Source organism: Micromonospora sp. NPDC049139 (genome assembly GCF_055586845.1).
Window position 1 is genome coordinate 57,399 of the sequence record NZ_JBVJHK010000022.1, and the last position, 55,142, is coordinate 112,540.

45 protein-coding genes, 1 tRNA gene and 1 riboswitch are annotated in these 55,142 nt (G+C 74.6%); of the genes, 23 read left to right on the plus strand and 23 right to left on the minus strand.

Annotated elements, in window-relative coordinates; all coding sequences use genetic code 11:
* The first annotated feature begins 4 nt into the window (after nucleotides 1–4).
* The 7 genes from ACZ6Q9_RS28795 to ACZ6Q9_RS28825 all read left to right on the plus strand — a co-directional run bounded on the left by ACZ6Q9_RS28795 (nucleotide 5) and on the right by ACZ6Q9_RS28825 (nucleotide 7,287).
* Nucleotides 5–2,125, plus strand: a complete 2,121-nt coding sequence (locus ACZ6Q9_RS28795; protein ID WP_396829163.1) for an MMPL family transporter — start codon at nucleotides 5–7, stop codon at nucleotides 2,123–2,125.
* Nucleotides 2,115–3,356, plus strand: coding sequence for an NAD(P)/FAD-dependent oxidoreductase (locus ACZ6Q9_RS28800; protein WP_393459522.1), 1,242 nt, complete (start codon nucleotides 2,115–2,117; stop codon nucleotides 3,354–3,356). Before ACZ6Q9_RS28795 ends, ACZ6Q9_RS28800 begins: the two co-directional genes overlap by 11 nt.
* A gap of 148 nt (nucleotides 3,357–3,504) precedes the next feature.
* Nucleotides 3,505–3,578 (plus strand) — tRNA-Ile (locus ACZ6Q9_RS28805).
* A 261-nt stretch (nucleotides 3,579–3,839) separates the two neighbouring features.
* A complete protein-coding gene (locus ACZ6Q9_RS28810) occupies nucleotides 3,840–4,400 on the plus strand; it encodes a hypothetical protein (RefSeq protein ID WP_396829164.1) in 561 nt (186 codons plus the stop codon).
* Nucleotides 4,401–4,646: 246 nt separating this feature from the next.
* On the plus strand, nucleotides 4,647–5,216 hold the full coding sequence (locus tag ACZ6Q9_RS28815; RefSeq protein WP_393459516.1) for a dihydrofolate reductase family protein: 570 nt from the start codon (nucleotides 4,647–4,649) through the stop codon (nucleotides 5,214–5,216).
* 442 nt (nucleotides 5,217–5,658) lie between these two features.
* Complete coding sequence (locus ACZ6Q9_RS28820; protein WP_393459513.1) at nucleotides 5,659–6,327, plus strand: TOPRIM nucleotidyl transferase/hydrolase domain-containing protein; 669 nt, start codon at nucleotides 5,659–5,661, stop codon at nucleotides 6,325–6,327.
* 150 nt (nucleotides 6,328–6,477) lie between these two features.
* The gene (locus tag ACZ6Q9_RS28825) at nucleotides 6,478–7,287 is read left to right on the plus strand and encodes a hypothetical protein (protein ID WP_393459510.1); all 810 of its coding nucleotides are present in this window, start codon (nucleotides 6,478–6,480) and stop codon (nucleotides 7,285–7,287) included.
* Between the two features lie 45 nt (nucleotides 7,288–7,332).
* Here ACZ6Q9_RS28825 and ACZ6Q9_RS28830 read toward each other — a convergent pair whose 3' ends face one another.
* Nucleotides 7,333–9,588, minus strand: a complete 2,256-nt coding sequence (locus ACZ6Q9_RS28830) for a DUF4153 domain-containing protein (protein ID WP_393459507.1) — start codon at nucleotides 9,586–9,588, stop codon at nucleotides 7,333–7,335.
* 276 nt (nucleotides 9,589–9,864) lie between these two features.
* Here ACZ6Q9_RS28830 and ACZ6Q9_RS28835 point away from each other — a divergent pair, with 276 nt between their 5' ends.
* Both ACZ6Q9_RS28835 and ACZ6Q9_RS28840 read left to right on the plus strand, forming a co-directional pair.
* Nucleotides 9,865–10,395 (plus strand): SigE family RNA polymerase sigma factor, encoded by a 531-nt coding sequence (locus ACZ6Q9_RS28835; protein ID WP_357450806.1) that lies wholly within the window; start codon nucleotides 9,865–9,867, stop codon nucleotides 10,393–10,395.
* The gene (locus tag ACZ6Q9_RS28840) at nucleotides 10,392–11,570 is read left to right on the plus strand and encodes a hypothetical protein (RefSeq protein ID WP_396829165.1); all 1,179 of its coding nucleotides are present in this window, start codon (nucleotides 10,392–10,394) and stop codon (nucleotides 11,568–11,570) included. The genes ACZ6Q9_RS28835 and ACZ6Q9_RS28840 overlap by 4 nt, the downstream gene beginning before the upstream one ends.
* Nucleotides 11,571–11,616: 46 nt before the next feature.
* Here the strand turns inward: ACZ6Q9_RS28840 and ACZ6Q9_RS28845 are convergent, their stop codons facing one another.
* The 3 genes from ACZ6Q9_RS28845 to ACZ6Q9_RS28855 form a co-directional block, all read right to left on the minus strand.
* The gene (locus ACZ6Q9_RS28845) at nucleotides 11,617–12,654 is read right to left on the minus strand and encodes a hypothetical protein (RefSeq protein ID WP_396829166.1); all 1,038 of its coding nucleotides are present in this window, start codon (nucleotides 12,652–12,654) and stop codon (nucleotides 11,617–11,619) included.
* Nucleotides 12,654–12,923 carry a hypothetical protein gene (locus ACZ6Q9_RS28850; protein WP_350686327.1) on the minus strand — a complete coding sequence of 90 codons (270 nt, stop codon included), beginning with the start codon at nucleotides 12,921–12,923 and terminating at the stop codon, nucleotides 12,654–12,656. The genes ACZ6Q9_RS28845 and ACZ6Q9_RS28850 overlap by 1 nt, the downstream gene beginning before the upstream one ends.
* A gap of 685 nt (nucleotides 12,924–13,608) precedes the next feature.
* Nucleotides 13,609–14,778, minus strand: a complete 1,170-nt coding sequence (locus tag ACZ6Q9_RS28855) for an acyl-CoA dehydrogenase family protein (RefSeq protein WP_396829167.1) — start codon at nucleotides 14,776–14,778, stop codon at nucleotides 13,609–13,611.
* A 220-nt stretch (nucleotides 14,779–14,998) separates the two neighbouring features.
* On the opposite strand from ACZ6Q9_RS28855, the gene ACZ6Q9_RS28860 reads away from it, so the two are divergent.
* The 4 genes from ACZ6Q9_RS28860 to ACZ6Q9_RS28875 all read left to right on the plus strand — a co-directional run bounded on the left by ACZ6Q9_RS28860 (nucleotide 14,999) and on the right by ACZ6Q9_RS28875 (nucleotide 20,929).
* Nucleotides 14,999–17,299 (plus strand): sensor histidine kinase, encoded by a 2,301-nt coding sequence (locus ACZ6Q9_RS28860; RefSeq protein ID WP_396829168.1) that lies wholly within the window; start codon nucleotides 14,999–15,001, stop codon nucleotides 17,297–17,299.
* Nucleotides 17,300–17,354: 55 nt separating this feature from the next.
* The gene (locus tag ACZ6Q9_RS28865) at nucleotides 17,355–18,041 is read left to right on the plus strand and encodes a response regulator (protein WP_393263206.1); all 687 of its coding nucleotides are present in this window, start codon (nucleotides 17,355–17,357) and stop codon (nucleotides 18,039–18,041) included.
* A gap of 192 nt (nucleotides 18,042–18,233) precedes the next feature.
* A complete protein-coding gene (locus ACZ6Q9_RS28870; RefSeq protein ID WP_396829169.1) occupies nucleotides 18,234–19,163 on the plus strand; it encodes an LLM class F420-dependent oxidoreductase in 930 nt (309 codons plus the stop codon).
* A 524-nt stretch (nucleotides 19,164–19,687) separates the two neighbouring features.
* Nucleotides 19,688–20,929 (plus strand): FAD-binding protein, encoded by a 1,242-nt coding sequence (locus ACZ6Q9_RS28875; protein ID WP_396829185.1) that lies wholly within the window; start codon nucleotides 19,688–19,690, stop codon nucleotides 20,927–20,929.
* A 94-nt stretch (nucleotides 20,930–21,023) separates the two neighbouring features.
* Here ACZ6Q9_RS28875 and ACZ6Q9_RS28880 read toward each other — a convergent pair whose 3' ends face one another.
* Nucleotides 21,024–22,169: a site-2 protease family protein gene (locus tag ACZ6Q9_RS28880; RefSeq protein WP_396829170.1), complete on the minus strand. Its 1,146-nt coding sequence runs from the start codon at nucleotides 22,167–22,169 to the stop codon at nucleotides 21,024–21,026.
* A 331-nt stretch (nucleotides 22,170–22,500) separates the two neighbouring features.
* Here ACZ6Q9_RS28880 and ACZ6Q9_RS28885 point away from each other — a divergent pair, with 331 nt between their 5' ends.
* Nucleotides 22,501–24,666, plus strand: coding sequence for a prolyl oligopeptidase family protein (locus ACZ6Q9_RS28885; protein ID WP_396829171.1), 2,166 nt, complete (start codon nucleotides 22,501–22,503; stop codon nucleotides 24,664–24,666).
* A 46-nt stretch (nucleotides 24,667–24,712) separates the two neighbouring features.
* Nucleotides 24,713–26,311: a hypothetical protein gene (locus tag ACZ6Q9_RS28890; RefSeq protein ID WP_396829172.1), complete on the plus strand. Its 1,599-nt coding sequence runs from the start codon at nucleotides 24,713–24,715 to the stop codon at nucleotides 26,309–26,311.
* A gap of 268 nt (nucleotides 26,312–26,579) precedes the next feature.
* On the opposite strand, the gene ACZ6Q9_RS28895 is transcribed toward ACZ6Q9_RS28890, so the two are convergent.
* Together ACZ6Q9_RS28895 and ACZ6Q9_RS28900 are read right to left on the minus strand one after the other, a co-directional pair.
* Nucleotides 26,580–27,257: a response regulator gene (locus tag ACZ6Q9_RS28895; protein WP_396829173.1), complete on the minus strand. Its 678-nt coding sequence runs from the start codon at nucleotides 27,255–27,257 to the stop codon at nucleotides 26,580–26,582.
* Between the two features lie 41 nt (nucleotides 27,258–27,298).
* Nucleotides 27,299–28,105, minus strand: a complete 807-nt coding sequence (locus tag ACZ6Q9_RS28900; RefSeq protein WP_396829174.1) for a sensor histidine kinase — start codon at nucleotides 28,103–28,105, stop codon at nucleotides 27,299–27,301.
* Between the two features lie 152 nt (nucleotides 28,106–28,257).
* On the opposite strand from ACZ6Q9_RS28900, the gene ACZ6Q9_RS28905 reads away from it, so the two are divergent.
* Together ACZ6Q9_RS28905 and ACZ6Q9_RS28910 are read left to right on the plus strand one after the other, a co-directional pair.
* Nucleotides 28,258–28,950 carry an ABC transporter ATP-binding protein gene (locus ACZ6Q9_RS28905; protein WP_393459480.1) on the plus strand — a complete coding sequence of 231 codons (693 nt, stop codon included), beginning with the start codon at nucleotides 28,258–28,260 and terminating at the stop codon, nucleotides 28,948–28,950.
* The gene (locus ACZ6Q9_RS28910; protein WP_393459477.1) at nucleotides 28,947–31,316 is read left to right on the plus strand and encodes an ABC transporter permease; all 2,370 of its coding nucleotides are present in this window, start codon (nucleotides 28,947–28,949) and stop codon (nucleotides 31,314–31,316) included. The genes ACZ6Q9_RS28905 and ACZ6Q9_RS28910 overlap by 4 nt, the downstream gene beginning before the upstream one ends.
* A gap of 136 nt (nucleotides 31,317–31,452) precedes the next feature.
* Here ACZ6Q9_RS28910 and ACZ6Q9_RS28915 read toward each other — a convergent pair whose 3' ends face one another.
* From ACZ6Q9_RS28915 to ACZ6Q9_RS28940, 6 genes are all read right to left on the minus strand, one after another.
* Nucleotides 31,453–32,361 carry a L,D-transpeptidase gene (locus tag ACZ6Q9_RS28915; protein ID WP_393459474.1) on the minus strand — a complete coding sequence of 303 codons (909 nt, stop codon included), beginning with the start codon at nucleotides 32,359–32,361 and terminating at the stop codon, nucleotides 31,453–31,455.
* A gap of 87 nt (nucleotides 32,362–32,448) precedes the next feature.
* Nucleotides 32,449–33,897 (minus strand): alpha-amylase, encoded by a 1,449-nt coding sequence (locus tag ACZ6Q9_RS28920; protein WP_393459471.1) that lies wholly within the window; start codon nucleotides 33,895–33,897, stop codon nucleotides 32,449–32,451.
* 261 nt (nucleotides 33,898–34,158) lie between these two features.
* Nucleotides 34,159–35,445 carry a serine--tRNA ligase gene (gene serS / locus ACZ6Q9_RS28925; RefSeq protein ID WP_393459468.1) on the minus strand — a complete coding sequence of 429 codons (1,287 nt, stop codon included), beginning with the start codon at nucleotides 35,443–35,445 and terminating at the stop codon, nucleotides 34,159–34,161.
* A 208-nt stretch (nucleotides 35,446–35,653) separates the two neighbouring features.
* Nucleotides 35,654–36,730 (minus strand): DNA polymerase III subunit beta family protein, encoded by a 1,077-nt coding sequence (locus ACZ6Q9_RS28930; protein ID WP_393459610.1) that lies wholly within the window; start codon nucleotides 36,728–36,730, stop codon nucleotides 35,654–35,656.
* 127 nt (nucleotides 36,731–36,857) lie between these two features.
* Nucleotides 36,858–38,039: a saccharopine dehydrogenase family protein gene (locus ACZ6Q9_RS28935; RefSeq protein WP_393263185.1), complete on the minus strand. Its 1,182-nt coding sequence runs from the start codon at nucleotides 38,037–38,039 to the stop codon at nucleotides 36,858–36,860.
* The gene (locus ACZ6Q9_RS28940) at nucleotides 38,032–38,478 is read right to left on the minus strand and encodes a hypothetical protein (protein ID WP_393263325.1); all 447 of its coding nucleotides are present in this window, start codon (nucleotides 38,476–38,478) and stop codon (nucleotides 38,032–38,034) included. The genes ACZ6Q9_RS28935 and ACZ6Q9_RS28940 overlap by 8 nt, the downstream gene beginning before the upstream one ends.
* 232 nt (nucleotides 38,479–38,710) lie before the next feature.
* Here ACZ6Q9_RS28940 and ACZ6Q9_RS28945 point away from each other — a divergent pair, with 232 nt between their 5' ends.
* Nucleotides 38,711–41,761 carry a winged helix-turn-helix domain-containing protein gene (locus ACZ6Q9_RS28945; protein ID WP_396829175.1) on the plus strand — a complete coding sequence of 1,017 codons (3,051 nt, stop codon included), beginning with the start codon at nucleotides 38,711–38,713 and terminating at the stop codon, nucleotides 41,759–41,761.
* Nucleotides 41,762–41,778: 17 nt separating this feature from the next.
* On the opposite strand, the gene ACZ6Q9_RS28950 is transcribed toward ACZ6Q9_RS28945, so the two are convergent.
* The 5 genes from ACZ6Q9_RS28950 to ACZ6Q9_RS28970 form a co-directional block, all read right to left on the minus strand.
* Complete coding sequence (locus ACZ6Q9_RS28950) at nucleotides 41,779–42,327, minus strand: DsbA family protein (protein ID WP_393263182.1); 549 nt, start codon at nucleotides 42,325–42,327, stop codon at nucleotides 41,779–41,781.
* Nucleotides 42,324–42,482 (minus strand): hypothetical protein, encoded by a 159-nt coding sequence (locus ACZ6Q9_RS28955; RefSeq protein ID WP_393263180.1) that lies wholly within the window; start codon nucleotides 42,480–42,482, stop codon nucleotides 42,324–42,326. Before ACZ6Q9_RS28955 ends, ACZ6Q9_RS28950 begins: the two co-directional genes overlap by 4 nt.
* A gap of 127 nt (nucleotides 42,483–42,609) precedes the next feature.
* Nucleotides 42,610–43,296 (minus strand): BON domain-containing protein, encoded by a 687-nt coding sequence (locus tag ACZ6Q9_RS28960; RefSeq protein WP_393263178.1) that lies wholly within the window; start codon nucleotides 43,294–43,296, stop codon nucleotides 42,610–42,612.
* Between the two features lie 188 nt (nucleotides 43,297–43,484).
* Nucleotides 43,485–43,892, minus strand: coding sequence for a hypothetical protein (locus ACZ6Q9_RS28965; RefSeq protein ID WP_350707703.1), 408 nt, complete (start codon nucleotides 43,890–43,892; stop codon nucleotides 43,485–43,487).
* Nucleotides 43,893–44,054: 162 nt separating this feature from the next.
* Nucleotides 44,055–44,198 carry a hypothetical protein gene (locus ACZ6Q9_RS28970; protein ID WP_350707704.1) on the minus strand — a complete coding sequence of 48 codons (144 nt, stop codon included), beginning with the start codon at nucleotides 44,196–44,198 and terminating at the stop codon, nucleotides 44,055–44,057.
* Between the two features lie 330 nt (nucleotides 44,199–44,528).
* Between ACZ6Q9_RS28970 and ACZ6Q9_RS28975 the strand changes: the two genes are divergently transcribed.
* Together ACZ6Q9_RS28975 and ACZ6Q9_RS28980 are read left to right on the plus strand one after the other, a co-directional pair.
* Nucleotides 44,529–44,891 (plus strand): STAS domain-containing protein, encoded by a 363-nt coding sequence (locus ACZ6Q9_RS28975; RefSeq protein WP_393263176.1) that lies wholly within the window; start codon nucleotides 44,529–44,531, stop codon nucleotides 44,889–44,891.
* Nucleotides 44,892–45,040: 149 nt separating this feature from the next.
* Entirely contained in the window at nucleotides 45,041–45,508 is a 468-nt protein-coding gene (locus tag ACZ6Q9_RS28980; protein WP_393459456.1) for an SRPBCC family protein, read from the plus strand.
* 106 nt (nucleotides 45,509–45,614) lie between these two features.
* On the opposite strand, the gene ACZ6Q9_RS28985 is transcribed toward ACZ6Q9_RS28980, so the two are convergent.
* The 4 genes from ACZ6Q9_RS28985 to ACZ6Q9_RS29000 all read right to left on the minus strand — a co-directional run bounded on the left by ACZ6Q9_RS28985 (nucleotide 45,615) and on the right by ACZ6Q9_RS29000 (nucleotide 51,184).
* Nucleotides 45,615–46,676 carry a coiled-coil domain-containing protein gene (locus ACZ6Q9_RS28985; protein WP_396829186.1) on the minus strand — a complete coding sequence of 354 codons (1,062 nt, stop codon included), beginning with the start codon at nucleotides 46,674–46,676 and terminating at the stop codon, nucleotides 45,615–45,617.
* Nucleotides 46,677–46,689: 13 nt separating this feature from the next.
* Nucleotides 46,690–46,821: riboswitch (cyclic di-AMP (ydaO/yuaA leader) on the minus strand.
* Nucleotides 46,822–46,974: 153 nt separating this feature from the next.
* On the minus strand, nucleotides 46,975–47,892 hold the full coding sequence (locus ACZ6Q9_RS28990) for a cation diffusion facilitator family transporter (protein WP_393459453.1): 918 nt from the start codon (nucleotides 47,890–47,892) through the stop codon (nucleotides 46,975–46,977).
* A 92-nt stretch (nucleotides 47,893–47,984) separates the two neighbouring features.
* Complete coding sequence (locus ACZ6Q9_RS28995) at nucleotides 47,985–50,102, minus strand: HelD family protein (RefSeq protein WP_396829176.1); 2,118 nt, start codon at nucleotides 50,100–50,102, stop codon at nucleotides 47,985–47,987.
* 146 nt (nucleotides 50,103–50,248) lie between these two features.
* On the minus strand, nucleotides 50,249–51,184 hold the full coding sequence (locus tag ACZ6Q9_RS29000) for an alpha/beta fold hydrolase (RefSeq protein WP_396829177.1): 936 nt from the start codon (nucleotides 51,182–51,184) through the stop codon (nucleotides 50,249–50,251).
* Nucleotides 51,185–51,331: 147 nt separating this feature from the next.
* Between ACZ6Q9_RS29000 and ACZ6Q9_RS29005 the strand changes: the two genes are divergently transcribed.
* Entirely contained in the window at nucleotides 51,332–51,976 is a 645-nt protein-coding gene (locus ACZ6Q9_RS29005; protein WP_396829178.1) for a carbonic anhydrase, read from the plus strand.
* A 131-nt stretch (nucleotides 51,977–52,107) separates the two neighbouring features.
* On the opposite strand, the gene ACZ6Q9_RS29010 is transcribed toward ACZ6Q9_RS29005, so the two are convergent.
* The gene (locus tag ACZ6Q9_RS29010; protein ID WP_393263165.1) at nucleotides 52,108–52,437 is read right to left on the minus strand and encodes a hypothetical protein; all 330 of its coding nucleotides are present in this window, start codon (nucleotides 52,435–52,437) and stop codon (nucleotides 52,108–52,110) included.
* Between the two features lie 307 nt (nucleotides 52,438–52,744).
* Between ACZ6Q9_RS29010 and ACZ6Q9_RS29015 the strand changes: the two genes are divergently transcribed.
* Nucleotides 52,745–53,236, plus strand: a complete 492-nt coding sequence (locus ACZ6Q9_RS29015; RefSeq protein ID WP_350707719.1) for a DUF3145 domain-containing protein — start codon at nucleotides 52,745–52,747, stop codon at nucleotides 53,234–53,236.
* 76 nt (nucleotides 53,237–53,312) lie between these two features.
* Nucleotides 53,313–55,043 carry a glycoside hydrolase family 3 protein gene (locus ACZ6Q9_RS29020; protein ID WP_396829179.1) on the plus strand — a complete coding sequence of 577 codons (1,731 nt, stop codon included), beginning with the start codon at nucleotides 53,313–53,315 and terminating at the stop codon, nucleotides 55,041–55,043.
* The last annotated feature ends 99 nt before the right edge of the window (nucleotides 55,044–55,142 follow it).

Sequence of the window (55,142 nt, forward strand, 5' to 3'; positions counted from 1 at the left end):
GCGGATGCCCGGAAGAGGAGGCCACGGCAGGATCACACTCGTCGCCGTGGCGGTCGTGCTCGCGTGGCTGGTCGTCGGGGCCGTCGCCGGGCCGTTCTCCGGCCGGCTCGGCGAGGTCGCCACGAACGACAACGCCTCGTTCCTGCCCGACGACGCGGAGGCGACCCGGGCGCAGGAGATGGCCGGACGGTTCGTCGCGCGGCAGACCACCCCCGCGCTGGTGGTCTACGAACGCGCCGGCGGCATCACCGACGCCGACACGCAGCGGGCGGCTGCCGACGCCACCCGGTTCGCCCAGGTGCCCGGGGTGGTCGGCCCGCTGCCGCCGCCGATCCCCAGCGAGGACGGGCAGGCCCTCCAGGTGGTGGTGCCGATCGACGACGCCGATGGCGAACGGATCGGCACGGTCGTCGAGGAACTGCGCGCCATCGCCGGCGGGGACCGCGACGGGCTGACCGTGGACGTGGCCGGGCCCGCCGGCCTGCTCGCCGACCTCATCGAGGTCTTCTCCGCCATCGACGGCACCCTGCTGGCCGTCACCCTCTGCGTGGTGCTGGTCATCCTGCTCGTCGTCTACCGCAGCCCGATCCTGTGGATCTTCCCGCTGCTCGCCGCCGGGATGTCCTTCGCGCTGGCCGCGGTCTTCGTCTACCTGCTCGCCGACGCCGACGTGATCAAGTTCAACGGGCAGGCGCAGGGCATCCTCACCGTGCTCGTCTTCGGCGCCGGCACCGACTACGCGCTGCTGCTCGTCGCCCGCTACCGCGAGGAACTGCACCGGCACGAGCGCCCCTGGGACGCGATGCGGACCGCCTGGAAGGGCGCCGCCCCGGCGATCGTCGCCTCCGCCGGCACGGTGATCGTGAGCCTGCTCTGCCTGCTGTTGTCCAGCCTCAACTCCAACCGGGCGCTCGGCCCGGTCGCCGCCATCGGCATCGCCGCCACCCTGCTGGTCATGCTCACCTTCCTGCCCGCCCTGCTGGTGCTCGGCGGGCGGTGGGCGTTCTGGCCGCGCCGGCCCCGGCCCGACCAGGCCGACCCGCGTACCGAACACGGCATCTGGAGCCGGATCGCCGGCTTCGTGGCGCGGCGGGCCCGGCCCGTCTGGGTGCTCACCACCCTCGCGCTGGCCGTGCTCGCGCTGGGACTGACCCAGCTCGGCGCGACCACGCTCGGGCAGTCCGACCTGTTCACCGAACGCACCGACTCGGTCGCCGGCCAGGAGGTGATCGCCCGGCACTACCCGGCCGGCACCGGCAGCCCCGCCACCATCTTCACCAACCAGCAGGCCGCCGGGCAGGTCGCCGACGCGGCCCGCGGCGTGCCCGGGGTGGCCGCCGTCCGGCCCGTCACCGCCCACCGGACCGGCCCGCCCGACCCGAACGCGCCGCCCACCGTCGTCGACGGCCGGGTGCAACTGGAGGCGACGCTCGCCGACCCGCCGGACAGCGACGGCGCCGAGCGGGCCGTCCGGGAGCTGCGGGCGGCGGTACACGCGGTGCCCGGCTCGGACTCCGTGGTCGGCGGCTTCACCGCGATCAACCTGGACACGGCGGACGCCTCGACACGGGACCGGAACGTGATCATCCCGGTCGTGCTGGCGGTGATCACGATCATCCTGGCGCTGCTGCTGCGGGCGCTCCTCGCGCCGATCCTGCTGATCGCGACCGTACTGCTCAGCTTCGCCGCCACCCTCGGCCTCTGCGCGCTGATCTTCCGCCACGTCCTCGACTTCCCCGGCGTGGACACCTCGTTCCCGCTCTTCGCCTTCGTCTTCCTGGTCGCCCTCGGCATCGACTACAACATCTTCCTGATGAGCCGGGTCCGCGAGGAGTCCGCCAGGCGGGGCACCCGGGCCGGCGTCCTCACCGGCCTCGCCGTCACCGGCGGCGTGATCACCTCCGCCGGGGTCGTGCTCGCCGCGACGTTCTCCGCGCTCGCCGTGCTGCCGCTGGTGGTGCTGGTCGAGCTGGGCGTGGCGGTCGCGGTCGGGGTGCTGCTCGACACCATCGTCGTCCGCTCGCTGCTGGTGCCCGCGCTGGCGTACGACATCGGGCCGACGATCTGGTGGCCGGGCCGGCTGTCCCGGACGAACGGTGAGCGGGAGGCGCGCGATGCTCGCTGAGACCGACGTCGTCGTGGTCGGCGGCGGCCTGGCCGGCCTGGCCGCGGCCCGGCGGCTGCACCGCGCCGGCGTGCCGTGGCGGCTGCTGGAGGCCGGCGGCCGGCTCGGCGGCCGGGTGGCCACCGACGCGGTCGACGGTTACCTGCTCGACCGTGGCTTCCAGGTGCTCAACACCGCCTATCCGCGGCTCGGCACCCTGCTCGACGTCGACCGGCTGCGCCTCGGCCACTTCACCTCCGGCGTGCTGGTGCGCAAGGGCGACCGGCTCGCCCGCCTGGTCAACCCGCTGCGCGAGCCCACCGGCGCGCCCGGCACCGCCCTGGCCGGCGTCGGGTCGCTGCGCGACCGGCTGCGCCTCGCCGCGCTCGCCACCGGCTGCGCGACCCTGCCGAAGGGCCGGCTGCTCGCCGCGCCCGAGACCACCACCGAGACCGCGCTGCGCCGCGCCGGTCTCTCCGACACGATCATCGAGGAGTTGCTGCGGCCGTTCCTCTCCGGTGTCTTCGTCGAACGGGAGCTGGAGACCTCCAGCCGCGTGCTGTCGATGGTGCTGCGATCCTTCGCCCGGGGGCGGATCGGCCTGCCCGCCGAGGGCATGGCCGCGCTGCCCCGCGCCGTCGCCGACCCGCTGCCGGCCGAACTGATCGACCTGGACACCCCGGTCTCGGCGGTGGCGCCCGGCCGGGTCCGCACCCAGGCCGGCGACATCCGCTGCCGCGCCGTCGTGGTCGCCGTCGACCCGCCGGCGGCGGCCACGCTGCTGCCGACCCTGCCGGCGGTACGCACGCACAGCTACACGACCTACTACCACAGCGTGCAGGAGGCGCCGCTGGACGAGCCGATCCTGCTCGTCGACGGCGACCGGCGGGAGATCGTCGCGAACACGGTGGTGGTCAGCCGGGCCGCGCCGACGTACGCGCCGGCTGGCCGGCACCTGATCGCCACCTCCGTGGTCGGCCCGTCGGCGCCGCCCGAGCCGACCGTGCGGGCCGAGCTGACCCGGCTCTACGGACGGTCCACGGCGGACTGGACCCACCTGACCACCGTGTCGGTCCCGGACGCGCTGCCCGCCGCACCGCCGCCGCAGGGGCGGCTGCGCAAGCCGGTGGCGCTGGGGGAGGGCCTGTTCGTGGCCGGCGACCACCGGGACAGCCCGTCCATCCAGGGGGCGCTGGCCAGCGGCTGGCGCGCCGCCGGAGCCGTACTGGCGGAGCTGCGCGCGGGTTCCTGACGCTTGAATCGGCGGGTACGGGGCGCGGCGGGCCGGCTGCTCGCTGTTATCCTCGCGTTGCCCATCGTGCCGCCACCGCGGGGCGGTGAAGCCAGGGTTTCGTGCTGGCCGGTGATCGACCGGGCGGGATAGGATCCGGCGCGGTGCCGGGGCGGTAGCTCAGCCGGTTAGAGCAGTCGACTCATAATCGATCGGTCACGGGTTCGAGTCCCGTCCGCCCCACCCAAAGTGCCTTACGGGAACATGCGACATCGGAAGATGGCGAGTGTTCTCGTTTGGTCTTCTTGCTCCCGTGGGGCTTCGGTGACGATGGTGGCGAACGGTTCCGAGAGGCGTGGGCGTAGGTGCTCGTCTTCGGTGATCTCCAACCGCGTGTAGAACGCTTGGTTCGCGAGCCGCCGGTCGCCGTCGCCTGAGCGGGTGTACATGCGGTGAGCGTCCGTCAGCAGTCGCAGGCTGTCGTGGAGGAATGCCCGCCCTCCGGTGCTGTTCGTCGTGCTGGGCGAGGCGGTGTTCGATGTCGGCGAGGCCGGCTCGGATGCGGTCTTGGTGGCGCTTCAGGGTGGGGAGGTCGATGGCGTCGGCGAAGTGCGCAGCCAGCAGCTTGTCGCTCTCGGCTTCCAGGCGTGCCCGGTTCGCTGTGAGGTCGGCGATCTCCTGATCCCTGCCCGTCGAGCGCTTGTCGAACGCGGCATCGACTTCGGCGACGAGGTGTCGGTAGTCGGCTTCGCTGATCGTGATCGATGCGTAGGAGTCCTCGACGAGCCGCTCTGCGACCGCGACGGGTACGGCACGGCGGGTGCAGGTGGTCTTCTTCGCGGCGCGGCCAGAGCGGACGAAGTAGGCGTAGGTGGTACCGCGCGGGTTGGTGGCGAAGTCCAGCAGCATCCGCGACCCACACGACCCGCGGTGCAGCAGCCCGGCTCCTCGTCTGAAAGACGTGTGACAGCTCCGATTGTGTGGGCCTGGACGATGGGAACTCGGAGTGTGCGAGGTCGCATGGACCAGGCTCAGCACTGCGGTGCAGACGTGTGGTGGATCTGAGAGCGCGTCGAGGGGAGCCTGCGGTAGGGTGCGTGGCACCGTGCATCGAGGTCGAGCGTTATGGGCGCCGTCCCGTTGCGAACCTGAACGCCCCGAGTGCCGAATCGGTCGCGCGCTCGGTGCGGTCTGGTTCGCATCACGCCGGTGTTGAGTAGGTCCGATCGGGGTGCCGATAAGAAATGGCGCCGGCAGTCGTCTGAGTACGGTCCGGTGAACGCGGGGCGCGCATCAAGGGAGAGTGACGAGATGAGACCACTTCGATACTCGATCAACATCACGCTCGACGGCTGCTGCCATCACGAGGCAGGGCTCTCGCCGGACGAGGAGTCAATGCGCTACTGGACCGCTGAGATGGATCGAGCCGATGCCCTGCTATTCGGCCGCGTGACCTACGAAATGATGGAGTCGGCGTGGCGGAAGCCGGCCACGGGCACGTGGCCTGACTGGATGAATGAGTGGGAGGTCCCGTTCGCCGAGACCATCGACCGGGCGAAGAAATACGCCGTGTCGAGCACGCTGAGCGAGGTCGATTGGAATGCCGAGCTGGTGCGAGGCGACTTGGAGCAAGCGGTTCAGCGGCTCAAGCAGGAGCCAGGCGAGGGCCTGTGGGTGGGCGGCGTGACGCTCCCCCTGGCGTTGGCAGATCTGGGACTGATCGACGAGTACGAGTTCCTTGTGCAGCCGGTCCTTGCCGGACACGGGCCGACGTTGCTCGCCGGTCTGCGTGAGCGTATCCAGCTCGAACTCGTGGGTCGCCACGAGTTCCGGTCGGGGGCGGTCGCCCTGCGATACCGGCCCACGCGAGTTCCGGCTTGACGTGATTTGTCCTGGCACGTTGGCCGCTCCCTCGCGACGGAACGACGGCTTGGGGTCGCGTTGCCCCGCGCTGGCCGTGCCCCGTCTCCTTGGCTCTGTCGACGCCCCGATCAGCGGATCATCCGGCTCCCCGTCGATCCCCGCGCCCACGCCAGAGCCCTGATTCCACTCAGAAGCAAGCCTCTCAACCTGACGTCGCCTGTTTCCGTAGTGCTCGGTCCGGGCCACCAGGAAAACCACTGGTCCGTCATGGTGTCGGTGACCCGGACGAACCGCGTCAAGATCCGGGCCGACGCCGTCGGTCCGCACTGAGCCCGCAGCAGCAAGAGCCGCCGCCCGGTCGAGGCGGTCCGCCACCTGGTCCAGGTCGGGAGCGTGTCGACGAGATGGGCCGTGGCTAATCCCTGGTCGGCCGGTAGGCGTATCACCGATGATTACGACCATGGCCACGACCCGACAAGCTGAGATGTTCACCGACGGGGCGGTCGATGGCCACTTGGGTGGCAATGCCGCCTCGATCCGGGCGACGGCCCGCGCCCTGGCAAAGGTCGGGTCCGCCGTGGCCGTGGTGCTCGTCGAGGGCATCAGCGACCAGATCGCACTGGAAACGGCCGCAGTGGGTCGCGGCCGGGATCTCGAGGCGGAGCGGGTCGTGATCGTGCCGATCGGCGGGGCGCACGCGATCGGCCGCTTCCTGACGAGGTTGGCCCCCCTGGGCACCCGGGTGCGACTTGCCGGTCTGTGTGACCTGCGTGAGGAGGAGATATTCCGGCGCGGACTGGAGGTGACCCATGTTGGCTCACCCCGCACGCGCGCCGACATGGAGCACCTCGGGTTCTACGTCTGCGTCAAGGATCTGGAGGACGAGCTGATCCGCGCCCTGGGTGCCGCCCGGGTCGAAGCACTCTTCGACTCACAGGGCGACCTCCGATTGTTCCGCTCGTTCCAGAGCCAGCCCGCCTGGCGCGGCCGGGAGCCCGAAGCGCAGATGTGGCGGTTCCTGCGCAGCAGTTCGCGCCGTAACCTGCGCTACGCACGCCTGCTCGTCGAGGCGGCAGTTGGCCGGGATACCTTGCCGCGGCCGCTCGACGCGCTGCTCACCGTCGTTTGACCCACCGAAGGTCAAGCCTTCGACCGCGCCGACGGTGGCTGACGTCGATCCGGCTGTCCGCTTCGGGACTGAGCCGTCTTCGCGGTCGGCATCCTCGGTCAACCTGATCCTGACGCCGGGTGTCCGCCCGTCGTGGAGATCGGAGGAGCGATGAGGACCCACCCCCGATGGCGGTCGACCGGCGCGATGCTGGTCGCGGCCCTGGCCACCGCACTGGTCGCCGCCCTGCTGCCCGCCTCGCCCGCGTTCGCGCTGCCGTCCGGCAGCGGCTGGTCGGCCTCGTGGAGCTACTACCACCCCAGCGCCTACCAGTACGCCGGCACCCTGCCGGGCGTGCGGCTGACCGGGTACGCCACCGACAACTCGGGCACCAGCACGACGGTCGGCACCATCGAGGACACCGCCGCCGACTCCCGCTGCGCCCGGGTGATGCTCTACGCCAACGGCGTCGGCTACATCGCCGACCGGACCACCTGCGGCAACGGCAGCTACCTGACCTATTCCACCGGCAGTTACAGCCAGGGACTCCTGGTGATCGTCTACCGGATGATCCCGGGCACGACCACCCATGACAAGGGTTTCGCCATGTTCGTCCCCGGCTCGTCGGCCGACCCGGAGCTGCGGACCGTGGGCACCGGGGCGAGCTGGTCGTACTACACCTCGACGGCGTTCCAGTACACGGTGACCCGTCCCGGCGTGCGGCTGACCGGCTACGGCGCCCACCAGTACGCGGACCAGCGCTCCTCGCTGAACACGGTGGAGAAGACCGCCGGCACGGTCGGCTGCGCCACGGCCAAGGTCACCGGCGGCGTGACCACCAGCGGCGGCACCTGCGTCAACGGTGGCAGCACGTCCTTCCACCGGTCCGACCTGACCAACAACCTGGAGGCGTCCGCCTGCTACCAGCCGATTCCCGGCACCCAGCGCTGCGTGGCGATCAGCATCCCCGAGCCCTGGTGACCCGGCCGACCCGACGCCCCCGGCCAGGCGGGGGCGTCGGGTCCGTCACCGGCGGCTCTTGGGCAGGTCGAACTGGTCGGCGGCCTTGCAGTCGCGCGTGCCACCGACGGCGCCCGGCCCGACCCGGTCGAGCGCCTGGCGCGCCCGGACCCGGCCCAGGTTCCAGGCGTACCAGGGGTCCGGCTCCTCCAGGTCGCCCGCGATCCAGCTCAGGGTGCAGCGGCGCACCGGGTCCGGCAGGCCGGACAGGGCGGGTGTCGCGTCGGCCGAGAGCGCCCGCAGGTACCAGGCGTCGATCTTCCCCGTCTGCTCGTAGCGGGCGATGTTGCGGCGCGCCGCGTAGTCCTCGGGGTTGAGCACGGCCAGGCTCAGCAGCATCGCCACGGCGAGCGCCACGGTCAGCCGGGGGATCCAGGCTCCCCGCCACCGGATCCCGGCCGCCAGAATCATCAGGAAGACGGTGCCGAGCAGCAGCTCGAACGCCATCACGAAGAGACGTTCCCCGGTGAAGCTGTAGACCTTCTGGTACGTGTACATCCGGGACAGCGCCGACACCACGATGACGAAGCCGAACGCGCTGAGCAGGCCGAGCAGGATCCGGAGCAGGTGGCGCTCCACCGGGCGCTCCCGCCGTGCCCACCGGGCCACCCCGGCGAGCACCGCCAGCGTCAGCATCGTGACGACGACGAGCTGCCAGAACCCGCTGCGCGCGTACTCGGCGTAGCTGAGGCCCGCGGTGCGCAGCACGTGCCGCTCGCCGCCGAACAGGACGGTGAACTGCACCGCCACGAAACCGCCGAACAGCAGTGTCAGCGCGGTGATGACCGGTGCCCACTCCAGGACGCCGAGGCGGGGCGTGCCGGGCCGGTCCACCGTCGACAGGTCGGGAGGTGCGGCCAGCGTGTAGACGGCGGCGACCGCGCTCAGCCCCCCGATGCCGGCGAGGAAGAGCCACTCGAACCTCGCGCCGGCGTCGACCTCGGGGATGAGCCCGTCGAGCACCACGGAGAAGGCGCCGTCGGCCGACGAGAGGAGCGCGCCGAAGACGACCAGCGCGGCCACCGTGGCTGCGGCGGACCCGACGACGCGACGGGCCAGGCCGGGGCTCGCCGGGGCCTGGAGGTGGCCGCCCACCCACGGCAGCCCCCGCAGCGCCGCGAACGGCGCCGCCACCAGGCTGAACAGGATGGAGCGTACGAGCCGGCCGCCCACGATCGCGAGGGTCGCGCAGCCGAGCGCGCCGAGGACGCAGAACGTCACCAGCCACCAGGCGTTACGGAAGGCCAGGACCGAGAGCAGCGCCAGCGCGGCCCCCGCCCAGCCGGCGCGGACCCAGCGCTCGGCGCGGGGCAGGTCGGCGCCGGTGCGGCGGACCGCGACGACCACCGCGACGGTCAGGGTGAGCCAGCCCAGGAACCAGCCGATGCCGGTGCGGGTCAGCGGCACGAAGCACGCCAGCCCCAGCGCCCCGGCGAGGACGGCGGCCGGCACGGAGCGGTCCCGCGCCGCCTTCGGGCCCGGCCACCGCGTCTCGAGGAACGACGGCCGGACCGGCGGCGGCTGGTAGCCCCAGGACGGCGCCGGCCACGCGGCCGGCGTACCTGTCCCGTACGGCGCCTGGTGCGGGGCGGCGGTCGATGGCGGGGCGGCGACCGGCGTGGGTGTGGCGACGGGTGCCGGCGCGGCGGCCGGTTGGGGCGGCGTGCCCGCCGCAGGTGCCGGGGTGGCGACGGCGGGCGGCGGGCCGGCAGGGGAGGGCGACGGGTTTCCGGCGGAGGACGCCGTCGCCGCACGCGGGGCCTCCGGCGCCGGCTCGACGGCTGACGGCGAGCCCTTCGCGTCGGCGGCGGCCGTCGGAGCCGGTCGGGTGCCCGGGTCCGCCTGCCTCGGCACGACGGCCGGCCGGACCTCCCCGTCCGCCTGCCGCTGCGGCACGGCGGGCGGGCGGGCGTCCGTGCCCGCCGGCGTCGGGGCGGTGGCGGCCGGGCCGGTGTCCGCGCCCGTCGGCGTCGACGTCGGGGCCGTGGCGGTCGGGTCGGTGTCCGTGCCCGTCGGCGTCGGGGCGGCGGCGGGCACCAGCGGGATGAACACGGCGTACCCGCGCGTGCCCGCCGGGATGCTGACCGGGATCGCCCAGGCGGGCGTGCCCTCCGCCCCGGGCCACACCATGCTGGGCGGCGCACCGTCGACGGGCGGCATGACGAGCAGGTACGGCGTCGCGGGCCCGGGGTTCTCACCGTCGGCGCTCGCGGGCCCCCCGGCGGTCTCCGGGGACCCCGGCACCGGTGGCGGCTGGGTCACGGGACCCTCCTCGATCGAATGGTCCGCACACTGTACGACCGATCCCGATCCCCTCGCCGCCCGGTGGACGCTCCGCGATCCGCCCCGCACGCGGAGGTGATGTCGGGTGGTCGGCGGGGTCGGCCGTCCAGGGTGGTCAGGCTGGAATCGCGGATGGCGCCGGTGGCCGTTCCGGGAATGCGCAACCAACCGGGTGTGCGGGCCGCCGCCACGAAGGGCACGGACCCGCGTTAACCTCCCGGCGCGGCCACCGCGTTCACCTGGCGGGAGGTACGCATGTCCGACAGCCCGCACCCGCCGCCACCGGAGGGCTTCGCCGAGTTCGTGGCGGCCCGGTCCGGCGCCCTGCTGCGCTCGGCGTGGCTGCTGACCGGAGACGCCGGCCGGGCGGAGGACCTGCTCCAGACCGTGCTTGCGGTCGCCTGGCGACGCTGGCCCGGCATCGTCCACGGTGGGCATCCCGAGGCTTACCTGCGACGGGCGCTCTTCACCACGTACGCCTCCTGGTGGCGGCGGCGGTGGCGGGGCGAGGTGCCGGCCGCCACGACGCCGGAGACGTGCGGGACCGGCGACGTGGCCGGCGAGTCGGCCGACCGGGACGCGGTGCGCCGCGCGCTGGCCCGGCTCAGCCGCCAGCAGCGGGCGATCGTGGTGCTGCGGTACGTCGAGGACCTGTCCGTGGAGCGGACCGCGCAGGTGCTGGGCTGTTCGGTCAACACGGTCAAGGTGCAGTCCTCGCGCGCTTTGCGCAGCCTGCGCGCCGACCCGGATCTGCGGTTGTTCACCGATCGGGAGGTCGTGCCATGAGTTCTGACGACTCCGACGTCCGGCGGCTGCTCGCCGACGCCGTACCGCCGCTGGCGGCCCCGCCGGACCGGTTGGCGGCGGTCGGCTCCCGGGTCCGCCGGCGCCGGCGGCGGCTGGCCGCTGGCTCGGCGGCGGCCCTGGTCCTGGCGGTGGGGCTGACGGTCGGCGCGCCGCAGTTCCTCGCCGGCGACCGGGGCGGCCGCCGGCCGGCGCCGGTCGCCACCGACGGGCTGGTCGGCGCGGCCGCCTGCCCCGACGACATCCGCCGTCGGCCGGATCTGGAGGCGGTGCGCTACGGCGACGACGTGCCGCTGGTGCCGGCGGGCGCGGTGGAGGTCACCGCCTGCCAGGTGCCGGTCGGTGGCGGGCCGCGGGCGGCGGACCGCGTCGGCCCCCGGGTGCTCACCGTCGGGGTCGACGAGATCGTCGGGCTGCTCAACGCGATGCCACCGACGCAGACCGGGCCGGACGGGCGGCCCCGCGTGGCCGACCCGACCGACCCGGGGCTGCGGTGCACCATGGCGGGCCGGTACGCGGAGACCGCCTACGTGCTGCGCTACCCCGATCGGGCGCCGGTGACCGTGTGGACCGACGACAACTGCGCGGTCGCGGTCACCGACAGCCACGGCCGGGGGCTGGACCGCCGGCTGTTCGGCGCGTTCCTGGACCGGTACCGGGCGCAGCTCGCCGCGGCCACCGACCCGGCCACCGTCGCCACCCCCGTCTGCCAGACGAGCATGCCGGTCGACCGGGTCCGGCTGACCCCTTCGAACCCCGGGCCACCCGACCGGATCGCGGTCAACCAGGCCTGGCACGACACCGTCCTGATGACCCCGCTGGTCGCGTTGGCCGCCTGCCGGTACGAGGTGGACGGCGGGAACGCCCGGCTGGTGCGCCGGGAGACCCGGCGGGACGGGGCGGACGCGCTCCGGCCGGTGCTCAATGCGGCCTTCGCCCGGTCGGTGCCGGCCAGCGACTGCGGCGACTGGCCGGGCTACCCGCCGCCGACCGCGTTCGACATTGTGACCGTGGCGGACGCGACCGGCGCCACCGCCGAGTTCTGGGTCCGGCACACGCCCTGCCGCAGCGCCGTCCGCGCGCACCACCGGGGCAGCGAGCCCACGCCGGAGCTGCTCGCCGCCCTCACCCGGTTGCTCGGGCCGCCACCCCGCTGACCTGCCGACGGCGGCGCCGGGTGGGGACCCGACGCCGCCGGGCCGGTCAGACGTACGGCCGGGTGGCGTACGCGGCCCGCAGCGCGGCCAGCCCCGCCGGCTTCGGCGACAGCGTGCCCCAGCCGGAGTTGAAGTAGTTGGTGCACACGATCCGGGGCCCCCGCTCGGCGTTGAGCTGGGCGATCGCGGCCGGCACGGTGGCGATCCAGGCCGCCTGGTCCGGGATTTCCGCCACCCGTACGCCCCACTCGGCGATGATCACCGGCCGGGAGAGCGCGACCGGGCCGAGGTCGGCCACCGCCCAGTCCTTCGCCCGGCGGAACCGGGCCAGCGCCGTGTGCGTGGGGCTGGTGGCGTAGGCGTTCCACTGGAGGAAGTCGAGTTCCGCCATCAGCGCCTCGGGGTGGGTGCGTTGGTAGCAGCCCCGGTCGAAGCCGCCCACCCCTACCGAGAAGGTGGTGCCGGCGGGAAGCTGCCGCGCCCTGAACCAGTCCACGATGTACGTCATCGCCTGCACCGCCCGGGCGTCCGACTGGGCCCAGGTGTAGCTGACACCCGCCTCGGTGGTGCCGAACTCGTGGTCGGTGTCCAGTTCGGAGGCGAGCTGGATGTTCACCCCGAACCCCATGGTCCGGTACTGGGACAGGGCACGGGCGAGCAGGCCGTCGCAGTGCCCGGCGAGGACCTGGCTGTAGCCGTACGCCCGGGGCCAGGTCGTGCCGGGCCGCTGCTGGATGGTCATCGCGGGCGCCGGGACGGTGTAGGTGACGCCGTCCACGGTGAAGGACTGCGGCCCGAAGTTGGGCGCGCCGTAGTGCTTCAGCTCCAGCACCATGTTCATCCGCACGCCGGCTTTGCCCAGCGTGATCAGCCACGGTCGCTGGTAGCCGGGGAAGGTGTAGCCGTCGGCGAGGCTGCGGTACTGGGTCAGCGAGCGGAAGTTCCCGCCGGCCATGTCGGCCGTCGGGTCGGCGCCGCCGGAGAGGTAGTAGCCGCCCAGCACCGGCGGGGCGATCGTGTAGTCGGCGGTGGCGGTGGCGGTGCGCCCGCCGTTGTCGCGCACCGTGACGGTGACCCGGGGCATCACGCCACCGCCCGGTAGACGGCCACCGAGCCGTTGTCCGACAGCCGGGTCCAGGTGCGGCCGGAGTCGTCGGTGACGGTGACGGTGAGCGGGTCGATGACGGCGGTGACCTTGACCGGGGCGCTGCTGTTGCCCTGCGCGTCGGTGACCACGATCGTGACGGTCACCGGCTTCGTGTCGGCGTCGCCGTAGGTGACCGTCAGGGTCATCTGGTCGCCGGGCGAGTAGGTCGAGGCGTTCAGGGATGCGGTCGCGGTGGGAGCGGCCATTGCCGGCTCCTCTCGTGCTCGGTCGCCGGGCCGGCTCCGGCGCGTGGTCACGGCCGGTCCGGCTGCGGGGGGATCGGGGTCGGGCGACGGCCGGCCGCCGGGCACGCGACGACGCGGCCGGGACCGGTCCGGGGTACGACTCGCCGACCGCGCTCGGCTCGGGGTCGCCGCGCGCGGCCCGACGGCCGCCGGAGTGGTGACGTCGGTGTCGGTGAGGCGGCACCGGCCCTGGCGCCCGGGACGGTGGCTGCCGGAGCGCGGCCTCGCGGTGCGCGGGCCGGTCGGCGCTGCGTTACGCCGGGGCCGTCGCGGGGCCGGGCTCGGTGGTGGCGGCGTCGGCGGGGACGGTGCTGTCCCCGCCGGACCCGAGGAATGGGATGTGGCCCGCCATCCTTACGCCTCTCACCTGCTACAACAGTGCGACGCCGAGGTGGCCGGCGTCCTGTCCGCTACCCGACCGCCGTTCCGTCAGCCAGACGACTGCGGTCGACGTGGAACTGTGCGGTGCGCGTCGTCGCCGACCGGGACGGCGCTGCCGATCCGCCGCGCGGCGGTTCGGCGCGCGGCGTCCGGGTCCCCGCGCGGTGTCCCGGAACGCTCGGGCGGCGTCCGGGGCGTTCGGTCGCGCCTCGCCGGGGGATGAAGGTGGGCCGGTCGGGCGACACGGCCGGCCCCGCCCTCGGCGTCAGTAGGCCAGCTCCACCGGCCGGCCGAGCACCCGGGCGCCGTTGTTGCCGAGCCAGCCCTCGGCCGCCGCCGCGTGCTGACTGAAGGTGTGGATGTCCCGGAACCGCCGCTGGAGCGGGGACGAGTCCCGGGCCGCCCCGCCGCCGGCCGCCCGGTAGCAGGTGTCGACCGCTGCGGCGGCCCGCTCGGTCACCCACGGCAGGGCGGCGGAGATCCGGGGGTGCAGCCCGGGGACCGCCGCCGGGTCCGTGGCGCACGCCGCCCAGAGGTCCTCGGCGAGGTCCCGCAGCAACGCCCGCGCCGCTCGCACGTCGAGGTCGGCGCGGCCGAGCTGGAGGCGGAAGGCGGGCGAGTCGGCCAGCGACTGCCGGGCGTAGAGGCGCTGCCGGCCGCCGTCGAGCAGCGCGACCATGTCGTCCAGCGCGCCCTGCGCGATGCCGACCGCCACCGCGCCGAGGTGCAGGACGAAGTGGACCAGGGGGGCCACGAAGCCCGGCCCCGGCACACAGGGTGCGCCGGTGAACAGGTCGAAGCTCTCCTCCGCCGGGCAGAACGCGGAGGCCACCTCGACGTCGTGGCTGCCGGTGCCGCGCAGGCCCAGCGCGTGCCACGTGTCGTGCACCGTGAACCGGGAGGCCGGGAAGAGCATCGAACGCACCTCCGGCGGCGCCCCCGCCGGCCCGGGCAGCGGCTCGCCGTCCCCGGTCAGCACGCAGTTGCCGAAGATCCAGTCGGCGTGCCGCGCACCGCTCGCGTACGCCCACCGGCCGGTGACCTGGAAGCCGCCGTCGGCCAGCTCGGCCCGCCCCTGCGGGGCGAAGCCGCCCGCGACGACCACGTCCGGCCCGTCGGCGTAGAGCTTGTCGAACCGGTCGCGCGGCAGCATCGCCAGCAGGTGCGGCGTCTCCGCGCCGATCATCACCGTCCACCCCGTCGAGCCGTCCGCCCGCGCCAGCGTCTCCAGCACCCGCAGCCCGGTGCGCAGGTCCGCCTCGTACCCGCCGTGGCTCCGGGGGACGAACATCCGGAAGCAGCCGGCAGCCCGGAGCGCGTCGAGCAGGTCGGCGGGGAGCGCCCGTGCCGCCTCGATCTCCCCGGCCCGCCGGGACACCTCCGGGACCAGCGCGTCCACCGCCCCGACCAGCCGGTCCCGGTGCCGCTCCTCCATGGCTTCCTCCTCGCGTCGTGGCTCACCCACCACGGTGGACCCGTCGGCGACCCGGGGGCCAGGGACACCGGCACCGGATGCCCGGGACATCCCGCGCCGCGCGACGTCCACCCGGCCGGGGCGAACCGGCCCGCACTCCAGGCGACTGTCGCCGGACCGACATTCGCACTGGAACGTCGGGGGATCACCAACCGGCCCCGCGACTGCCAGGATTCTCGGCATGTCGGTCCAGCAGCCCCCGCCCGCGGTGACCCACGGCGACCGCCGGCACCCGGTCGCCGCCTGGCTCGTCCTCGTCGGCTGTGCGCTGCTCTTCGTCGCCACCGCCGTCTGCTGGGTGCTCGCCCGCCGGCCCTGGGGGCTGTCCCAGCTCTACTTCCTGGTCGACTTCACCGACTGCGCCGTCTACGGCGTGGTGGCCTGGCTGATCCTGCTGCGCCGGGGCCACCCGGTCGCCTGGCTGCTCGCCGCCACCGGGCTCGGCGGCGGGTTCGCCGCGCTCAGCGCCCAGTACGTCGACCTGCTCGGGGTGCACCCCGGGCTGCCCGACCCGGTGCTGCTCACCTCGGCCCGGCACTGGGCCTGGGCACCGGGGATGCTCTCGCTGATCGTGGTGCTGCCCTGGCTGGTCCGGGAGGGGCGGCTGCCGCGGCCGGCCCGGGCGGCGGTACTGGCCGGTGCCGTGGTCGTCGCCGGCTACGTGTCGTTCCAGCTCACCTGGCCCGGCCCGGACGCGGGCGGGTCGGGCGCGCCGCTGCCGATCGCCAGCGCCGGGTGGGCGGAGTTCATCGAGCGGGTGCAGCCGGCCCTGCTGGTGGCCGTCCCCGCGCTCGGGCTGCTCACCGCCGCCGGGGTCGCCACCCGCCGTCGCCGGGGCGCGCCCGCCGAGCGCGTGGGGCTGGGCTGGCTGGCCGTCGGCACGCTGCTGCTCGCCCTGAGCTTCGCGCCGGTGGCCCTCCCCGAGGGCTGGGCCCGCCCGGTGCCCGACGAGGCGGCCCCCGTCGCGATGCTCGCCTCGCAGGCGTTCTTCCCGGCCGCCGTGCTGGCGGTGGTGCTCCGGCAGCGGCTGTGGGGCATCGAGATCGCCGTCCGCCGCACCCTGGTCTGGTTCCTCATGACGTTCCTGCTGGTCGCCGCGTACGTGCTGGGGGTGTCGGTGCTGGACGCGCTGCTGCCGGCCACCCCGGCGGTGCCCGGGGCGCTCGTCACGGCGCTGGTCGCGATCGGCGTGCAGCCGGGCCGGATCCGGGTGCAGCGCCGGGTGGACAGGCTGATCCACGGCGCGGCGGCCGAGCCGCTGCGCGTGGTGCGCCGCGTCGGGCACCGCATCAGCGCGACCGGGGACGCGGCCGACGTGCTCACCGAGGTGGCGCGCAGCCTGACCGACCTGTTGCGCCTCGGCGCCTGCGCCATCGAGGTGGACGGGCCCGAGGGCTGCTCCGCGCGGGCCGAGTCGGCCGGGCCGCCCGGCGCGCCGCTGGTGCTGCCGCTGCGCCGGGGGGAGCGCGAGGTGGGCCGGCTCACCGCGTGGGCCCGGGCGGGGGAGCGGCTGGACGGGCGCACCCGGGCCGCGCTGCTCGACCTGGTGCCGCTGGTCTCCTCCGCGGCGAGCCTCGCCGCGACCAGCGGCGCGCTGGCCGCGTCCCGGGCCCGGCTGGCCGAGGCCCGCGACTCCGAGCGGCGCAAGCTGCGCCGGGACCTGCACGACGGCCTCGGGCCGGCGCTGGCCGGGGTGGCGCTCGGCGTGCAGGCCGCCCGGAACCTGCTCGCCGTCGACCCGGACGCGGCCGGCCGGCTGCTGGACCGGCTGCGCGACGAGATGGACCAGAGCGTCGAGCAGGTCCGCGACCTCGCCCGGGGTCTGCTGCCGCCGGTGCTCGGCGAGCGGGGCCTGGTGCCGGCCGTGCACGAGCTGGCCCGGCGGTACGACGGCGCGCCGCTCCTGGTCGAGGTCGACGCGGACCCGCTGCCGCTGCCCGAGCCGGTGGCCACCGCCGTGTACGGCATCGTGGCCGAGGCGCTGCGCAACGCGCACCGGCACGCCGCCGCCCGGACCTGCCGCATCGCGCTGACCGTGGACGAGGCGGGCCTCACGCTCACCGTCGCCGACGACGGGGCCGGGATCCCGCCGGGGGCACCGCCCGGCGTCGGCATGCTGTCGATGCGCGAGCGGGCCGAGGGGGTGGGCGGGACGTGCGCGGTCGGCCCAGGGCCGGCCGGGGGCACCCTGGTCACCGTCCGGGTGCCCGCCGACCGGTGCGCCGTGCCCACCCGCGCCCCGGCGGAGCGGCCCCCGGACCGCGCGCCGCGGCCGCTGGAGGGCGCGGGCACCGCCGGCACGAGCCCGACGAGCCCATCGCACGTCGCGGTGTCGTCGCGCGAGGCAGGACCAGCAACGACACCGTCGCACCCAGGCCGAGCGTCGGTGGTGTCGACGCCCGACGGCGCGGCGTCGCCGGGCCCCGGCGACCGGACGGTCGTCGACCTGGCTGTGGGCCGGACGGTCGGGGCGGCGTCGTGACCGGGACCGATGGTGGGGGTGGCCTGGCTGTGGGCCGGACGGTGGGGGTGGCCCGGTGACCGGGACGGGCGGTGGCGCGGTGACCGGGACGGACGGCGGGGTGATCCGGGTCGCGGTGGTGGACGACCATCCGGTCTTCCGCCTCGGCATGACCGCGCTGCTCGCGAGCACCGCCGGCCTGCGGGTGGTCGGCGAGGCCGCAGACGCCGACGAGGCCCTGCGGGTGGCCGACACCCTGCGCCCGGACGTCATGGTCATGGACCTGCATCTGGGCGGCCGGTCCGGGGTGGAGGCGACCCGGGAGATCGTCGGGCGGCACCCCGGAATCGGGGTGCTCGTGGTCACCATGCTGGACGACGACGACTCCGTCTTCGCGGCGCTGCGCGCCGGCGCCCGCGGCTACCTGCTCAAGGGGGCCGCGCCGGGGGAGGTGGAACGGGCGGTCCGGGCGGTGGCCAACGGCGAGGTGCTGCTCGGCCCGGCGGTCGCCGCCCGGGCGGTGGGCTTCCTGGCCGGCGCCCGGGCGGCCGGCCCGGTGCCGTTCCCCGAGCTGACCGACCGGGAGCGCGAGGTGCTCGACCTCGTCGCCCAGGGCCTGAGCAACGTGGTGATCGCACGGCGGTTGACGCTCAGCCCGAAGACCGTCCGCAACCACCTGTCCAACGTGCTCACGAAGCTCCAGGTCGCCGACCGGGGCCAGGCGATCCAGCGCGCCCGGCAGGCCGGCCTCGGTCAGCTCTGAGCCCCGCCGAGGCGGGCGGCGTACGCGTCGCGCAGGGCCGGCCAGCCGAACTCCATCGCCTCCGCGCCCCGGACCGGCCGACCGGGTCGCCGTCGAGCAGGTGCGCGGCGACGTCGAGGCAGAGGTGCCAGCCCGCGGCGGCCACCGGGGCGAGCTCCGGCGGGGGCCGGGCGGGCTCCCTATGCTCGGGCCATGGAACTGCGGATCTTCACCGAACCCCAGCAGGGCGCGACCTACGACGACCTGCTCGCCGTGGCCCGCTGCGCGGAGGACGCCGGCTACGGCGCCTTCTTCCGCTCCGACCACTACCTGAAGATGGGCTCGGTGAGCGGCGACCCCGGCCCGACGGACGCGTGGACCACCCTCGCCGGACTGGCCCGGGACACCCGGCGGATCCGGCTGGGCACGCTGATGACCGCCGCCACCTTCCGGCTGCCCGGCCCGCTGGCCATCACGGTGGCGCAGGTCGACCAGATGAGCGGCGGCCGGGTCGAGCTGGGCATCGGCACCGGCTGGTACGCCGAGGAGCACACCGCGTACGGGATCCCCTTCCCGTCGCTCGGGGAGCGCTTCGACCGGCTGGAGGAGCAGCTCGCCGTCATCACCGGGCTCTGGGCGACGCCGCCGGGCAAGACGTTCGACTTCGCCGGGACGTACTACCCGGTCAGCGACTCGCCGGCCCTGCCGAAGCCGGTGCAGGACCCGCGCCCGCCGATCCTGCTCGGCGGCATGGGCCCGAAGCGGACGCCCCGCCTGGCCGCCCGCTACGCCGACGAGTTCAACCTGCCGTTCGCCTCGGTCGAGGACTCGGCCGCCCAGTTCGGGCGGGTCCGGGACGCCTGCGCGGAGGCCGGCCGGGACCCGGCCGAGCTGTGCTGGTCCAACGCGCTGGTGCTCTGCTGCGGCCGGGACGACGCCGAGGTGGCCCGGCGGGCCGCCGCCATCGGCCGGGAGCCCGACGAGCTGCGCGCCAACGGCCTGGCCGGCACCCCCGCCGAGGTCGTCGACAAGATCGGCCGGTACGCGGAGACCGGCAGCGAGCGGCTCTACCTCCAGGTGCTCAACCTGGCCGACCTGGATCACCTGGAGCTGGTCGCGGCCGAGGTGATGCCCCAGCTCTGAGCCGCGCGGCGATCCGGCTAGCCGTCCGGCGGTCCGGGTAGCCGTCCAGGCGATACGGGGCCGTGCGGCTTCGGACCGGCCTCGGTCCGGCGGCCGTCAGGCCCGCGCGGCCGGCTGCCCGGCCCGGGGCGCCGGCCCTGGATGGGGCACCGGGTGCGGCGCGGGCGGGGGCGCGGGCGTCGGTCGGGGCCCGGGCGTCGTGCCCACCGGGTGTGCCCCGGCCGGCGGCGCGCTCGACGGGGCCGGCCCGGTACCGGTCGGGTCGACCTCCTCCGGCGAGGGGGACACGTCGCCCCGCGGGGCGGGGTCGCGGTAGCTGCTCATCGGCGTAGGGTTCCCCGACGACGGCGGTGGTAACCGTCGCCGACCGACGGGCACCCGTCCACGGGCGACGCACCCCGACGACCACGGCCACGGGCAGGGAGATCGACGTGGAACTCGACGGCGCCGGGGCGGCCCGGACGGACGGCCCGCCGCGCCCCCGGGGCGACGCCGCCCCGCCCGGCGGCACGACCGGCCGGGCGGTGCCGGGCGCCAACTGGGCGGGCAACGTCCGCTACGCCGCCCGCCGGCGCCACCGGCCGTCGTCGCTCGACGAGCTGCGCCGGCTGGTGGCGGGCAGCGACCGCGTCCGGGCGGTCGGCACCGGGCACTCCTTCAACCGGCTGGGGGACACCGCCGGTGACCTGGTCTCGCTGGCCGGGATGCCCGCGACCGTCGCGCTGGACCCGGACCGCCAGACCGTCACCGTGCCGGCCGCCATGCGGTACGGGGACCTTGCCGCCCGGCTGCACGAGCGGGGGTACGCCCTGGCCAACCTCGCCTCCCTGCCGCACATCTCGGTGGGCGGGGCGGTGGCCACCGGCACCCACGGCTCGGGCGAGACGGTCGGCAACCTGGCCACGTCCGTCGCCGGGCTGGAGCTGGTGACGGCCGACGGCGACCTGCTGACCGTCGACCGGGCGGCGGACGGGGACACGTTCGCCGGGATGGTCGTCTCGCTCGGCGCGCTGGGCGTGGTCACCCGGCTCACCCTCGACGTGGTGCCCGCGTACGACCTGCGCCAGTATGTCCGCCTCGGCCTGCCCCCCGAAGCGCTGGACGCGGCGTTCGCCTCGGCGTACAGCGTCAGCGTCTTCACCGACTTCCGGGGGCCGCGGCTGCGGGAGGTGTGGCTGAAGCAGCGCGCGGACGCCGCCCCGCCCCCGGCGGACTGGCTGGGCACGACGGCGGCCGACGCGCCGCGACATCCGGTGCCCGGCATGCCGGCGGAGCACTGCACCCCGCAGCTCGGCGTGCCCGGGCCGTGGCACGAGCGGCTGCCGCACTTCCAGCTCGGGTTCACCCCGAGCAGCGGCGACGAACTCCAGTCGGAGTACCACGTACCGCGCGGCGCGGGGGCGGCCGTGCTGGCCGCGTTGGCGCCGGTCGCGCACCTGATCGCGCCGGTGCTCCAGGTCTGCGAGCTGCGGGCGGTGGCGGCCGACGGGCTCTGGCTCAGCCCGAACCACGGGCGGGACAGCCTCGCCGTGCACTTCACCTGGATCGCCGACCCGGCGGCGGTGTTGCCGGTGGTGACGGCGGTGGAGCAGCGGCTTGCGCCGTTCGCGCCGCGCCCGCACTGGGGCAAGGTCTTCGGGCTCGCCCCGGCGGCGGTCGCCGCGGCCTGGCCCCGGTACGCCGACTTCCTCGACCTGGTGCGCCGGCTCGACCCGGCCGGCACGTTCCGCACCGACCTGCTGGACCGCTACCTCCCCCGGGACTAGCGTCCCCGACGCCGTCGGTACCGGCCCCGGACACCGTTGGTCAGGCGTCGACGCCCTCGGTCAGGCCTCAGATGCGGGCCGGCGCCTCCTCCGGTCAGCCGCCGGGTCGGCCGGCCATCTGCTCGCGCAGGCTGCCGCGCTGCACCGCACGGCTGATGTCGCTCGGCGAGACGATCCCGACCAGCCGTCCGTCGGTCACCACCAGCGCCCGCCCGTCGGCGCACTCGCTGAGCCGGGGCAGCAGGTCGTTGAGCGGCTCCTCCGGCCGCGCCAGCACCAGTTCGTCGGCGCGGCAGGCCACCTCGGCCAGCGTGGTGGCGGCCCGGCGGTCCGCCGGGATGCCGCGGACCCGGTCGAGGGTGACCAGGCCGACGGGCCGGTCGTCCTCGGTCAGCGGTAGCGCCGTGTGCCGGTACGCGAAGAGGTAGTGGTCGACGAAGTCGGCCACGGTCATCTGCCCCGACGCGGTCTGCGGCTGCGGCGTCATCACGTCGGCCACGTGTATCCCCCGCAGCGCGCTGCCCATCCGGGCCTGCCGCTCCTCCATGCCGGCGGCGCCGATCAGGAACCAGCCGATCAGGGCCAGCCACAGCCCGCCGAAGCCGACTCCGGCCAGGAACTGCCACAGCCCCAGGCCGATCAGCAGCGCGCCGAGCACCCAGCCGGCCCGGGCGGCGACGACCGACGCCTTCGTCCGGTCGCCGGTCGCCTTCCAGACCGCCGCGCGCAGCAGCCGCCCGCCGTCCAGGGGGGCGGCGGGAAGCACGTTGAAGACCGCCAGCAGCACGTTGATGCCGGCCAGCCACGCCAGCGCGCCGAGCGGCAGCCCGTCGACCCCGGCCAGGGAGAGCACCACCGCGATCGCGCCGAAGAAGAACCCGATCAGAAGGCTCACCAGCGGGCCGACGCCGGAGATGCGCAGCTCCGCGCCCGGGTTGGGCGCCTCGCCGCGCAGCTCGGCCACCCCGCCGAAGAGCCACAGCGTGATGCTGCCGACCTCCAGCCCGTTGCGCTTGGCGACGATCGCGTGGGAGACCTCGTGGGCGAGCAGGCCGAGGAAGAAGACGACCGCCGCGGCGAGCCCCGCGAGGACGTACGCGATCACGGGCCGGTCCGGGTAGGCCCGGGGGAACTGGTTGGCCGACAGCGCCCAGGCGATCAGCACGAAGATGACCAGGACGCTCCAGTTGACCCCGACCGGCACGCCCGCGATCCGGCCGAGCCGGAAACTCGCCCTCATGCCTCGGGACTACCCCCGAAAAGGGCTTCCATGCGTTGAAAAGTACGGCGCGGCTGGCAACGGCTGGATGGACGTCACCGGGTACTGGGTGCAGGAACTCTGACCGCTCTGGTGGCCTTGGGCGGGTGCCCCGGCTTCCCCGGGTCGCCCGCCGCCGCCGACGGGCCGGTGCTGATCACCGAAGGGGCCGGTGCCCCAGGGGATGAAGATCCTCGATGTCGACGCCGGTCCGGGGACAGGGGCGGAAGGCACGTCACACCCCTGGATGGCTTGAGTCGCCATGCCGACATCTGGGCATGGATGAGGGTCGCTCGTCGGGATAGTTGCGAGGGTGGCGGGCCTGACCCTTGAGAGCGACGATCCGTACCTCTGGCTGGAAGATCTTGGTGGGGCGGACGCGGTCCGGTGGGTGCGGGACCGCAACGCGGAGACCGTCGCCGCGTTGACCGGCGGCGAGGCGTTCGCCGCGCTGCGGGCCGAATTACGGCAGGTGCTCGACGCCGAGGACCGCATTCCCTATCCCGGGTGGCGTGGGGACGGCTTCTACTACGGCTTCTGGACCGACGCGGCGCACCCGCGCGGGGTGTGGCGGCGGACCACGCTCGACGAGTACCGCCGGCCCGAGCCGGAGTGGGATGTGCTGCTCGACGTCGACGCGTTGGCCGCCGAGGAGGGCGAGAACTGGGTCTGGAGCGGGGTGACGGTTCTGCGGCCCGACTACCGGCGCTGTCTGGTCAGCCTGTCCCGCGGCGGCGCGGACGCGGTCGTGGTGCGCGAGTTCGACCTGGCCCGCCGTGCCTTCGTCGAGGACGGCTTCACGCTGCCCGAGGCCAAGAGCGACGTCTGCTGGATCGACGCGGATCACGTCTACGTCGGCACCGACTTCGGGCCCGGTTCGCTGACCGCCTCCGGCCACCCACGCACCGTCCGACGGTGGCGGCGGGGCACGCCGCTGAGCGAGGCCGATGTCGTCTACGAGGGTTCCGCGGACGACGTCGCCGTGTACGCCTCGCACGACCCGACGCCCGGGTTCGAGCGCGACTTCGTGGGCCGCAGCCTGGACTTCTACCGCACGGAGAACTACCTGCTGACGGCGGCCGGCGAGCGGATCCGGATCCCTGTGCCGGAGGACGCCCAGTGGGACGTACGCCGGGAGTGGCTGCTGATCCGGCTGCGCTCGCCGTGGGCGGTCGGCGGGACGACCCATCCCGCGGGCGCCCTGCTGGTGACCCGGTTCGACGATTTCCTCGCCGGGGAGCGCGAGCTGGCGGTGCTCTTCCGACCGGACGACCGCACGGCGCTGAGCGACCACTCCTGGACCCGCAACCACCTGATCCTGGCCACCCTCACCGACGTGCGGAGCCGGCTGGAGGTGCTGACGCCGGACGGGACGGGGTGGCGGCGGGAGCCGCTCGCGGGGGTGCCGGAGTTCGACCACAGCGGGATCGTGCGGACCGACCCGGACCACAGCGACGCCTACCTGCTCGCCTCCGAGGGGTTCCTCCGGCCGGCGACGCTTCGGCTCGGCCACGTCGGCGGCCCGGTCGAGACCCTCAAGCGGGAGCCGGCGTTCTTCGACGCGGAGGGCCTGACGGTGCGCCAGTTCTTCGCCACCTCGGCCGACGGCACGCGGGTGCCGTACTTCGTGGTGGGGGATCCGCAGGCGCCCGCCGGGCCGACGCTGCTCACCGGGTACGGCGGGTATGAGATCTCCCAGACCCCGCACTACAGCGGAATCATCGGCCGGGGATGGCTGGCCCGGGGCGGCACCTACGTGGTGGCGAACATCCGGGGCGGCGGGGAGTACGGCCCGCGGTGGCACCGCGCCGCGCTGCGGGAGAACCGGCCCCGGGCGTACGAGGACTTCGCGGCGGTGGCGGCCGAGCTGGTGACACGCGGGATCACCACGCCGGCGCAGCTCGGCATCGAGGGCGGCAGCAACGGCGGGCTGCTCATGGGGGTGATGCTGACCCGCTATCCGTCGCTCTTCGGCGCGGTCGCCGCGAGCGTGCCGGTGCTGGACATGCGGCGCTACCACCGGCTGCTGGCCGGCGCCTCGTGGATGGCCGAGTACGGCGACCCGGACGAGCCGGCCGACTGGGCCTACCTGCGGGAATACTCGCCGTACCACAACGTCAGTGGCGGGTCGGCGTACCCGCCGGTCCTGCTGATCACCTCGACCCGCGACGACCGGGTGCATCCCGGGCACGCCCGCAAGATGGCCGCCCGGCTGCGGGAGCACGGCCACGACGTGTCCTACTACGAGAACGTCGAAGGCGGGCACGGCGCGGCGTCGAACAGCGAGCAGCGCGCCTTCATCTGGGCGCTGACGTGTGAGTTCCTGTGGCGGAAGCTGGCCGGACAGCCGCGCCAGCCTCTGCCGCGCCAGCTTCCGCCGGTCGACGTGCCGACGGTGGGTCCGGCCGGAGAATCCGGCGCCGACAGCTCACAGACGCGGGGGAGCAGCGTCCCCGCTGATCAGGGGCTCGAAGGATAGGGAAACGACCGATTACGCGGCGCGCGCCAGCGCCTAGCGTCGCGGCATGACGCTTCGACTGTTCCCGGCTGCGCCGGGTCGTGGCGCCACCAGGGCCCGTGTCGCGCTCGCGGTCACCTGCTGCGTGGCGCTCGTCGGCTGCTCGTCCACCCCGGGCGGCACCTCGACCGCCGGGGAGTCGCCCGAGTTGACGGCCCGCTACGGCCAGTCCCCGGCGAAGGATCCGTCCGGGTTCACGTACCAGCCGGACGTGGTCGTGGTCGACGGCGGCGCGGCGGCCGTCCGGTCGGTGAGCGGCGACGGGTTGGTCTGGACGATCGACGGCGGCGTGCGCGGCCTGGGCGACCTCGACGTGGGTGAGGTCATGTTCCTGACCTCGCGGGCGGTCGGCCGGGTCGCGGCGAAGGAGCGGGTCGGCGGCGACGTCGCGGTCACGCTCGTGCCGGTGCAGCCGCAGGAGGTCATCCGCGACGGCCGGATCAAGGTCGACGCCGCGATCGACGTCGCGGACATCGGCACCGACAGCATCGGCATCCAGGAGATCCCGGACCTGCCCGGCACCGTTGCGACCCCGGATCGGGCCGACACCGACCTGCGGCCGGTCAGCATGCCCGCCCGGGGTGCGCGGCAGTCGACGACCGTGTTCGCCACGGCCGGCGGCGCGGGCGTCGTCCGCGAGCCGGGCCTCGGCGCGGGAGCCGCGGCGCACCGGTTCGCCGCCGTGACGGTGCCACAACAGCCGGTCGGGAAGATCGCCGGGTCGGACCAGAAGCTGCCGTCGCCGGCCAAGGAGAAGCTGGACGTCGCCCTCAACGACTGGGGTGTGACGACGGCGCTCGACGCCAAGGGGCTGACCGTCTCGGTGTACCGCAAGGAAGGCAGTCACCTGAAGTTCGGCGCCGACATCACCCTCGGCTTCAAGACGCTGCGGCTGGCCACGGACGTCGCCCTGACCGGCGGGACCATGGTCACCAACCCGGTCGTCGCCCTGCACGGCCTCGAGTCGCTGGAGGTCAAGCTCCAGGCCGGGCTCGGCGGCGGCACCGACAGCAACTCCAAGGTGAAACTCGAGGTGCCGGCCGAGATCTTCAACAAACCGATCATGGTCAACGGCCTCCCGATGGTGCTGGTCGGCAAGGTGAAGCTGGTCGTCGAGACGGCGCTGACCGGGAAGAACTCGACGCTCACCGCGTCCGGCAAGTGGGGGCTGGTGGGAGCGCTCGGCATGCAGTCGGGCACGCCGCTGGTGCCCACGTTCAGCGTCATCACGAGCATGATGGACTCGATCAGCGGCATCACGCTCGGCCCGAGCGGGCTCGTGATCGCGCCGGAGTTCAAGTTCTCGCTGGGCTTCGGGGTGCCCGGGGCCTCCGCCGGCCCGTACGCGAAGTTCCGGTTCGCGGCGGGGGTGACCAACGGCTCGGCGTTCGGCGCTCCGCTGGCCCGGTGCACCCGGGTCGACCTGGTCATCAAGGGCGGCTTCGGCATGGGCATCAACATCGACGGCGAGTTGGGGAAGCTCATCGGTGATCGCCTTCCCGGCCGGCCCAAGTTCAAGGCCGACCTGGAGAGCGAGTTCCTGTGGGACATCGTGAAACGCTCGCAGACCATCCCCGACGTGCCGCTCTGCACCGGGGGCGGTTGACGCCGAGTAGGGTGGCTGCTCCGCGTCAGTCGGCGGTGCCGGCCGGAACCACCCAGGTCGTGGGCTGGCCGGTAATCGCGGTGATCAGGTCGAGGTCGCCGTCGTAGTGCAGGACGGTGGCTCCGTGTCGCTCGGCAGCCACTCAGCAGTCACCGCGCACGCTGTGCGTCCTTGGCGGTGCGGGCGCCGCCTTGATATCGAGGCCCGCAGGCCCGCCGATAGCGACCGTTTCCGACCACGCCGTCCGTCCCACACGCGCGGGGCATGATCAGGTTTCGGCGGGCGTGACGAGGCCGGTCTCGTAGGCCAGGACGACCGCCTGCGCACGGTCGCGAAGGGCGAGTTTGGCGAAGATCCGCGCCACGTGGGTCTTCACCGTCGCCTCGCTCAGGGTCAGCGCCTGGGCCAGTTCGGTGTTGGAGAGACCGCGGCCGAGGAGAGTCAGCACTTCCAGCTCGCGCGGCGTCAGCGCGGCGAGATCCCGGTGGATGGCGGGGGTCGGTCCGTCGCCGGCCGATTGGTCCGCGCCGGCGAAGCGCTGGACGAGCCGCCGGGTTATCGAGGGCGCGAGGAGGGCGTCGCCGGTGTCGACGAGGCGTACGGCGGCGGCGAGGTGGTCGGCGGTGACGTCCTTCAGGAGGAAGCCGCTGGCGCCAAGTGCCAGGGCGGCGTAGACGTAGCGGTCGAGGTCGAAGGTGGTGAGCATGAGCACCCGGCAGCGGGGGCCGTACTCCAGGATGCGTCGGGTTGCCTCGAGCCCGTCCATCGTCGGCATGCGGATGTCCATGAGCACGACGTCGGGGCGCAGCCGCCGCTCGGCCGCCACCGCCTCGACGCCGTCAGCGGCCTCGCCGACCACGTCGATGCCGCGGGCGGTGAGGATCAGCCGGAAGCCGGTGCGGATCAGCTCCTGGTCGTCGGCGATGAGCACACGCGGCGAGGGCAAGGGCGCCGGCCCGGGCGGCCTGGCAGGGGCGGGCTGGGCCTTCACGGGTGCTCCACCGGGATGCGGGCGCGGACCCGGTATCCGCCGCCGAGCCGCCGGCGGGCGTCGAGATCGCCACCGTAGACCGCGACGCGCTGTCGCAGCCCCAGCAATCCTCGCCCGGCGCCGTCTCCGGCGCGCGGGGCAGGCTGGTCGCCCGTCAGCACGCTGGGGCCCGTGGTGAGCACCTCCACCCGCAGTGAGTGCTCGGCGTAGCGGATCGTCACCTCCGCCTTGCCTCCGGCGCCGTGCTTCAGCGCGTTCGTCAGTGCCTCCTGGACGATGCGGTATGCGGTGACGTCGATCCCGGACGGCAGTGGCCGGGGCTCACCGGAGATGCGCACCTCTGCCGGCAGGCCGGCGAACGCGATTCGGTCGATCAATGGGCTGAGCCTGCTCAGGCTGGGCTGCGGTGCCAGATCGGCTCCGTCCGTGCCATCGGCGCCGTCCGCCGGGGGTGCCAGCAGGCCGAGCAGATGCCGCAGCTCGGTCATCGTGGTCCTTCCGGCGCCTTCCACTGCCGACAGCGCCGCTGCGGCCTCCTCGGGCATGGTCGCGAGCACCTCGCGTGCGGCGGCGGCCTGCACGATCATGAGGCTCACGTTGTGGCTGACGATGTCGTGCAGTTCCCGGGCGATGCGGGCACGTTCGGCGTCGACCGCGGTCCGGGCCGCGCTCTCCCGCTCCCGTTCAAGGAGCCAGCCCCGCTCCTCCAGCGCCCGACGGTGCTCGCGCCGGGCCCGGACGAGTGCGATACCGAGCCATACCGCGGTCGCGCAGGCTGCGACGAGCGCGCCGACCAGCCACACCGCCCCCAATCCCACCCAAGAATCTTCGCAAACGCGGATCGGCGCCACATCATCCCCGGTGTCCAGCCGGGTACATCCCTGGGATGACAGCCCCGACGGTTTACATCCCGGGACCGACGGCCGGGCGCTACCCGCGGCCATAGCGTGCTGCCATGACCACTGACACCTGCGTCGTACGGCTGGACAAAGTCCGCAAAGAGTACGGCGACACGACCGCCCTCGACGGCGTGTCGCTCGAGATCCGCACCGGTGAGGCGGTGGCGGTGATGGGCCCGTCGGGCTGCGGCAAGTCCACCATGCTGAACATGATCGCCGGGTTGGACCGGCCGACATCCGGGTCGGTGCGCGTTCATGACGAGGAGCTGGGCCGGCTGGACGAAACGAAGCTGGCGCTGTTCCGGCGGCACCGGATCGGCATGATCTTCCAGTTCTTCAACCTGCTCGACGACCTGTCGACGATCGACAACGTGGCGCTCGCCGCCCAGCTGACCGGTACCAAGGCGGGCCCGGCACGCAAGCGGGCCATGGAACTGCTCGACGAACTCGGCATCGCCGACCGGCGTAACGCGTATCCGGCGGCTCTCAGTGGCGGCGAGCGCCAGCGCGTCGCGGTGGCCCGGGCCCTGATGAACCGCCCGGCACTGCTGCTCGCTGACGAGCCGACCGGTGCCCTGGACAGCCGCTCCGGCGAGCAGGTGATGGACCTGCTGCTGGACCTCAACCAGATCGGACAGACCCTGCTCATCGTTACCCACGACGAGCGGCTCGCGACGCGGTGTGCCAGCCGTGTGGTCGAACTGGCCGACGGGCGGATCACCCGCGAACGCAGTCTGGAACGCGCATGAGTGCCGTGTGGCGGGCCTCGCGGGCCGCAGTCCGGCGACGCCGGGTGCAGACGTTCGTCATCGGCCTGGTCGTCCTGCTCTCCACCACGACGATCGTCGTGGCGCTGGCGCTGCTCGAGGCGTCCTCGGCGCCGTTCGACCGCGCCTTCGCCAGGCAGCAGGGGCCACACGCGATCGCCGTGTACGACCTCGCCAAGGTCAACGACGCGCAGCTCACCGGCCAGCGAACCGGCGTGGCGGCCGCGGCGGGACCGTTCGGGCAGGTAACGCTCGACCTTACCGAGGGCGGCGGGCCGGGCCCACGGGGTCCGCTGACCGTCGTGGGACGCGCCGACCCGGGCGGCTCGGTGGACCGTCTCGACCTCTGGCAGGGGCGCTGGCCCACAGCCCCCGGTGAGATCGTCCTCAACCAGCCCGATCCCGGCGCCGACCCAAGGGGATTCCCGCCGGACAGCGGAGAAATGACCCTCGGCGGCAAGCGGTACACCGTCGTCGGCCGGGCTCACAGTCTCAGCCAGACCGCTGACGCCTGGGTGTCACCGGAACAGATGACCGCGCTGCACCCCACGTCGGCCCAGATGCTCTACCGGTTCACCGGTGACGTGTCGACGAAGCCCGCTGTCCACGCCGACCTGGCCGCCGTCACGGCCAGCCTGCCGGCGGGCGCGCTGATCGCCGCGCAGCCGTATCTCGTCGTCAAGGAGAAGGTCGCCTCGGACATCGGCGTGTACGTGCCGTTCCTCGCCACGTTCGGCATGCTCGGACTGATCGTCGCGGTCGTCATCGTGGGCAACGTGGTCAGCGGCGCGGTCGTCTCCAGCTTCCGGCACATCGGGATCCTCAAGGCGCTCGGATTCACACCACGCCAGGTTGTCGCCGTCTACCTCGTCATGGTGTCGGTACCCGCCCTCATCGGCTGTGTCCTCGGCACCGTCGTCGGCACCCTCGCCGCCCAGCCGCTGCTGAGCGACGGGTTCCAGGGCCTCGGACTCGACGTCGGCATCAACGTCGGCGTCTGGATCTGGGCCGCCGGGCTGGGCGGCGTGCCGGCACTCGTCGCCCTGGCGGCGTTCGTGCCCGCCGTCCGGGCACACCGGCTGTCAGCCGCCGAGGCGATCAGCGCCGGCAGCTCCCCACGGACCGGGCATGGGACGCGGATCCAGCGCTGGCTCGCCGGTGTCCGGCTGTCGCGTCCGGTCACCCTCGGGCTGGGCCTGCCGTTCGCGCGACCGGGCCGGACCGCCTTCACCGTCGTGGCCGTCCTGCTCGGCGTGACCACCGTGACGTTCGCGACCGGGTTGGCCGACACGTTGACCCGGATCTCCACGATCGAAGACCGGGCCTCGGGACAGATCGGGGTCCGGCCGTCAGACGGCCGGACGCGGATCGCCCCCGAAGGTCAGCTGCCGCCCACGGGGCCGCAGGCCACCACCACTCGGACCGACGCCCAGGTCGAGCAGCTGCTGCGCGGGCTGCCGGACGTCGCCCGGGTCACCCCCGTCTTCAGACTGCCGGTCCCCGCCCTCGGGCAGACCCAGCCGCTGACCGTCAACTTCGTCCGCGGTGACTACTCGTCGATGGGGTACCAGGACGAGCTCACCGCCGGACGCTGGATGACGCGGGTGCACGAGACAGTCGTGCCGTCGGAACTCATGCGTGAGCGCGGACTGAACGTCGGAGACAAGCTCACCCTGGAGCTTGGCGGACGGCGGACGGTGCTGACCGTGATCGGCGAGACGATGGACGGCGCGCCCGGACCGCCCGGCATGTTCGTGGACTGGCGCGTCCTCACCGAACTCGCACCGGACCGCGCCGTCAAACCACACGAGGTGTACTACCAGGTCCAGCTCAAGACCGGTGGCAACGTCGCGGCGTACGTCGCCGCGGTCAAAGCGGCCGACCCGGGGATCGACGCGTGGGACACCTCCCAGCTCAGCGACTTCGCGGTGACCGTGATCGGCTTCTCGTCGGTGCTCTCGCTACTGCTGTCCACCGTCGCGGCCCTCGGCGTCTTCAACACGGTCGTGCTCAACGTCCGAGAACGCCGCCGCGACCTCGGCATGCTCAAGTCGATCGGGATGACGCCGCGCCAGGTCGTCACGATGGTGCTGACGTCGATGGCCGTCGTCGGCGCGGCCGGCGGTGTGCTCGGCATCCCCCTGGGGATCGTCGCGCACAGGTACATCGTGCCGACCACCGCCGACGCGGCCCGGATCGCCATCCCACACTCGGTGCTGGAGGTGTGGCAGGCGCCGACGCTCGCGCTCATGGCCCTCGCTGGCGTCGTGATCGCGCTCCTCGGTGCACTGGTCCCGGCCCGCGGCGCGGCCCGGCTCACGATCGCCGAGGTGCTCCACACCGAGTGAGCTGTCGGCTCGGGGCCTCTGGACGCAGGTACCGCAAGCCCCGAGCTGACAGGGTCGGAAGCAGGCAGTGGTGAACTTCTGCTACCGGAAGCGCTCGTCCGGACGGTTGCGTTCGGTGCGGGCGGCGTCGATGCCGTCAGGCCGTCGGGGGTGGGGTGGGCAGCTCGTCGACCACCACCACCTCGGTGCCGGGGCGCACCTCGGCCAGCAGTTTCCGCTGCCCGCTCTTGGTCAGCCGGATGCAGCCGTTGGTGGTCTTCTTGCCCAGCTCGCCGTCGTGGTACCAGCTGTGTATGCCGATGTGCGCCCCGCGCAGGCTGGCCGGCACCGACTCCGGGTCGTCGGGCACCGCGCCGAGGGCGAAGATGTCCACGCCCCCGTACACGTCCTGCGGCGGCGGGGTGCGGCCGAGGACGAAGGTCCGGCCCAGCGGGGTCTCCTGGCCGCGCTGGCCGAGGCTGATCTCCCAGGACTGGACGGCCTGGCCGGCGCGGTACCAGGTCAGCCGGTGCGGCCTGCGCTCGATCACGAGCTGGTCGCGCAGCGGCACGGTGGTGAAGCCGCCGGGCGGCAGCCAGGCGAGGGTGCGGTTGGCCGAGGGGAGCAGCACGGCCGTCCAGCCGGCGCGCCGCTGGGCGATCGGCATGGTCAGCTCAACGCCGTTGATGGTGGGGGCGAGGAAGGCCAGCGGCCGCCCGCCGGGGGCGGTGTAGGCGGCGATCTCGCGGGTCGGGTGCAGGCCCTCGGTCAGCGGCGTGGTGTCCAGGGTGTCCGGGTCGGCCGGGAATCCGGTGGGTGCCGGGTCGTAGTCGACCACCGGCAGGTCGTCGGGCGCGGGCGCGGCGACGGGCACCCGCTCCGGCGTCGGGGCCGCGCTGCTCGGCGCGGCGACGGTCGGCGTGGGCGGCGCGACGACCGGAGGTGCGGAGGGCGTGCGGTAGGTCAGTGCCCAGCCCGTGGCCCCGACGGCCGCCAGCAGCAGGGGTACGCCCACGGCGACGGCCAGCAGGCCCGCCCGTCGCCGGATCATTCGGTCAAAACGCACAAAGTCACTGTAACGGGTGGGGAGCGACGAAGCCCCGCCCTGGCCGGAAAGTCGACCGGGGGCGGGGGCCGTCGGTGGGGTGGCGGGTCAGCTGAGCCGGGCGCCGACGTGGATGGCGACGGCGTCGTGGGCGGGTATGTTCGCGGCGAACCAGCCGTTGCCGTCCACAGTGATCACCGGCCCGCTGCACGTGCCGTTGGCGAAGGTGCCGTGGATGACGTCGCAGTAGCGGCCGGCCGGCAGCCCGGCGTGGTAGGACCGGCCGGTGATCGCGTGGTCCTCGTCGTTGACCGTCAGATAGCCCTTGCCGGCGCGGCTGAAGGCGATGTGGTTGTTGCCGTTGTCGTACCAGTTGGCGACGCCGGCGCCCTCGGTGGCGTTGCGGAAGCCGACCATGTTGGCGATCACCGGCCAGCGGTGCTCGCACTCCCAGCCGGAGTAGCAGGTGGTGTCCAGGGTCCGGCCCGAGCCGTCCGAGGGCGGGCCCTGGTCGCGCTGGCTGAACGTATAGCTCGACATGACCGTCGGGGAGCCGTACGGCCAGCCGAGCATGAACGCGTTGGCCAGCGCGTAGATGCCCCGGTCGCGGTAGGTCAGCACGCCGCCCACGTCGCGCTGGGTGTCGTGGTTGTCCATGAAGACCGCCGCCGAGCCGCTGGGCAGGTGCCCCCAGCCCTCGCCGAAGTTGCGCAGGTAGGCGAGCTTCTCGGAGCGGAAGACCCGGGCCAGGTCCTTGCCGTAGCGGAACTCGTGCACGTCGCCGTTGCCGGTGTACTCACCCGGCTGGATCGGCTCGCCGGCCCCGTGGATGACCTCCTGCACCAGGTACGCCGGGCGGGACAGCTTGCCCTTGATGGCGGCGATGTCGGCGGCCGGCATGTGCTTGCTGGCGTCCATCCGGAAGCCGTCGACGCCGAGCGAGAGCAGGTCGTTGAGGTAGCCGGCGATCCGTGTCCGGACGTAGTCCGACTCGGTCTTCAGGTCGGCGAGGTTGACCAGCTCGCAGTTCTGCACCTCCCAGCGGTCGTTGTAGTTGGCGATGTCGTCGCCGCCGTTGCGACCGCAGTGGTGGAAGTCCTGGGTCTGGTAGATCCCGGGGTAGTCGTAGTGGCCGTACGACGAGCCGGCCCACCCGGTGCCGCCGTTGTCCTGCCCGGACATGTGGTTGACCACCGCGTCCACGATCACCTTCACCCCGGCGGCGTGGCAGGCGTCGACCATCGACTTGAACTGGGCGCGGGTGCCCTTGCGGGACTCGATCCGGTAGCTGACCGGCTGGTAGGCCAGCCACCACTGCGAGCCCCGGACGTGTTCCTGGGGCGGGGAGACCTGGACCCAGCCGTAGCCCCGGGGGCCGAGGGTGGTCCCGCACTCGGTCGCCACCGAGGCCCAGTTCCACTCGAAGAGGTTGGCGATGACCTTCTTGCTGCCGGCCGGGGCCGCGGCCGCCGGGGGCGCCGTCGCGGCGGTGGGGACGATCAGGCCCGCGATCACGCCGAGGGCGACGATCGCCGACAGACGTCGACGTCTCTGCATCGGAGGACTCCTGACGGGGTGCGGGGGCGGGGCGGCGGCGGGCCGGGGGAGGGCCCGATGCTGCCGGAAAGTTGCAGCCCGGTCTGAAAGTTTCCGAAAGATTACAAGCGCGTTGCAGTGACTGTCAACGCATGCACATGCGTCACTGTGTTGTCGTGAAGTGAAGGGCAGTCGCGCCGTCCGTGCGGGCGGCACCGCGGCTCGCCACGGCCGAGTCGCCCCCGCCCGCGGCAGACGCGAGGCGGGGGCGAGGGCCGAAGGTCAGCGGGCCGGCGTGAGGCGGTCGGTGCCCAACCGGTCGCGGAGCACCTCCGGCACCAGCACCGAGCCGTCGGGCTGCTGGAACTGCTCCAGGATGGCCGGGAACAGGCGGCTGGTGGCCAGCGCCGACCCGTTGAGGGTGTGCACGAAGCGGGTCTGCTTGCCGCCCGGCTCCCGGTAGCGGATGGCCGCCCGGCGGGCCTGGTAATCGCCGCCCCAGGAGACCGACGAGACCTCCTTGTACTTGCCCGTGCTCGGCATCCACACCTCGATGTCGAGGGTCTTCCGCATCGCGGCGCTGGCGTCGCCGGCCGACAGCAGGGTGCGCTGGTAGTGCAGGCCCAGCGCCTCGACCAGGCTCTCCGCGTGGCCGACCATCGCCTCCAGCGCGGCGTCGGCCTGCTCGGGCAGGGTGAACTGGAAGATCTCCACCTTGTTGAACTGGTGGCCCCGCACCGTGCCGCGCTCGTCCGAGTGTGAGCCGGCCGCCTCGCGCCGGTAGCACGGGGTGTAGGCGAACACCCTCAGCGGCAGCTTCGCGGTGTCCAGGATCTCGTCCTGGAACGCCCCGAGGATCGCGGTCTCCGCCGTGGGCAGCAGGAACTGCCCGCGCGGCGCGGACTGCCGGTCCAGGTGGTAGACGTCGTCGTAGAACTTGGGGAACTGGCCGGCGGCGAAGCCGGCGGTGTCCAGCAGCAGGTGCGGCGGGAGCAGGAACTCGTAGCCGGCCTCGATGTTCCGCTCGATCAACCAGTTGACCAGCGCCCACTCCAGCCGGGCGCCCAGGCCCGTGTACATCCAGAAGCCGGAGCCGCCGAGCTTCACGCCGCGCTCGTGGTCGACCAGACCCAGCGCGCGGCTCAGCTCCACGTGGTCGCGGACCTTCTCGATGGCCGGCGGCGCACCGAAGGTCTTGACGACCCGGTTCGCCTCCTTGCCGCCGCCGACCACGTCGTCGGCCGGGAGGTTGGGCAGCTCGCTCATCCGGTCGCGCAGCCGGGTCTGCACCTCGTCGAGCTGACTCTCCAGCTCGGCGAGCTGCTTGCGCTCGGCCTCCGGGGCGGTCACCTGCGGCTCGGTGCCGGCCCGCTTCGCCTGTGCGTACGCGCGCGCCTCGGCCTTGCGGCGCTGCCGCTCGGCGTCGATCCCACTGATCAGGGCACGGCGTTCCTGGTCGAGCCGCTGGATCTCGTCCAGGGCGCGGGTGACCTCGGCGGGATCCAGTCGCTTCGCCAGCGCGGTCTCCACCGCCTCGCGATCCTTCCGGATCAACTCCATGTCGAGCATGCTGCTCCGTACGCCTCCGTCCGGACGTCAGGTGGACCCACCGATGCTACCGTCGCGGCCCGGTCGCGCCCCGGGCCGGGCCGGACACCGCCCGCCGCCCCCACGACCGCCCCGCGCGGCGCGACCCGCGAGCCCGACGTGCTCGCCCTCGTGTAAGGAAGGGTCCCTTGCAATCGCCAGGCGATTGCAAGGGACCCTTCCTTACACCTCAGAGCCGGATCGGCATCAGGATGGAGAAGGCGTCGGCGTCGTCGGGGCGGCGGACGGCCAGCGGCGCGATCGGGCCGTCCAGCTCCAGCAGCAACTGCCCCGGGCCGGCGGCGTCGAGGGCCTGGAGCAGGTAGTCGCCGTTGACGCCGACCCGGAACGCGTCCTCCTCCCCGGCCAGCTCGTCGGCCCCGAGCAGCCGCACCCCGCCCCGGCCGTCCGGCCCGAGCACGGTCACGGCGAGCGGGGCGCCGTCGTGCCGCCGGCTGACGACGGGGGCGTCGGCGCTGGTCAGGGCCGACCGCAGGGCGGCGGCGTCGACCGTCAGCCGGTGCGCCGGCCCGTCGCCGGGGGCGGCGCGCAGCAGGCGGGCGTAGTCCGGGAAGTCGTACGGCAGGACGGCGGCGTCGACCGTACGGCCGGCGACGGAGACCGAGATCGCGCCGCCGGCCACGGTCAGGCGTGCCTCGGGGGTGCTCCCCGCGCCCGTGTCGAGCAGGGCCCGCGCCTCGTCGACGAAGGCGACGGGGGCGAGCACCCGCGCCGGCGGCCCGTCGACCCGGCCGGCCGCCCGGGCCAGGGCCATCCGGTGCCGGTCGGTCGCCACCAGCCGTACGCCGTCGCCGTCGGCGTCGAACAGCACGCCGGTCAGCACCGGCAGGTCGGGGTCGGTGCCGACCGCGAAGCGGACCGCGTCCACGGCGGCGGCCAGGTCGACACGGGACAGGACGAGGCGGGTGGCCATGGGGCGCTCCTCGGGATCGATCAGCGTACGGATCCGGGAGAGTTCGCGGCGGGCGTCGGCGAGGCCGTCCTCCAGGCGGCGCAGGTGCGCGTCCAGCAGGCGGTGCACCTCGGCGGGCGCGGACCGCAGCGCGGCGGCGATCTCGGCCACCGGCATGCCGACCCGGCGCAGCCCGGCCACCAGCCGGGCGGGCGCCACCTGGTCGCCGGTGTACCAGCGGTAGCCGGTGACCGGGTCGACCCGGGCGGGGGTCAGCACCCCGGCCGAGTCGTAGAACCGCAGGGCGCTCACGGTCAGCCCGCTGGCCCGGGCCAGCTCGCCGATGCTGCGCAGGTCGCTCTCCACGGCGGTGATCCTGTCGTCTCAACCTGGTCGAGGGTCAAGCCACCGACCGCCCGGGCCGCCGGTCGTGTCCGGCCTCGTCGCCGGTCACGTCGGCCGGTCGGTCGGGGCCCACGGGTCAGCGGGGCTCGTCGAGCACCCGGAACGTCATCCCGGCCCGCACCAGCCGGTCCAGCAGCGCGTCGCCCATCGCGGTCACCGGCGTGACCTGGCCCGAGGTGGCCGGCAGGTCGTCGGTGGCCAGGCAGAGCGCGGACTCGGCGAGCATCTTCGCCGTCTCGTCGTACCCGGGGTCGCCGCCGGCCACCTCGGTCAGCACGCGCCGGCCGCCGCCGGTGCCGACGAACCGGACCCGGAACCAGGACTTCGCCCGCTGCCGCGGCGTCGGCCCCTGCCCGGCGGCGAGCCGGCCGAGCAGCCAGCGCCGGGCCGGCGGCAGCTGCACCAGGCCGACCAGGCCACCCAGCCCGACCGCGCCCGCCAGCACCGTGGGCAGCCGCTTCACGGCGGCGAAGTGCCGGTAGCGGAAGTCCGGGCCGTACTCGGGGCGGGCGGCGGCGGAGCGGCGTACCACCTGCGGGTCGATGGTCGGCAGCGGCACCGTCCACATGCCCAGCGCCCTGTCGCGGCCGACCCGCCCGGGCACCGCGCGGGCCCGCCGCCCCGTCGGGCGCGGCTCGACCTGCCGGCGCTCGCGCGCCGCCCGGGACGTCTCGGCCCGCCGGGAGAAGGCGAGCAGCGCCGAGTGGTACGTGCCGGCGGAGAACCGCCCGCCCGCCCGGACGAAGCCGTCGACGGTGATCGGCACGCCGGCCGGCAGGTGCCTGAGCGTGAACCAGACGCCCAGGTCGTGCGGGACCGAGTCGAAGCCGCAGGCGTGCACCAGCCGCGCCCCGGTGCGCACCGCCTCGTCGTGGTGGCGCACGTACATCAGGTCGACGAACTCCGGTTCGCCGGTGATGTCCAGGTAGTCGGTGCCGGCGCGGGCGCAGGCGGCGACGAGCGGCTCCCCGTGGTGGACGTACGGGCCGACGGTGGTGGCCACCACCCGGGCGCTCTCGGCCACCGCCCGCAGCGAGGCGGCATCGGTGACGTCCGCGGTGAGCAGGGGCAGCCCGGCCAGGGACGGGTCGATCGCGGCCAGCCGGTCCCGGACGGCGGCGAGCTTGCCGGGGTTGCGCCCGGCGAGGGCCCAGCGCAACCCGGGCGGGACGTGGCGGGCGAGGTACTCGGCGGTCAGCCCGCCCGTGAAGCCGGTGGCCCCGAACAGGACGACGTCGTACGCCCGCTGCTCACGCATCCGCCGAGTCTGCCACCCACGACGCCGGTCGGTCGACGGCGGAGCGGTCCGCGCGGAGCACCTCGCCGGTCTCGGCGAGCTGCTTGACCTCCCGCAGCGCCTGGCGGATCAGCAGCCCCGGATCGTCGCCGACGAGGTGGGCGGCGAGTCCGGTGGGGGTCGCGCCGGCCAGCGGCCGCGCGGCCAGTTCCGTGCCCCGGCAGCCGGGCGCCGGGCGCAGCTCCACCTGCACCGCGCCGCCGAGCCGGCGCAGGGGCTCCGGCCAGCGTCCGCCGGGCAGCACCTCGCCGGGCGCGCGGTCGACGGTCACCACCTGCCAGCGCGCGGGCCGCGGGTCGGCTCCGGCCGCACGGGGACAGGTCCGTCCCTGCCGGCGTACGGCCAGCGCCCGCAGCGCCGCCCCGGCCGCCGTGGCGAGGGCGAGCCCGGCTCCGGCCATCCCCGCGATGCGTCCCACCGGTCCCTCCGTCCTCGCGCGTCCACCTCGGTGTCCTCCGTCCCACCGGCCCCCCGGGTCGCGCGCCGTCGGGCGCGGCCGGTCGCCCGCGTGCCACCAGGGTCGCCGTGGCCCGGGTGACGCAGGCTCCCCCCGAAGGGGTGAACCGGGCCCGGCCGGGTAACCGCCCGCCGCATGGCCTGGGGAGTGGACGCGTCCGTGGGGGTGGGGCCGGATGTCGGAGCACGTACGGGACACCGGGGTCGTCGCGGTCGCGGGCGGGCCGGCGGGGGCGCCGCTGCTGGCGTCCCGGCTGAGCCCGGCCGCGCCGCCGGAGCCGCTGCTGTTGCGGCCCCGGCTGCTGCGGGCGCTGGACGCGGGGACGGCCGGCCCGGTCACCCTGGTCTGCGCCCCGGCGGGGTGGGGCAAGACGACGCTGCTCGCCTCCTGGTTCCGGGCTGCCGGGGAGGCCGGGTGCCACCCGGGCCGGACGGGGGAGGGGCCGGTGACGGCCGCGGCCGAGGGCGCCCGGGACACGGTGGCGTCCGGCGCGAGCCCCGGCGACTTCGGCGCGGCGGAAGCCCCGGCGGGGCCCGTCCGGCCGTTGCCGGCGTGGGTGTCGGTGGAGGCCGGCGACGACGGGGACCGGCTCTGGTCCTACCTGGCGGCGGCGCTGCGCGCGGCCGCCGATCCCGCCGACGACGCGCCGGGTCCGCCCGTGCCCGACCGCTCGCCCCGCCCCGACCAGCTGGAGGTGCTGGCCGCGGCCCTCGCGGCCCGGGAACGGCCGGTGCTGCTGGTCCTGGACGACCTGCACCGGATCACCGACCCGGCGGCGCTGACCGGGCTGGACTTCCTGCTGCGCCACGCCGAGCAGCGGCTGCGGCTGGTGGTCGGCGCGCGTGGCGGGCTGCCGCTGGCCGTGCACCGGCTGCGGCTGGCCGGGGAGCTGACCGAGATCGGTCCCGAGGAGCTGGCCTTCACCGGCGACGAGGTTGCCGACCTGCTGACCGCGCACGGGGTGACGCTGCCGGCGGCCGGGGTGCGCCGGCTGCGGGAGCGGACCGGCGGCTGGCCGGCGGCGCTGCGGTTCGCGTCGCTGGCGCTGCGCGGGCAGCCCGACCCGGCCCGCTGGGCCGAGCAGTTCGGCGGCGACCAGCCGGATGTCGCCGGTTACCTGCGCGAGGAGGTGCTGGCCGGGCTGGCGCCGGAGGCCCGGGACGTGCTGCGGCGTTCCGCCGTGGCCGACGCGGTCTGCGCCGGGCTCGTCGACGCGCTCACCGGGCGGGCCGACGGCGAGCAGGCGTTGGCGGCCCTGGCCGGCGACGGCGGGCTGCTCCGCAGCGACGACAGCCGCCCGCCCTGGTACCGCTGCCACCCGCTGCTGGCCGACCTGCTGCGGGCCGAGCTGGGCCGGCTGCCCGCCGACGAGCTGCGCGACCTGCACCTGCGGGCGGCCGGCTGGTACGCCGACAACGGGCGGCCCGCCGACGGGCTGCGGCACGCGCTGGCCGGCGGGGACTGGGACCGGGCCACCGAGCTGTTCGTCACCCGCTGGCCGGAGCTGGTCCCGTACGACCGGGACGAGCCCGGGGGACCGGCGCCCGCCCCCCCGCCGCCGGAGGCCGTGCGGCGCGACCCGGAGCTGGCGCTCGCCTGCGCCGCCGAGCGCGCCGGGGCCGGGGACGCGACCGCGGCCACCGGGCACCTGCGCGCCGCCGTGGACGCCGCCCGGTCGCTGCCGGCGCCGCGCCGGGACCGGTTCCGTCGGCTGGTCGCCGCGCTGGAGGTCACCCTGGCCCGGTTGGCCGGCGACCCCGAGGCGGTACGCGCCGCCGCCGCCCGGCTGCTCGCCGGCCGCCCCGCGCCGGGCTCGACGGTTCCGTCCTCGCCACCGGCGACCGGCGCTCCCGCGACGGACGCATCCCCGACCGGTGTGCCCCCGACCGGCGTGCCGACAACGGGCGGGCCCATCGGCGGCCCGACCGGCGTGCTCGCGACGGGCGGGCCGACCGGTGTGTCCCCGACCGGCCGGGAGCGGCTGGGAACCGCCGCCTGGCCGCTCGCCCCGGGGCCGGCACTGCCGGTCGAGCCGCGCGGCGACGCCGTCGAGGACGCCGACGTGCGTGCCGTCGCCGGCACCGCGCTCGGGCTGGCCGACCTGGCCGACGGCGACCTGGCCGCCGCCGGGTCCGCCTTCGCCCGGGCGCTGGCGGCGGCCCGGGACGCGGGGCGGCCGCGTACCGAGCTGGTGTGCGCCAGCCGGGCGGCGCTCCTGCACGCCGTGCGGGGCGAGCTGCGGACCGCCGAGGCGCTGGCCCGGGACGCCCTGGCCATGCCGCCGTGCCGGGGCTGGTCGTGCCGGGAGGACTGTGCGCACGGGTACCTGGCGCTGGCCCTGGTCGCGCTGCACCGCGACCAACCCGAGGAGGCGGAGGCGCACCTGGCGCTGGCCGCGCCGGCCACGGGCGAGTCGACCGTGGCGGCGACGGCGGCGCTGTGCCGGGCGGGCCTGCTGCGGGACGCCGGCGACCTGCCCGGTGCGCACCGGGCGCTGGCCGAGGCCCGGGAGCGGCTGGCCGACCGGCCGCGGGCCGCCGAGCTGGCGTCCTGGCTGCTGGCCGCCGAGGCGGACCTGCGCGGCATCCGGGGCGACCTGGACACGGCCCGGCACCTGCTCGCCGACCGGGTCCGGGACGGGGCCGACCCGCCGCTGGCGATCGCGCTGGCCCGGGTGGAGCTGCGCGCCGGCGACCCGCGCGCCGCCGGGTACGCGCTGCCCGACTGGGAGGCGCCCGGGGCGGCCGACTGGCCGCTGCCCGTACGCCTGGACGCGGCGGTGCTGGACGCGGTGCTGGCGCGGCGGGCGGGCGACGACCGGCGGGCCGGACGGGTGCTGGAGCGGGCCCTCGACCTGGCGGGCCCGGAGGGATTCCGGCGGGCGTTCACCCGAGCCGAACCCGGGGTCCGGGACCTGCTCGCCGCCCACCTCGACGCGGGCACCGCCCACTGGCCGACCGTCAGCGACCTGGTCCGGGGCGCCGACACGCCGCCCGACCGGACTTCGGCGGACCAGCGCCCGGCGGCGCTGGACGAGCCGCTGACCGAGCGCGAGCTGACCATCCTGCGCTATCTGCAGAGCATCCTGTCCAACGTGGAGATCGCCGCCGAGTTGTCCCTGTCGGTCAACACGGTCAAGACCCACGTGCGCAACATCTACCGCAAGCTCGACGCCACCCGCCGCCGCGAAGCCGTCCGCCGCGCCCGCGACCTCCACCTGATCTGACCGCGTGGGCGGGTGGGTCAGGGGTTGGCGGCGGCGTCGACCGCGGCCAGGAGGTCCGCGAGGTCGTAGCCGGCGTCGTGGCGGACCCCGTTGACGAACAGGGTCGGGCTGGCCTCGACGCCGCTGCGGATGCCGCCGACGAAGTCCCGCCGTACCCGGTCGCCGTGCGCCTGCCGCTCCACCTCCGCGTTGACCTCGTCGGCGGGCAGGCCGAGCTGCGCGACGCCGAGCGACAGGTGCACCGGGTCGAGCTGGTCCTGGTGCTCGTAGAGCCAGTCGTGCATCGCCCAGAACCGTCCCCGCCGCCCGGCCGCCTCGCTGGCCTCGGCGGCGTGCTCGGCGTACGGGTGCATGTTGGTGATCGGGAAGTGCCGGTACGCCAGCCGCACCGTCTCGGCGCGCTGCCGTAGCACCTCCCGCAGGTTCTGGTACGCGGCCCCGCAGAACCGGCACTGGAAGTCGCCGTACTCGACGATCGTCACCGGCGCGTCCACCGGCCCGCGGACGTGGTCGTGCTCGGTCACCGGGGTCCGTAGGCGGGCGGTGACCTGCAGTGGTGTGGTCATCCGGTCGTCACCCGCCGATCCGTGCCGAGGCGCTCCGGCGCGAGCAGCCGGCCGTCGTCCGCCCGCCGGAGGCGTGCGGCGCCGGGCCGGGTGGCCGGCGGGCGGGACCCGGGCGCGGCGCGCCCGGCACGGGTCGACCCCTTCGGATCAGTCATGTCTCCCAGGCTGGCCCGGGGCGGGGTGAGGGCGGCTCACCCCGCCCGGGTGGTTCGGCCCGCGTGCCCGTCGGGCCACGTCGGAGGCCTCGCCGCCGGGGTCGGGGGCCGACCGGGGCACGGCGGCTCAGGCCAGCACGGGGGCGACCGCGATGTGGTTCTGCACCTCCCGGATGCCCGGGGCACACCAGGCGGTGCGTTCCACCTCCGCCCGCTCCGGCATCGAGTGGACCAGCCCGCCGAGCACCACCGTGTCGCCGTGCACCCGGACGGTGATCCGTTCCGCCTCGGTGGCCCGGTTGCGGGCCAGCGCGTCGACGATCCGGGCGGCCAGGGCGTGCCCGTCCGGCCGGATGGCGGGGCGGACGGTGATGCCGTTGCTGACCCCGCGTACGCCGGTCAGCCGGGCCACCGCCCGTTCGGCGGCGCGGCGCTGGTACTCCCAGTCCACCTCGCCGTGCAGCGTCACCCAGCCCTGCGAGACCGTCACGTCGAGCTGCTCCAGCGGGACGAAGGCGTCCCACTCCAGCGCGTGCCCCGCCGCCGCCGCGATGTCCGGGTCGGCGCGTTCGGCGCCGGTGCCGATGCGTACCGCGAGGTCGTTGGCGACCGCCCGGACGCGGGCGACCCGGTGCGCCGCCCGTTCGGCGGCCCACTTCTTGGCGTAGCTGTCGACCCGACCGGTCAGCGTGACCACGCCCTCGGAGACGGTCACGCCGATCTCGTGCGGTCGCACCCGGGGTTCCCAGGTCAGCTCGTCGAGGACGGCGGACTGGATGTCCTGGTCGGTACGGGTGATCGTCTCGATGGCCATCTGTCACTCCTCACGGGATAGCTGCCTGTGCACACGGGCCCGCCGGGACCGATCCTGGCGCGGGCGGGGGTGAGCGACCCTCACCCGACCCGGGTGGCTGTGCCCTGTCCGGGAGGTACGGCGCGGGCCCCGGCCGACCCTCAGGGGTCGACCGGGGCCCGCGCGGTGTGCCCGTAGGTCGGGGTGAGTCAGCCGTCGAGGCCGACGGGGGAGTTGGGACGGTCCACGTCGACGAACTCGATGTCGTCCGCCGCCCGGTCGTCCCGGCTGCCGGCGGCCCGCGCGGCGGTGCCGGCGGCCCAACCGATCGCCGCGCCGACCAGCGCGGCGCCGATCAACAGAGTCCAGGGCAGCGCGGGGCGGCGGCCGGCGAGCGCGTCGAAGGCCAGGGTGGCCCGGCGGCGCGCCTCGTCCGCCGCGGAGCCCACCAGGTCGCCGGCCTCGTCGGCGAGGCCGGAACCGCCGCGGCGGGCCGATCGGGCGGTGTCGCGGACGCTGTCGCCCGCGGAGCTGACCGCCGAGACCAGGTTCTGCCACGCCTGGTCCGCGATCCGCTCGGGCTTGCTGCGACGATCCAGCAGATTGGTACCGAACATGGTGGGTTACCTCCTCGGGCCGAAGCCGGCGGCCACTTCGGACTTCGGCGTCTCACCGGCGCGTCATGGTTCGCTCGTTCCGCCTGTGCCCAACCGGACGCCTCCGCAAACCCGCGCGGACGCGGGGCGAGCCCGGTCACCGGGCGGGGCCCTCGCCGTGCGTCAGCGGAGCGTGACCACCGCGGTCACGCCGCGCGCGAAGTCGTCGTCATCGTCGTCGTCATCGTCACCGCCGCCGAAGCCGCAGGCCAGTACGAGGGCCAGCAACGCGCCGACACCGGCCAGCGCGGCGAGTCTCCTGATCATCGATCGTCCTTTCGTCGTGGCGCCCGTTCTCCGGGCCGATGCTAGGCAGGACGGGCAACCCGCGGGCGGTAGCGGGGCGGGCCACGCCAGGAAGTTCGGGTGCCGGGCGGTGCCGGCGGGAGACGGCTACCCTGGGTCGGCGACGCGTCAGCGGCAGCTGATCGTTGGGTGAACAAGAAGTGAAAAGTCCGGATTAGGGCGACTTGGTGCGCCCTCATCCGCGAATTGCTCATCCCGAGGGGTGGCGACCGAGGCCGTCGGAGGAATACTCTCGGTCGCGGCCCGCGTACTGATGAGGCGCCCGTCGGACGGGCGAGTGGAGGTGCTCGCGTGAGCCTGTCGATCGTGAAGTCGGTTATGCCCGGTGGTGTCATCGAGATCGCCCCCCGGGGCGAGATCGACGTCGACACCGCATACGAGGTGCGCGAGGCGATCGCCGAGGTCCTGGCCAAGGGGCGCCCCAACCGGATCGAGCTCAACATGAGGCTCGTCACCTTCATCGACTCCGTCGGCATCAGCGCGATGGTCGCCGGCTTCCAGACCGCCGAGGTGAGCGGCGTCAAGCTCGTCGTCACCGAGCCGAGTCGGTTCGTGCACCGGCAGCTCTGGGTGACCGGCCTGCTCGGCCTCTTCGGCGCCCCCGAGCCCTACTACGCCGGCGCGCCCGCCCCCGAGGTCCTCCCCGGCGCCTGACCCGCCGGCCGGGGGTCCCGCCGGTGACTCGCCGACGGTAGTCGGGCGGGCGGATCGACGGCCGGCAAACGCGCGCGGAGCGCGGCGCGCCGTTGCCAGCGCGCCGCCGGTGCGCGACGATCGGGCGACGGCGACGGTGGGGAGACGGCGTGCTCAGGCGGGATTCCTTCAGCTACACCGTCCAGGCGCGCTGCTCGCTCGCCGACGCCGCAGGGTTGCTCGCGGACCCGGCCCGGCAGCAGGACCTGCACCCGCTGATCGCCCGGGTCCGCCGGGTGTCGCCCCGTCGCGGCGCGCGGGCCAGCTACCTCATCACCGACCGGCTGGCCGTCGGGCCGCTGCGTCTGCCGGTCACCTACCGGGCCGACGTCCTGGTCGACGGGCCGGACGAGATCGTCACCGTGGCGCGGCAGTGGCCGGCCACCACGGTGCGCAACCGGACCCGACTGCGGGCCGAGCCGGACGGCGTGGTCCGGATCGACGTCGAGATCACCCTCACCGCGCCGGTCCCGCTCTTCGGCTACGCCTTCAGCCAGGCGCGCGCCGCCCACCTGGGGCTGGCGGCCCGGCTCGGCGTCGCCCTGGGCGGGCACCCGCCGGAGTCACCGCCCGCCTGAGCCGGGCATCGACGACACGGCGGCATGCCCGGCCGTCGGCCGGGGAGGTGGCGGCGGGAAGGCGGTCGCCCCGGCGACCCGCGAGCGGGTCACCGGGGCCGGGGCGTCAGTAGACCGACAGGTGCACGTGGTTGGTGTGGTCGCTGGACGGGTCGCCGTTGGCGCCGCTGTACGACTTCCATCCGCTGCTGGGCAGCCAGATCTGCCTGTACCAGATCACGTAGAGCACGGCGAGCCGGTCGGCGTTCTTGACGAAGTACGTCGCCAGGTTGTTGCCGTACGTCCTGTCGCCGCCGGTGGCGTCGCCCCCGAACCCGCTCTTCTGAGCCGCGAAGTCGCAGGCCCGGCCCTTGGGGTGCTCGCCGGAGCCGCCGGGGCGGTAGCAGGAGACGTAGCGGGTGAAGCCGGACGCCTTGGCCTGGTTGAGCGCGTGCAGGGTGCGCGGGGTGATGCAACCGTTGGCGGGGGTGGGGTCGTTGACGCTGCACGACTCGGACGGCCAGGACCCGTCGGAGTTGCGCGGCGCCGGCTTCGCCGTCGCGGTGGAGCTGCCGCCCGGCCCGCCGCCGCTCGACTGCGACCGGTTGGCCACCGTCAGCGCCCGCTCCGCCTGGTCCTTGCGCTTGGCCATCAGCGTGACCTGCTTGCGCTGCTCCCGGATCTCGCCGTCCAGGGCCAGCTTGGTGCGGGCGGCCTGGTCACGGGTCTCCTGGAGCTCGCGGAGCGCCCGGTCCTCGTTGGCGGCCACCGCGTCGAGAGCGGCGGCCCGGTCCATGAAGCCGTCCGGCGAGCTGCTGTTGAGCAGGGCGGACACCACCCCCAGCCGGCCGGTCCGGTAGGCCACCCCGGCGATCTCGCCGACCTTGCTGCTCCGCTCGGTCAGCTCGCTCTCGGTCGTCTTGAGCTGCGTGGCGAGCTGCTGCTGCCGTTTGACCGACGTGTCCAGCGCCCGCTTGGCGTCCAGGTAGCCCTTGCTGGCGGCTTCGAGCTGGGCCCGCAGGGCGGGCGTGCCGCCCTCCTGGTCCTGGCCGGGGGCTGCGGCGAGCAGGCCGGCCCGGGAGGCGGCCGCCGCGGGGGCGGTGGTGACCGGGGCGACCGCGGCGCCGAGGGTGAGCGTCACGGCGATCAGGGCCGCCAACCGGGCGGCGCGTCGTCGTACAGGTGCCATCACTGGCATACACGTGTCCTTCCGTCAGCCGCCGACCGGGTTAGCTGACGGGTTCGGGACGGAAGATCCCTACCGCTGACGCGGATGCACCCCACGAACTTGGTTCCCCGGTTCGCCCCGCCGGGCGATTAGGCGGCGGCCACCGCCGGCACCGGTGGGTGCCGCCTGGCGGAGGCCGGAACCGAGCCTACCGGTGCCGGTGTGACTGGTGCAGCGCAGGTGACTGAGGGTGCCTGTCCGCTTACCGTCAAATCCGGCATAAGTCAACAATACTCTCCCAGATTTAAGGCTGTGCTCATTACCACTCAACCGACCCGCAGGCCCCGGGAGACGCCCCCGGCTCGATCTGCAACGTCGCGTGCTCGATCTGGAAGTCCTCGTGCAGGGCCGTCCGGGCTGCGGTGAGCACCGCGCCGACCTCCGCGCCCGGCGCCATGGTCAGGTGCGCCGAGGCCACCTCCATCCCGGAGGTCAGCGTCCAGACGTGCAGGTCGTGCACCTCGGCCACGCCGGGCACGGCGGCCAGCCGGTCGTGCACCCTGGCGACCTCGAGGTGCTCCGGCGCGGCCTGCACCAGGATGCGCAGCGCGGCGCGCCCGAGCCGCCAGGTGCGGGGCAGGATGAACAGCCCGATGGCCACCGCGACCAGCGGGTCCGCCCACCACCAGTCGGTGACGGCGATCAGCAGGGCCGCGCCGATCACGCCGAGTGAGCCCAGCAGGTCGCCCAGCACCTCCAGGTATGCGCCCTGCATGTTGATGCTCTCCTTCGCCCCGGACCGCAGCAGGGCGAAGGCGGCCACGTTGGCGAGCAGGCCGAGCACGGCGACCGCGAGCATCGGGCCGGCGAGCACCTCCGGCGGGTCGCCGAACCGGCGTACGGCCTCGACGACCACGTAGACCGCGACGCCGGAGAGCAGCACGGCGTTGGCCAGGGCGGCCAGCACCTCCAGCCGGTAGAGGCCGAAGGTGCGCTGCGGGTCCGCGCCGGCGCGCCGGGTCGCGGTGATCGCCGCGAGCGCCATGCCGATGCCGAGCACGTCGGTGAACATGTGCCCGGCGTCGCTCAGCAGGGCCAGCGAGCCGGTGCGGAAGGCGGCCACCGCCTCCACCACCATCAGGGCGCCGAGCAGCGCGAACGCCGCCCAGAGGCGGCCCCGGTGGCGGTGCGCGGCATTCGCGACCGACCCGTGGTGGTGGTCATGACCTGCACCCACGCGCCCACCTTCCGTCACCCGTCCGGACCCGGTTCAATCTATGCTCACATCGCAATATGTGCAAGTGACTGCCCGGCGGCGGCCGGGACGACTCAGCCGGTCGGGTCGACGGTGGTCAGCCGCTGGGTGGCCCGCGACAGCGCGACGTAGAGCGTCCGTACGCCCGAACCCGGGTCGGCCCGGATCTCACCCGGGGCGACCAGGACCACGCCGTCGTACTCCATGCCCTTGGCCTCCAGGCTGGTCACCACCTGCAGGCGCGGCGCGCCCAGCCCGCCCAGCCACCCGGCCACCTCGTCCCGGCGGGGCACCGGGGTGATCACGCCCACGGTGCCCTCCACCTCGGCCAGCAGCGCCGTGGCCGCCGTCACCACGGCGGTCTCCAGCTCCGCCGGCGGCACCACCAGCTCGACCGGATCGACGCCGGTGGAGCGCACCGCCCTGGGCAGCGGGAGGTCCGGGTGCAGCCGGCGGATCTCGGCCGCCGCCACCGCGAAGATCTCCGCCGAGTTGCGGTAGTTCGTGGTCAGGGTGAAGTGGTGCCGCTTGCGCCGGCCCAGCGCCTGGTCCCGGGCCCGGGTCAGCTCCTCCGGGTCGCCCGTCCACGCCGTCTGCGCCGGGTCGCCCACCACCGTCCACGAGGCCAGCCGGCCGCGCCGGCCGATCATGCGCCACTGCATCGGCGAGACGTCCTGCGACTCGTCGACCACGACGTGCGCGTACTCCCGGTAGTCCTCCGGGCGCTGCCGCGCCGCCTCGCGGGCCGCGCGCTGCCGGTCGGCGAACGTGCTCAGCTCGCGGACCCCGCCGGCCAGCTGGAACGGGTCCCGCTTCCGCCGGGCCGGCTTCATCGGCTTGCCGAGCAGCGCGTCCAGCTCGTCCAGCAGCGCGATGTCGGCGATCGTCAGCCCGGCGGAGTCCAGACTCCGGTACGCGTCGGTCAGCAGCCGGATCTCGGCGCCGGAGAGGATCCCGCCGGCGTACCGGCGCAGCCGGTCGGGGCGGGCCAGCCAGCCCAGCACGTGCCGGGGGTGCAGCCGGGGCCACCACGCCTTGAGGAACTCCCGGAACTCCGGCCGCTCGGCGACCTCGTCCTCGAACGCGCGCTGCTCGGGCAGCCGGCCGATGCCCAGCCGACGGGCCTGCGCCCAGAGCGCGGCGAAGACGCCGTCGAAGCCGGCGCGGCGCACCTCGTTGCGGCGGGCGCCCCGGGGCATCGCCCGCTCCCGGATGGCGTCCAGCTCGCGGCGGTCCAGCCGGAGCAGCTCGCCCCGGTAGAGCAGTCGCAGCTCGGCCGGGCCGTCCGGCACCGCGTCCCGGGCCGCCCGTTCCAGCACCCGGCGCATCCGCAGCGAGCCCTTGACCGCCGCCACGGCCGGCGGGTCGGTACGGGTGGCGCTCATGCCCGGGAACAGCGTGCCCAGCGAGTGCAGCGTGGCGGTGTCCTCGCCGAGCGAGGGCAGCACCGAGGCGATGTACTCGACGAAGACCGAGGACGGGCCGACCACCAGGATGCCGCCGCCGGCGTACCGGCTGCGGTCGGAGTAGAGCAGGTACGCGGCCCGGTGCAGGGCGACCGCCGTCTTGCCGGTGCCCGGGCCGCCGGAGACGATCGTCACCCCGGAGCCGGGGGAGCGGATGGCCTCGTCCTGCTCCCGCTGGATGGTGGCGACGATGTCCCGCATGCCCCGGCCGGTGGCCTTCGACAGCGTGGCGAGCAGCGCGCCGTCGCCGACCACCGCCATGTCGGCGGGCGCGGCGGCGGGATCGAGCAGGTCGTCCTCGATCCGGGTGACCCGCTCACCGGAGGACTGGATCATGCGCCGCCGCACCACGCCCAGCGGCTCCGCCGGGGTGGCCTGGTAGAAGGCGGCGGCGGCTGGGGCCCGCCAGTCGACCACCAGGGTGGTCGCGTCCTCGTCCCGGATGCCGAGCCGCCCGACGTGCAGCACCTGCCGGTCGCGCAGGTCCAGCCGGCCGAAGACCAGCCCCTCGTGCTCGGCGTCCAGCACGTGCCGCCGCTGCGCGGCGTGGAACACCATCGCGTCCCGCTCGACCAGCGCCCCGAAGTTGCCGACCCGGGCGAGCCGGTAGCCCTCCTTCTCGGCGCGGACCGCCGACCGGCGCAGCTCGGCCAGTCGGGCGTACACCCGGTCGAGGTGCCGCTGCTCGACGGCGGTCTCCTGCGCCAGGGTGGTCTGGTCGGTCAACGGTCGCTCCTCCTGACGTGGGCGGCGGGCGGCGCGAACCGCGCGAACCACGCCAGGCCAACCGCAAGAGGGTACGGCCCGCGCGCAACCAGCCGCGCCTGAGGTGCGGGAAAGGAACCCGCGTCACCCCGCCCGGCCGGCCCGCCTCACCCCTCGCGGGTGGTGACGGGAGCGGCGGAGCGGGCGTCGTCGAACACCTGGCGGAGCACGCCGCCCAGCGCCGCGTTGACCTCGGCGGGGCGTTCCATCATCAGCATGTGCCCGGCACCCGGACAGACGGTCAGCTCCGTCGCCGGCAGCGCGGCGGCGATCGACTCGGCGCACGGCGGCGGGGTGAGCCGGTCCCGGTCGCCGACCAGCGCCGCCGCCGGCAGGTGGGCGAGCCGGGCGAGGGTGTCGAGCCGGTGCTGCGCCCCGATCGAGGCGCGGAACCCGCCGATCGAGCGGAGCGAGGCGCGGGCCACCGCCGAGGTGACCAGCCGGATGTCGTGCGGGTCGCAGCGGTCGCCGAAGAGCATCCAGCGGATGCTGGGGCGCAGGGCCCGCAGCAGTGCCCGGGGCGGCCGCCAGGACCCGCACCGGGCCAGCACGCCGGCCCCGGTGGTCTCGGCGAGCCGGATCAACCGGGCGATCCGGGGCGACAGGCCGTAGCCGGTGTGCGTGTGCCCCTCGGCCGTCGTGGAGACGAAGACCAACCCGGCGGCGCGTGCGGCGAAGTGCTCGGGGTGCCGGTGCGCGTACTCCATGATCGTCATGCCGCCCATCGAGTGGCCGGCGAGCACCACCCGGCCGTCCGGGGCCACCTCGTCCAGCACCGCGGCCAGGTCGTCGCCGAGCTGGGCGAGGGTGGCGGTGGGCAGCGCCATGCAGCTCGACCGGCCGTGCCCGCGGGCGTCGTAGGTCACCACCCGTACCGCGGCGTCGAAGCGTTCCCGCAGGTCGGCGAGCTGCCGGTGCCAGGCCCGCCCGTCCAGCGTCCAGCCGTGCAGCAGCACCACGGTGACCTCGGCGTCGGCCGGCCCCGTCGCCTCGACGTGCAGCCGCACGTCGTCGGGAAGACGTACCTCGACGTGCTCCGGCATCGCCACCTCCCCAAGGCCGCGCTGGTCCGCAACACCGGAGATACCCGGTGGTAACACCGGCTACCCGTCATGACACCACGGCAACCGTGCCGGTGAGAAGATTCGCAACCCGGTCCGGGCGCCGGCCGGGCCGGCCAAGCTGGGGGCATGGGGTCGCCGCAGGCAACGCCGCTCGGGTCCGCGCCGGCCGGGCGTGCGGCCGGCGGCACACCCCGGGCCGCCCTGGCGGAACTGCTCGCCGGCAACCGCCGGTTCGTCAGCGGCCAGCCGATCCACGGCCACGACGTCACCGCCGCCGCCGCGGCGGCCTCCGGGGACCAGCAGCCGTACGCGGTGCTCCTCGGCTGCATCGACTCGCGGGTGCCGCTGGAGGCGATCTTCGACCAGACGTTCGGCTCGATCTGCGTGATCCGCACCGGCGGGCACGTGCTCGACCGGGCGGTGCTCGGCTCCATCGAGTACGTGGTCGGGGAGTTGGGCGTACCGCTGGTGGTGGTGCTCGGGCACGAGCGGTGCGGCGCGGTCGCCTCCGCCGTGGACGCGCTGCGCGGCGGACGGTCACCGGGCGGCGCGCTGGCGCACCTCGTCGAACAGATCGCCCCGGCGGTGACCGAGGTGGGCGTCGACGATCCTCGGGCGCATCCGCTGGCGGTCCGCCGGCACGTGCTGCGGACGGTGGCCGCGCTGCGCGCCGACGACCTGCTCGCCGGCCCCGTCGCCGCCGGCCGGCTGGCCGTGGTCGGCGCCCTCTACGACCTGGCCACCGGCGAGGTCGCCCTGCTCGAGGGGTGACGTGTAAGGAAGGGCCCCTTCCTAACGCAATGCGTTAGGAAGGGGCCCTTCCTTACACGTCAGGCGCGCGTGAAAAGAACCGCCCGCCGGGATGATCCCGACGGGCGGTCCAGGTGTCGCGTGGGGAGGGCTCAGCCCTCGAAGACGCCGGCCTCGACGAGGCGCTTCTCGGTGGCGTCCCAGCCGTCACCCGGGTGGGTGGCGTTGAGGTTGTTGAGCTCGGCCCGGATCTTCGCGGCGTGGCCGGCGGCGGCCAGCGTCCGGATCTCCTCGACGAAGGCCTCGGAGTCGGTGCGCAGGTGCGCGGTCTTGCCGTTGGTCAGGTTACGCACGTAGGCGTGCTTGCCGCCGTTGAGCGGAATGAGGTACTTGAACTCGCCCAGCACGCTGAGGGCGCCACCCTGGCCAGCCTGGCCGGCCCGGACTGACGCGCGCGCGGTCTTAGAGGTGTTGCTCGCCACGGAGGTACTCCTTGCAAGACGTACGGGAGGACGGAACGTCCGGGGGCTGTGCGGACGGCACCTGGTGAGTGGGCCCGCGGAAGATGTGCGCGGCACAGGCCGCCGATGGAACTGTACACGACCACGGTCCCTGGCTGGTCATCGCGTCTGGAGGGGTCAACGGCGGTCACCCGTCCGACTATTCCGACCGGCGAATTTTCCGATTCCCTGGCGCACCATCCGTCACAGCAGTCATCATGTGTTCCAGAAGCCACTCGGGTGATCGAGGTCGTAGGGGAAGACGCACCTCGCTCTCCGGGAGGTCACCGTGCCAACGCGTGGCGTCGTATACGTCCACTCGACCCCGCTCGCCGTGTGCTCACACGTCGAGTGGGCGATCGCGCGCGTCCTCGCCGCGCCGGTCAACCTGCAGTGGACGGCTCAGCCCGTCGACCCCGGCGCCCGCCGGGCCGAGTGCGGGTGGACCGGTCGTCCGGGGACGGGCGCCGAGCTGGCTGCTGCCCTCCGGCAGTGGCCCATGATCCGTTTCGAGGTCACCGAGGAGCCGAGCGCCGGCGCCGACGGCGAGCGCTTCATGTACGTCCCGGGGCGCGGCCTGTTCCGCGCGACCGTGGGCGCGGCCGGCGACATCCAGCTCGGCGAGGACCGGCTGCGCAGCCTGATGGCGGGCGCGCGGGCGCCGGAGGCCCTCGCGCACGCGCTCGACAAGGCGCTCGGCACCGCCTGGGACGCCGAGCTGGAGCCCTACCGCTACGCCGGCGACGGCGCCCCGGTGACCCTGCTCACCCGCGTCGGCTGACGTCCCACGTCCGACCGCGTCCCGACCCGTCGGCGGCGCGAAGGTCGGGTTGCCCCGATAAGGGTGACCTGGTGGGATGGGCCGCGTGTCGACTACCCCGCGACGTGCCGGCGTCGCGCTCGCCGCCCTGACCGCGCTGCTCCTCTCCGGCTGCTCGGGGCCGGCGGACCGCCGCCCCGAGCCCGCGTCGACGAGCGCCGCGGCCACCCCGACACCCGGCGCGAGCCTGCCCGCCGCCGACCCGGCCGCCCGCGCCGCCGCCCTGGTCGGCACGCTCGCCGACGAGGACCTGGTCGGCCAGGTGCTGATGCCCTACGCCTACGGCGACTCGGCGACCCGGGTCTCGCCCGGATCGAAGGCCGGCAACCAGGCGCTCGCCGGGGTGGACACCCCGGCCGAGATGATCGCCAGGTACCGGCTCGGCGGGCTGATCCTGGTCGGCTTCAGCGCCGACGACCCGACCAAGGGCAACCAGGAGACCACCAACGTCGACAACCCGGAGCAGGTCCGCGGACTCACCACCGGCCTGCGCGAGGCCGCCGGTCGGCTGCCCGCCGGTCAGGCGCCGTTCCTGATCGGCACCGACCAGGAGTACGGCGTGGTCACCCGGATCACCGACGGGGTGACCCTGCTGCCCAGCGCCCTCGCCGCGGGCGCGGCCGGGAAGCCGGAGCTGACCGAGGCCGCCTGGCGGGCGGCCGGCACCGAACTCGCCGCGATGGGCATCAACCTCGACTTCGCCCCGGTCGCCGACGTGCTCGCCACCCGCAGCACCGTGATCGGCTCCCGGTCGTACGGGGCGGACCCGAAGGTGACCGCGGGGCAGGTGGCCGGCGCGGTCCGCGGGTTGCAGGCCGCGGGCGTCGCCGCGACCGTCAAGCACTTCCCGGGCCACGGGCACAGCGCCGCCGACTCGCACGAGGACCTGCCGGTGCTCGACCAGTCCCGCAAGGCGCTGGAGACCGGTGCCTGGCCGCCCTTCTCCGCCGGCATCGACGCCGGCGCGATGGCCGTCATGTCCGCCCACCTCGACGCCCGGTCGGTGGACCCGGGCACCGCGGCGACGTTCTCGCGCAAGCTGCTCACCGACGTGTTGCGCGGCCAGCTCGGCTTCCAGGGCGTGGTGATCACCGACGGGATGAACATGCCGCCGGCGAAGCGCTGGTCGCCGGGGGAGGCGGCGGTGCGCGCGCTGCAGGCGGGCAACGACCTGATCCTGATGACGCCGCACGTCGGCCAGGCGTACGACGGGCTGCTCGCCGCGCTCCGCGACGGCTCGTTGCCCCGGGCCCGCCTCGTCGACGCCGCGACCCGGGTGCTGACCATGAAGTTCAAGCTCGCCGACCGGCCCGCGCCCGAGCTGTCCACGCTGGGCGGCCCGGCGCACCGCAAGGCGGCGGCGGACCTGGCGGCGGCGGCCGTGACGGTGTTCCGGGGCGCCTGCGGCGGCGGGGTCCGGGGCCCGGTGACCGTCACCTCCTCCGGCGGGCGCGACCACACCCGGGCGGCGCTGACCGAGGCGCTCACCGCGGCCGGGGTCAAGGTGGTGCCCAGCGGCGGCACGGTGGTGCACCTGGTCGGGTACGGCGATGGCGCCGGCGACCTGCGCGCCGACGCCGCCGTCACGGTCGCCATGGACACCCCGTACGTGCTGGCGAAGGCGAAGTCACCGACCCTGCTGGCGACGTACTCGTCCAGCCGGGCGTCGATGACCGCCCTCGCCGGGGTGCTGGCCGGCAAGGCACGGCCGGAGGGTCGGTCCCCGGTGCCGGTGCCCGGCCTGCCCGCCACCACCTGCGCCGGCTGACCGCCTCATGTAAAGGACTCCGGTGCTTGATCAGCCCGGTGGTCCTGGGGTTGCATGAGCATCCCGGCTGGTCCGGTGGGTGGCGTCGAGCACGGCTCT

Bases quoted from the DNA above. Each gene is read 5' to 3' on its own strand.
- ACZ6Q9_RS28795 (WP_396829163.1), top strand. From the start codon at position 5: ATGCCCGGAAGAGGAGGCCACGGCAGGATCACACTCGTCGCCGTGGCG.
- ACZ6Q9_RS29000 (WP_396829177.1), bottom strand. From the start codon at position 51,184: ATGCCGGAGCACGTCGAGGTACGTCTTCCCGACGACGTGCGGCTGCAC.
- serS (WP_393459468.1), bottom strand. From the start codon at position 35,445: ATGCTCGACATGGAGTTGATCCGGAAGGATCGCGAGGCGGTGGAGACC.
- ACZ6Q9_RS28820 (WP_393459513.1), top strand. From the start codon at position 5,659: ATGGCCACGACCCGACAAGCTGAGATGTTCACCGACGGGGCGGTCGAT.
- ACZ6Q9_RS28840 (WP_396829165.1), top strand. From the start codon at position 10,392: ATGAGTTCTGACGACTCCGACGTCCGGCGGCTGCTCGCCGACGCCGTA.
- ACZ6Q9_RS28955 (WP_393263180.1), bottom strand. From the start codon at position 42,482: ATGACTGATCCGAAGGGGTCGACCCGTGCCGGGCGCGCCGCGCCCGGG.
- ACZ6Q9_RS28965 (WP_350707703.1), bottom strand. From the start codon at position 43,892: ATGTTCGGTACCAATCTGCTGGATCGTCGCAGCAAGCCCGAGCGGATC.
- ACZ6Q9_RS28870 (WP_396829169.1), top strand. From the start codon at position 18,234: ATGGAACTGCGGATCTTCACCGAACCCCAGCAGGGCGCGACCTACGAC.
- ACZ6Q9_RS28945 (WP_396829175.1), top strand. From the start codon at position 38,711: ATGTCGGAGCACGTACGGGACACCGGGGTCGTCGCGGTCGCGGGCGGG.
- ACZ6Q9_RS29005 (WP_396829178.1), top strand. From the start codon at position 51,332: ATGGGGTCGCCGCAGGCAACGCCGCTCGGGTCCGCGCCGGCCGGGCGT.
- ACZ6Q9_RS28860 (WP_396829168.1), top strand. From the start codon at position 14,999: ATGTCGGTCCAGCAGCCCCCGCCCGCGGTGACCCACGGCGACCGCCGG.
- ACZ6Q9_RS28825 (WP_393459510.1), top strand. From the start codon at position 6,478: ATGAGGACCCACCCCCGATGGCGGTCGACCGGCGCGATGCTGGTCGCG.
- ACZ6Q9_RS28920 (WP_393459471.1), bottom strand. From the start codon at position 33,897: ATGCAGAGACGTCGACGTCTGTCGGCGATCGTCGCCCTCGGCGTGATC.
- ACZ6Q9_RS28940 (WP_393263325.1), bottom strand. From the start codon at position 38,478: ATGGCCGGAGCCGGGCTCGCCCTCGCCACGGCGGCCGGGGCGGCGCTG.
- ACZ6Q9_RS28910 (WP_393459477.1), top strand. From the start codon at position 28,947: ATGAGTGCCGTGTGGCGGGCCTCGCGGGCCGCAGTCCGGCGACGCCGG.
- ACZ6Q9_RS28850 (WP_350686327.1), bottom strand. From the start codon at position 12,923: ATGGCCGCTCCCACCGCGACCGCATCCCTGAACGCCTCGACCTACTCG.
- ACZ6Q9_RS28880 (WP_396829170.1), bottom strand. From the start codon at position 22,169: ATGAGGGCGAGTTTCCGGCTCGGCCGGATCGCGGGCGTGCCGGTCGGG.
- ACZ6Q9_RS28960 (WP_393263178.1), bottom strand. From the start codon at position 43,296: ATGGCCATCGAGACGATCACCCGTACCGACCAGGACATCCAGTCCGCC.
- ACZ6Q9_RS28815 (WP_393459516.1), top strand. From the start codon at position 4,647: ATGAGACCACTTCGATACTCGATCAACATCACGCTCGACGGCTGCTGC.
- ACZ6Q9_RS28935 (WP_393263185.1), bottom strand. From the start codon at position 38,039: ATGCGTGAGCAGCGGGCGTACGACGTCGTCCTGTTCGGGGCCACCGGC.
- ACZ6Q9_RS28970 (WP_350707704.1), bottom strand. From the start codon at position 44,198: ATGATCAGGAGACTCGCCGCGCTGGCCGGTGTCGGCGCGTTGCTGGCC.
- ACZ6Q9_RS28905 (WP_393459480.1), top strand. From the start codon at position 28,258: ATGACCACTGACACCTGCGTCGTACGGCTGGACAAAGTCCGCAAAGAG.
- ACZ6Q9_RS28845 (WP_396829166.1), bottom strand. From the start codon at position 12,654: ATGCCCCGGGTCACCGTCACGGTGCGCGACAACGGCGGGCGCACCGCC.
- ACZ6Q9_RS28800 (WP_393459522.1), top strand. From the start codon at position 2,115: ATGCTCGCTGAGACCGACGTCGTCGTGGTCGGCGGCGGCCTGGCCGGC.
- ACZ6Q9_RS28890 (WP_396829172.1), top strand. From the start codon at position 24,713: ATGACGCTTCGACTGTTCCCGGCTGCGCCGGGTCGTGGCGCCACCAGG.
- ACZ6Q9_RS28985 (WP_396829186.1), bottom strand. From the start codon at position 46,676: ATGGCACCTGTACGACGACGCGCCGCCCGGTTGGCGGCCCTGATCGCC.
- ACZ6Q9_RS28950 (WP_393263182.1), bottom strand. From the start codon at position 42,327: ATGACCACACCACTGCAGGTCACCGCCCGCCTACGGACCCCGGTGACC.
- ACZ6Q9_RS28855 (WP_396829167.1), bottom strand. From the start codon at position 14,778: ATGGAGGAGCGGCACCGGGACCGGCTGGTCGGGGCGGTGGACGCGCTG.
- ACZ6Q9_RS29020 (WP_396829179.1), top strand. From the start codon at position 53,313: ATGGGCCGCGTGTCGACTACCCCGCGACGTGCCGGCGTCGCGCTCGCC.
- ACZ6Q9_RS28835 (WP_357450806.1), top strand. From the start codon at position 9,865: ATGTCCGACAGCCCGCACCCGCCGCCACCGGAGGGCTTCGCCGAGTTC.